The 56,386-nt window shown below is 73.1% G+C and carries 51 protein-coding genes and 1 pseudogene (2 of these 52 running past the window's edge); 22 read left to right on the top strand and 30 right to left on the bottom strand.

The annotated features are described in order from the left end of the window. Both VM636_RS18175 and VM636_RS18170 read left to right on the top strand, forming a co-directional pair. A protein-coding gene (locus VM636_RS18175) for a fatty acid desaturase (RefSeq protein ID WP_030419600.1) crosses the window boundary here: on the top strand, nt 1-975 show its 3' portion. It extends 36 nt beyond the left edge of the window; 975 of the gene's 1,011 nt are visible here — the last part of the coding sequence; its start codon lies off the left edge, out of view; the stop codon is at nt 973-975. After that, on the top strand, nt 972-1,646 hold the full coding sequence (locus VM636_RS18170; protein ID WP_030419601.1) for a TetR/AcrR family transcriptional regulator: 675 nt from the start codon (nt 972-974) through the stop codon (nt 1,644-1,646). The genes VM636_RS18175 and VM636_RS18170 overlap by 4 nt, the downstream gene beginning before the upstream one ends. A gap of 47 nt (nt 1,647-1,693) precedes the next feature. Here VM636_RS18170 and VM636_RS18165 read toward each other — a convergent pair whose 3' ends face one another. Then, entirely contained in the window at nt 1,694-2,500 is an 807-nt protein-coding gene (locus VM636_RS18165) for a trans-aconitate 2-methyltransferase (RefSeq protein ID WP_053914149.1), read from the bottom strand. Nucleotides 2,501-2,624: 124 nt separating this feature from the next. Between VM636_RS18165 and VM636_RS18160 the strand changes: the two genes are divergently transcribed. After that, a complete protein-coding gene (locus VM636_RS18160; RefSeq protein ID WP_030419603.1) occupies nt 2,625-3,122 on the top strand; it encodes a MarR family transcriptional regulator in 498 nt (165 codons plus the stop codon). 17 nt (nt 3,123-3,139) lie between these two features. On the opposite strand, the gene VM636_RS18155 is transcribed toward VM636_RS18160, so the two are convergent. Next, nucleotides 3,140-3,913 carry a response regulator transcription factor gene (locus tag VM636_RS18155; RefSeq protein WP_037857887.1) on the bottom strand — a complete coding sequence of 258 codons (774 nt, stop codon included), beginning with the start codon at nt 3,911-3,913 and terminating at the stop codon, nt 3,140-3,142. A gap of 376 nt (nt 3,914-4,289) precedes the next feature. Between VM636_RS18155 and VM636_RS18150 the strand changes: the two genes are divergently transcribed. Beyond that, a complete protein-coding gene (locus tag VM636_RS18150; protein ID WP_030419605.1) occupies nt 4,290-4,733 on the top strand; it encodes an N-acetyltransferase in 444 nt (147 codons plus the stop codon). A gap of 7 nt (nt 4,734-4,740) precedes the next feature. Here VM636_RS18150 and VM636_RS18145 read toward each other — a convergent pair whose 3' ends face one another. The 6 genes from VM636_RS18145 to galT all read right to left on the bottom strand — a co-directional run bounded on the left by VM636_RS18145 (nt 4,741) and on the right by galT (nt 11,371). After that, nucleotides 4,741-5,409 (bottom strand): hypothetical protein, encoded by a 669-nt coding sequence (locus tag VM636_RS18145; protein ID WP_030419606.1) that lies wholly within the window; start codon nt 5,407-5,409, stop codon nt 4,741-4,743. After that, entirely contained in the window at nt 5,402-7,576 is a 2,175-nt protein-coding gene (locus VM636_RS18140; RefSeq protein WP_053914148.1) for a hypothetical protein, read from the bottom strand. Before VM636_RS18140 ends, VM636_RS18145 begins: the two co-directional genes overlap by 8 nt. Nucleotides 7,577-7,581: 5 nt before the next feature. Next, nucleotides 7,582-8,028, bottom strand: coding sequence for a hypothetical protein (locus VM636_RS18135; RefSeq protein ID WP_053914147.1), 447 nt, complete (start codon nt 8,026-8,028; stop codon nt 7,582-7,584). 136 nt (nt 8,029-8,164) lie between these two features. Then, nucleotides 8,165-9,316 (bottom strand): galactokinase, encoded by a 1,152-nt coding sequence (galK, locus tag VM636_RS18130; protein ID WP_030419609.1) that lies wholly within the window; start codon nt 9,314-9,316, stop codon nt 8,165-8,167. A gap of 25 nt (nt 9,317-9,341) precedes the next feature. Then, the gene (galE, locus tag VM636_RS18125; protein ID WP_030419610.1) at nt 9,342-10,304 is read right to left on the bottom strand and encodes a UDP-glucose 4-epimerase GalE; all 963 of its coding nucleotides are present in this window, start codon (nt 10,302-10,304) and stop codon (nt 9,342-9,344) included. Then, a complete protein-coding gene (galT, locus tag VM636_RS18120) occupies nt 10,301-11,371 on the bottom strand; it encodes a galactose-1-phosphate uridylyltransferase (protein ID WP_030419611.1) in 1,071 nt (356 codons plus the stop codon). Before galT ends, galE begins: the two co-directional genes overlap by 4 nt. A gap of 189 nt (nt 11,372-11,560) precedes the next feature. Between galT and VM636_RS18115 the strand changes: the two genes are divergently transcribed. Both VM636_RS18115 and VM636_RS18110 read left to right on the top strand, forming a co-directional pair. Next, entirely contained in the window at nt 11,561-13,249 is a 1,689-nt protein-coding gene (locus tag VM636_RS18115; RefSeq protein ID WP_030419612.1) for a sodium:solute symporter family protein, read from the top strand. Nucleotides 13,250-13,270: 21 nt separating this feature from the next. Next, complete coding sequence (locus tag VM636_RS18110) at nt 13,271-13,582, top strand: hypothetical protein (RefSeq protein WP_053914144.1); 312 nt, start codon at nt 13,271-13,273, stop codon at nt 13,580-13,582. 142 nt (nt 13,583-13,724) lie between these two features. On the opposite strand, the gene VM636_RS18105 is transcribed toward VM636_RS18110, so the two are convergent. From VM636_RS18105 to rsmI, 9 genes are all read right to left on the bottom strand, one after another. Further along, entirely contained in the window at nt 13,725-14,393 is a 669-nt protein-coding gene (locus VM636_RS18105; protein ID WP_030419614.1) for a LuxR C-terminal-related transcriptional regulator, read from the bottom strand. 227 nt (nt 14,394-14,620) lie between these two features. Further along, complete coding sequence (locus VM636_RS18100) at nt 14,621-16,483, bottom strand: PQQ-binding-like beta-propeller repeat protein (RefSeq protein ID WP_030419615.1); 1,863 nt, start codon at nt 16,481-16,483, stop codon at nt 14,621-14,623. A gap of 57 nt (nt 16,484-16,540) precedes the next feature. Then, nucleotides 16,541-18,310 (bottom strand): PQQ-binding-like beta-propeller repeat protein, encoded by a 1,770-nt coding sequence (locus VM636_RS18095; RefSeq protein WP_030419616.1) that lies wholly within the window; start codon nt 18,308-18,310, stop codon nt 16,541-16,543. 258 nt (nt 18,311-18,568) lie between these two features. Further along, the gene (locus VM636_RS18090) at nt 18,569-20,383 is read right to left on the bottom strand and encodes an ABC-F family ATP-binding cassette domain-containing protein (RefSeq protein ID WP_030419617.1); all 1,815 of its coding nucleotides are present in this window, start codon (nt 20,381-20,383) and stop codon (nt 18,569-18,571) included. Nucleotides 20,384-20,514: 131 nt separating this feature from the next. After that, nucleotides 20,515-21,408, bottom strand: coding sequence for a 4-(cytidine 5'-diphospho)-2-C-methyl-D-erythritol kinase (locus VM636_RS18085; protein WP_030419618.1), 894 nt, complete (start codon nt 21,406-21,408; stop codon nt 20,515-20,517). Between the two features lie 7 nt (nt 21,409-21,415). Then, the gene (gene rsmA, locus VM636_RS18080) at nt 21,416-22,276 is read right to left on the bottom strand and encodes a 16S rRNA (adenine(1518)-N(6)/adenine(1519)-N(6))-dimethyltransferase RsmA (protein WP_338485161.1); all 861 of its coding nucleotides are present in this window, start codon (nt 22,274-22,276) and stop codon (nt 21,416-21,418) included. 94 nt (nt 22,277-22,370) lie between these two features. Next, a complete protein-coding gene (locus VM636_RS18075; RefSeq protein ID WP_338485160.1) occupies nt 22,371-23,261 on the bottom strand; it encodes a TatD family hydrolase in 891 nt (296 codons plus the stop codon). Nucleotides 23,262-23,297: 36 nt separating this feature from the next. Further along, nucleotides 23,298-23,732 carry a hypothetical protein gene (locus VM636_RS18070; RefSeq protein WP_030419621.1) on the bottom strand — a complete coding sequence of 145 codons (435 nt, stop codon included), beginning with the start codon at nt 23,730-23,732 and terminating at the stop codon, nt 23,298-23,300. A gap of 264 nt (nt 23,733-23,996) precedes the next feature. Next, nucleotides 23,997-24,845, bottom strand: a complete 849-nt coding sequence (gene rsmI / locus VM636_RS18065; RefSeq protein WP_053914143.1) for a 16S rRNA (cytidine(1402)-2'-O)-methyltransferase — start codon at nt 24,843-24,845, stop codon at nt 23,997-23,999. Nucleotides 24,846-24,941: 96 nt separating this feature from the next. Between rsmI and VM636_RS18060 the strand changes: the two genes are divergently transcribed. The 3 genes from VM636_RS18060 (at nt 24,942) to VM636_RS18050 (ending at nt 30,518) form a co-directional block, all read left to right on the top strand. Then, a complete protein-coding gene (locus tag VM636_RS18060; RefSeq protein WP_338485159.1) occupies nt 24,942-26,684 on the top strand; it encodes a phospholipid carrier-dependent glycosyltransferase in 1,743 nt (580 codons plus the stop codon). 142 nt (nt 26,685-26,826) lie between these two features. Next, nucleotides 26,827-28,458 carry a penicillin-binding transpeptidase domain-containing protein gene (locus tag VM636_RS18055; RefSeq protein WP_053914141.1) on the top strand — a complete coding sequence of 544 codons (1,632 nt, stop codon included), beginning with the start codon at nt 26,827-26,829 and terminating at the stop codon, nt 28,456-28,458. Between the two features lie 359 nt (nt 28,459-28,817). Further along, nucleotides 28,818-30,518, top strand: a complete 1,701-nt coding sequence (locus VM636_RS18050; RefSeq protein WP_053914140.1) for a penicillin-binding transpeptidase domain-containing protein — start codon at nt 28,818-28,820, stop codon at nt 30,516-30,518. A 34-nt stretch (nt 30,519-30,552) separates the two neighbouring features. Here VM636_RS18050 and VM636_RS18045 read toward each other — a convergent pair whose 3' ends face one another. Next, nucleotides 30,553-30,924, bottom strand: coding sequence for an SsgA family sporulation/cell division regulator (locus tag VM636_RS18045; protein ID WP_030419626.1), 372 nt, complete (start codon nt 30,922-30,924; stop codon nt 30,553-30,555). 364 nt (nt 30,925-31,288) lie between these two features. On the opposite strand from VM636_RS18045, the gene VM636_RS18040 reads away from it, so the two are divergent. The 4 genes from VM636_RS18040 to VM636_RS18025 all read left to right on the top strand — a co-directional run bounded on the left by VM636_RS18040 (nt 31,289) and on the right by VM636_RS18025 (nt 35,121). Continuing rightward, entirely contained in the window at nt 31,289-32,341 is a 1,053-nt protein-coding gene (locus tag VM636_RS18040; RefSeq protein WP_053914139.1) for an energy-coupling factor ABC transporter permease, read from the top strand. A gap of 1 nt (nt 32,342) precedes the next feature. Then, nucleotides 32,343-33,104: a cobalt ECF transporter T component CbiQ gene (gene cbiQ, locus VM636_RS18035; protein ID WP_338485158.1), complete on the top strand. Its 762-nt coding sequence runs from the start codon at nt 32,343-32,345 to the stop codon at nt 33,102-33,104. Then, nucleotides 33,092-33,874, top strand: a complete 783-nt coding sequence (locus VM636_RS18030; RefSeq protein ID WP_053914138.1) for an ABC transporter ATP-binding protein — start codon at nt 33,092-33,094, stop codon at nt 33,872-33,874. Before cbiQ ends, VM636_RS18030 begins: the two co-directional genes overlap by 13 nt. Before the next feature lie 74 nt (nt 33,875-33,948). Next, a complete protein-coding gene (locus VM636_RS18025) occupies nt 33,949-35,121 on the top strand; it encodes a serine hydrolase domain-containing protein (protein ID WP_030419630.1) in 1,173 nt (390 codons plus the stop codon). A gap of 63 nt (nt 35,122-35,184) precedes the next feature. Here VM636_RS18025 and VM636_RS18020 read toward each other — a convergent pair whose 3' ends face one another. The 5 genes from VM636_RS18020 to VM636_RS18000 all read right to left on the bottom strand — a co-directional run bounded on the left by VM636_RS18020 (nt 35,185) and on the right by VM636_RS18000 (nt 40,077). Then, nucleotides 35,185-35,460: a DUF1876 domain-containing protein gene (locus tag VM636_RS18020; RefSeq protein ID WP_030419631.1), complete on the bottom strand. Its 276-nt coding sequence runs from the start codon at nt 35,458-35,460 to the stop codon at nt 35,185-35,187. A 140-nt stretch (nt 35,461-35,600) separates the two neighbouring features. Next, on the bottom strand, nt 35,601-36,446 hold the full coding sequence (locus VM636_RS18015) for a DMT family transporter (RefSeq protein WP_030419632.1): 846 nt from the start codon (nt 36,444-36,446) through the stop codon (nt 35,601-35,603). Beyond that, complete coding sequence (locus VM636_RS18010) at nt 36,443-36,946, bottom strand: YbaK/EbsC family protein (RefSeq protein ID WP_030419633.1); 504 nt, start codon at nt 36,944-36,946, stop codon at nt 36,443-36,445. Before VM636_RS18010 ends, VM636_RS18015 begins: the two co-directional genes overlap by 4 nt. Before the next feature lie 152 nt (nt 36,947-37,098). Beyond that, nucleotides 37,099-39,342 carry an MMPL family transporter gene (locus tag VM636_RS18005; RefSeq protein WP_030419634.1) on the bottom strand — a complete coding sequence of 748 codons (2,244 nt, stop codon included), beginning with the start codon at nt 39,340-39,342 and terminating at the stop codon, nt 37,099-37,101. Nucleotides 39,343-39,474: 132 nt separating this feature from the next. Next, complete coding sequence (locus VM636_RS18000) at nt 39,475-40,077, bottom strand: TetR/AcrR family transcriptional regulator (protein ID WP_030419635.1); 603 nt, start codon at nt 40,075-40,077, stop codon at nt 39,475-39,477. Between the two features lie 172 nt (nt 40,078-40,249). On the opposite strand from VM636_RS18000, the gene VM636_RS17995 reads away from it, so the two are divergent. Next, complete coding sequence (locus VM636_RS17995; protein WP_338485157.1) at nt 40,250-43,702, top strand: S41 family peptidase; 3,453 nt, start codon at nt 40,250-40,252, stop codon at nt 43,700-43,702. 66 nt (nt 43,703-43,768) lie between these two features. On the opposite strand, the gene VM636_RS17990 is transcribed toward VM636_RS17995, so the two are convergent. The 4 genes from VM636_RS17990 to VM636_RS17975 all read right to left on the bottom strand — a co-directional run bounded on the left by VM636_RS17990 (nt 43,769) and on the right by VM636_RS17975 (nt 47,377). Further along, nucleotides 43,769-43,945 (bottom strand): hypothetical protein, encoded by a 177-nt coding sequence (locus VM636_RS17990; RefSeq protein WP_078855844.1) that lies wholly within the window; start codon nt 43,943-43,945, stop codon nt 43,769-43,771. A gap of 86 nt (nt 43,946-44,031) precedes the next feature. Then, nucleotides 44,032-44,916, bottom strand: coding sequence for an SDR family oxidoreductase (locus VM636_RS17985; RefSeq protein ID WP_030419637.1), 885 nt, complete (start codon nt 44,914-44,916; stop codon nt 44,032-44,034). Continuing rightward, nucleotides 44,913-45,848: an alpha/beta hydrolase gene (locus VM636_RS17980; RefSeq protein ID WP_053914136.1), complete on the bottom strand. Its 936-nt coding sequence runs from the start codon at nt 45,846-45,848 to the stop codon at nt 44,913-44,915. Before VM636_RS17980 ends, VM636_RS17985 begins: the two co-directional genes overlap by 4 nt. Next, nucleotides 45,845-47,377 carry an NAD(P)/FAD-dependent oxidoreductase gene (locus VM636_RS17975; protein ID WP_338485156.1) on the bottom strand — a complete coding sequence of 511 codons (1,533 nt, stop codon included), beginning with the start codon at nt 47,375-47,377 and terminating at the stop codon, nt 45,845-45,847. The genes VM636_RS17980 and VM636_RS17975 overlap by 4 nt, the downstream gene beginning before the upstream one ends. A 131-nt stretch (nt 47,378-47,508) precedes the next feature. Here VM636_RS17975 and VM636_RS17970 point away from each other — a divergent pair, with 131 nt between their 5' ends. Further along, nucleotides 47,509-48,291: a MerR family transcriptional regulator gene (locus VM636_RS17970; RefSeq protein WP_053914134.1), complete on the top strand. Its 783-nt coding sequence runs from the start codon at nt 47,509-47,511 to the stop codon at nt 48,289-48,291. On the opposite strand, the gene VM636_RS17965 is transcribed toward VM636_RS17970, so the two are convergent. After that, nucleotides 48,279-49,082: an exodeoxyribonuclease III gene (locus VM636_RS17965; RefSeq protein ID WP_030419641.1), complete on the bottom strand. Its 804-nt coding sequence runs from the start codon at nt 49,080-49,082 to the stop codon at nt 48,279-48,281. The genes VM636_RS17970 and VM636_RS17965 overlap by 13 nt on opposite strands. Nucleotides 49,083-49,149: 67 nt before the next feature. Between VM636_RS17965 and VM636_RS17960 the strand changes: the two genes are divergently transcribed. Beyond that, nucleotides 49,150-49,635 carry a GNAT family N-acetyltransferase gene (locus tag VM636_RS17960; protein ID WP_030419642.1) on the top strand — a complete coding sequence of 162 codons (486 nt, stop codon included), beginning with the start codon at nt 49,150-49,152 and terminating at the stop codon, nt 49,633-49,635. 65 nt (nt 49,636-49,700) lie between these two features. On the opposite strand, the pseudogene VM636_RS17955 reads toward VM636_RS17960, so the two are convergent. Both VM636_RS17955 and VM636_RS17950 read right to left on the bottom strand, forming a co-directional pair. Next, nucleotides 49,701-50,053, bottom strand: a pseudogene (locus VM636_RS17955) (alpha/beta hydrolase); the annotation flags it as partial. A 111-nt stretch (nt 50,054-50,164) separates the two neighbouring features. Then, nucleotides 50,165-50,590 carry a DUF4259 domain-containing protein gene (locus VM636_RS17950; RefSeq protein WP_338485155.1) on the bottom strand — a complete coding sequence of 142 codons (426 nt, stop codon included), beginning with the start codon at nt 50,588-50,590 and terminating at the stop codon, nt 50,165-50,167. Nucleotides 50,591-51,079: 489 nt separating this feature from the next. On the opposite strand from VM636_RS17950, the gene VM636_RS17945 reads away from it, so the two are divergent. From VM636_RS17945 to VM636_RS17920, 6 genes are all read left to right on the top strand, one after another. Further along, nucleotides 51,080-51,685 carry a DUF6461 domain-containing protein gene (locus VM636_RS17945; protein ID WP_053914195.1) on the top strand — a complete coding sequence of 202 codons (606 nt, stop codon included), beginning with the start codon at nt 51,080-51,082 and terminating at the stop codon, nt 51,683-51,685. Nucleotides 51,686-51,963: 278 nt separating this feature from the next. Beyond that, the gene (locus tag VM636_RS17940) at nt 51,964-52,278 is read left to right on the top strand and encodes a hypothetical protein (protein WP_338485153.1); all 315 of its coding nucleotides are present in this window, start codon (nt 51,964-51,966) and stop codon (nt 52,276-52,278) included. A 271-nt stretch (nt 52,279-52,549) separates the two neighbouring features. Next, on the top strand, nt 52,550-53,416 hold the full coding sequence (locus tag VM636_RS17935; protein WP_053914194.1) for a YwqG family protein: 867 nt from the start codon (nt 52,550-52,552) through the stop codon (nt 53,414-53,416). Then, nucleotides 53,416-54,651 (top strand): hypothetical protein, encoded by a 1,236-nt coding sequence (locus tag VM636_RS17930; protein ID WP_338486398.1) that lies wholly within the window; start codon nt 53,416-53,418, stop codon nt 54,649-54,651. Before VM636_RS17935 ends, VM636_RS17930 begins: the two co-directional genes overlap by 1 nt. 428 nt (nt 54,652-55,079) lie before the next feature. Further along, nucleotides 55,080-55,595 (top strand): hypothetical protein, encoded by a 516-nt coding sequence (locus VM636_RS17925; protein WP_338485151.1) that lies wholly within the window; start codon nt 55,080-55,082, stop codon nt 55,593-55,595. A 445-nt stretch (nt 55,596-56,040) separates the two neighbouring features. Beyond that, nucleotides 56,041-56,386 carry the 5' portion of a hypothetical protein gene (locus VM636_RS17920; protein ID WP_338485149.1) on the top strand. It continues 260 nt past the right edge of the window, so 346 of the gene's 606 nt are visible here — the first part of the coding sequence; the start codon lies at nt 56,041-56,043; its stop codon lies beyond the right edge, outside the window.

The raw sequence follows: 56,386 nt of genomic DNA, 5'->3' as shown, positions 1-56,386 counted from the left end.
AAGACACCCGACGGCACCCCCGCGGCCACCGCCACCCTGGGTGGCGAGCAGAAGCGGTCGATCGAGCAGATCTCGCTGCTGCTCTTCATCATCGTCCCGTTCCTCGCGCTGGTGGCGGCGGTGCCGCTGGCCTGGGGATGGGGCGTGAGCTGGCTGGACCTGGGCCTGATGGTCTTCTTCTACTTCCTGGGCTGCCACGGCATCACGATCGGCTTCCACCGGCACTTCACCCACGGCTCCTTCAAGGCGAAGCGGCCGCTGAAGATCGCGCTGGCCATCGCCGGCTCGATGGCGGTCGAGGGGCCGCTGGTCCGCTGGGTCGCCGACCACCGCAAGCACCACAAGTTCTCCGACGCCGAGGGCGACCCCCACTCGCCGTGGCGGTACGGGGAGACGGTCCCGGCGCTGCTCAAGGGCCTGTGGTGGGCCCACGTCGCCTGGATGTTCGACGAGGAGCAGACCCCGCAGGACAAGTACGCCCCCGACCTGATCAAGGACCCGGCGCTGCGGGCGGTCTCCCGCCAGTTCGTGCTGTGGACGGCGGTCTCCCTCGCGCTGCCGGCGCTGATCGGCGGCCTGGTCACCATGTCGTGGTGGGGTGCCTTCACCGGCTTCTTCTGGGGGTCCCTCGTTCGGGTGGCTTTGCTGCACCACGTCACGTGGTCGATCAACTCGATCTGCCACGCGGTGGGCAAGCGGCCGTTCAAGTCGCGGGACCGCTCGGGCAACGTGTGGTGGCTGGCGGTCCTGTCCTGCGGCGAGTCCTGGCACAACCTGCACCACGCCGACCCGACCTCCGCGCGGCACGGTGTGGAGCGCGGCCAGATCGACTCCAGCGCCCGGCTGATCCGCTGGTTCGAACGGCTGGGTTGGGCGTACGACGTGCGCTGGCCGTCGCGCGCGCGTATCGATGCGCGCCGCCACGCGGGCGGAGGCGGCTCCCGCCGGAGGAGGGAAACCGCCGAGGCGGCATGATGGGCGCCGTGGCGACCGACTCGAGCACCCCCAGCAACGACAAGCCGCGGCGTGCGCGCCGCACCCGCATGACCGGTGCGGAGCGCCGCCAGCAACTGCTGGAGATCGGTCGCACCCTCTTCGCCGCGAAGGGCTTCGAGGGCACCTCGGTGGAGGAGATCGCGGCGAAGGCCGGGGTGTCCAAGCCGGTGGTGTACGAGCACTTCGGTGGCAAGGAGGGCCTGTACGCGGTGGTCGTGGACCGCGAGATGCGGCGGCTGCTGGACATGGTGACCGGCTCGCTGACGGCCGGCCATCCGCGCGAGCTGTGCGAACAGGCCGCCTTCGCGCTCCTCGACTACATCGAGGAGTACACGGACGGCTTCCGCATCCTGGTCCGCGACTCCCCCATCCCGCAGTCCACCGGCTCCTTCGCCTCGCTGATCTCGGACATCGCCACGCAGGTGGAGGACATCCTGGGCCGCGAGTTCAAGAACCGCGGCTTCGACGCCAAGCTGGCCCCGCTGTACGCGCAGGCGCTGGTGGGCATGGTGGCGCTGACCGGCCAGTGGTGGCTGGACGTGCGCCGCCCGAAGAAGGCGGAGGTGGCGGCCCACCTCGTCAACCTCGCCTGGCACGGCCTCGACGGCCTCGAACCCCGCCCCCGCCTGATCGGCCACCGCAAGGCGTAGCCGCTGCGCGACGGCCGTCACCACGAGGGCGCCGCCGGCCCCGGCGGTCACCGCTCCTTGCGGGCGACGGCGAAGACGCGGCGGAAGGGGAACGGGGTGCCGTGCGGGCCCGCCGGGTAGGCGGTGCGCAGCGCGGCGCCGTACTCGGCGAGGAAGGCGTCCCGCGCCTCCGGGTCGTCCGCGAGGGCGGTGAGGACGGGCCGCAGCCCGGTCCCCGAGACCCAGTCCAGGACGGGGTCCTCGCCGGGCAGCAGGTGGAGGTACGTCGTCTCCCACACGTCGGCCGCGCACCCCTCGGCGGTGAGGGCCGCGAGGTACTCGGCGGGGGTGTGGACGGCGTCGCCGTGGCGCAGGACGCCGCCGAGCCGGTCCCGCCACCGGGGAGCGGCGGCGAGTTCGCGCATCAGGCGGTGGCTGGGGGCGTCGAAGTTGCCGGGCACCTGGAAGGCGAGCACGCCGCCGGGGGCGAGGGCGGCGATCCACGCCGGGAGGCGTCCGGCGTGGCCGGGCACCCACTGGAGGGCGGCGTTGCTGGCGATCAGGTCGTGGGGCCCGTCCGGTGTCCAGGTGGCGATGTCCGCGGCGGCGAAGTCCACGCTGCCGCCGCCCGGGGTGGGCCCGGCGTGCGCGCGGGCCCGTTCCAGCATCGCGGCGGAGGTGTCGTACCCGGTGACGCGGGCGGCGGGCCAGCGGTCGGCGAGGCGGGCGGTGAGGGCGCCGGGGCCGCAGCCGAGGTCCGCGACGCGGGGCCGGTCCGAGGGCAGGTCCGGGACGCGGGCGAGGAGGTCGGCGAACGGGCGGGCGCGGGGCCCGGCGTGGCGCAGGTAGCGGGCGGGGTCCCAGTCGGCGGACATGAGGCGCCTCCGGAGGGGAAGACCGTAGGGGCGGGTGTACCCAGCCTCACCGGAGGGATCTCTCGATGTCAAGACAGTCGACATCAAGAGACTTCACGTCGACACAACCACTACACTGATCGTCATGGAGGACGAGGTCGATCGGCTGGTCGCAGCGTGGCGCCGGGAGCGCCCGGACCTCGACGTGGAACCGCTGGAGGTGCTGAGCCGGGTCAGCCGGCTCGCCCGGCACCTGGACCGCGCGCGTCGGCTGGCATTCGCCGAGCACCACCTGGAGCCCTGGGAGTTCGACGTCCTGACGGCGCTGCGCCGCGCGGGCACCCCCTACCAGCTCTCCCCGGGGCAACTGCTCACCCAGACCCTGGTCACCTCGGGCACGATGACCAACCGCATCGACCGCCTGGCCAAGAAGGGCCTGGTGGAGCGGCTGCCGGACCCGAACGACCGGCGCGGCGTGCTGGTCCGCCTCACCGACGAGGGCCGGGACCGCGCCGACCAGGCGCTGGCGGGGCTGCTGGACCAGGAGCGGGCCATCCTCGCCGAACTGTCCCACACCCAGCGCGGCGAACTGGCCGGCCTGCTGCGGCGGCTCACCGGCCCCTTCGACAACATCCCCGGCTGAGCGGACCGCGCCCGCGCTCAGGCGCTGTTGCTCTCCTCCGGACCCATCCGCCCGTCGGGCCCCAGGTCCACCGGACCGACCCCGGCCCGCCGGGCCAGGGCGACCGCGGCGAGGGTGGAGTGGACGCCCAGCTTGCCGAGGACGTTCTGCATGTGGGTGCGCACAGTGTGCGGGGAGAGGTACAGCCGCTCGGCGACCGCCTTGCGCCCGAGCCCGGCGACCATGCACCGCAGCACCTCCCGCTCGCGCGGGGTCAGCGACTCCACCAGCCGCTCGCTCTCGGTGCGGTGCTTGCGGGCGGCGGTCAGTTCGCGCAGCACGCCGGTCAGCAGCGCGGGCGGCAGGTGCGTCTCGTCGCGCAGCACGCCCCGGATGACGCTGAGCAGCCGGGACAGGGAGCAGTCCTTGGCCACCCAGCCGCAGGCGCCCGCCTGGAGCGCGAGGGCCGCGCGCCGCGGGTCGTCCCGCTCGGCGAGGACCACGCTCCGCACCCCGGGCTGCGCCGAGCGCACGCCGGCGACCAGCGAGATGCCGTCCACCATCCCCTCCGCGTCGCCCTCGCGCACGGAGACCGCCGGACGGGCGCCGGGCGGCCGGCCGCCGAGGTCGGCGTCGACGAGCAGCACGTCGAACCGGCGGCCGTCGGCCGCGGCCCGCTCCAGGCACCGCAGCGCCGCCGGACCGCTGCCGGCCGCGAAGACCTCGACGTCCGGCTCGGCGGCCAGGGCCGCGGCGAGCGACTCGGCGAAGATGCGGTGGTCGTCCACGACCAGGACTCGGACTCGAACCACGAAACCCCCCTTCCCCAGGCTCCCGAGGAGCAAGGGGAGACCATCACCGGAAGACGCCACCGCACGGGTACGGCGCCCGCGGCCCCCGTGTCCGTCGATGCGCTGGTGTCCGGGGTCGGGTCGCCGCGGTCCGCACGGCCACGGCCGTCCAGTAACCGCTACCCCCGACCCGGGTGCCGTACCCGGCCGAACCGCCCCCTGATCGGCACCGGCCCCCCGCCGGTGCTGCCCCTCAGAGTACGGGCGGGGGCCCCGCGCGGTGGGGGATTCGCCGAACTGACGGCCCGGTGCGCCCAGGGTCCTTCGTGTGGATCAGGCCGGATCAGGGGCCCCGCGAGCCCGGCGTGGCCCAAACGGAGGCCCTAGGGTGAGCCGCATGTTCCGGCTCGTGACAGAAGTGGACAGGACACGGCGCGAACTCCTGCGCACCCGCCTGCGGGACGCCGACACCTCCGCCTCGGCGGCGCTCCGTTCGCTGCGCGGCACCGAGCAGGAACGCGACAGCCCGCTGCACGTGTGGGCCCTGGACGGCACCGGCGCCCTCGCCGGCGGACTGGTCGGCCACACCTGGGCGACCTGGCTGCACGTCACCTACCTGTGGGTGGACGGCCGGTACCGGGGCGCGGGGCTCGGCAGCCGCCTGCTGGCCGAGGCGGAGCACACGGCCGGCGCCCAGCGCGGCTGCGCCGCCGCCCGGGTGGAGACCTGGGACTTCCAGGCCCCCGGCTTCTACCGCGCCCACGGCTACCGCGTGGTCTGCGAGATCCCGGACTACCCCCCGGGCATCACGGAATACACCCTCCTCAAACGCCTCCCCTGACCTGCGCTCACGACCCGAACCGGGGCAACTCGGCGGGAAACTCGCGCGCTTCCTCACACTCGGCCATCCCGTAGGCATGCCGGGCGAGCTGATAGGCGAAGTCGGTCATCGGCTGCGCCAGCTCCGCCCCGGTGGCCTCACCCCCCTCGGGGACGTACACCTCCGACTCGACGACGATCGCGGACTCCTTGGAGTCGTGGTACGAGGGTGCCCCTCGGGGAGTGCAACGCACATATATGGCCCCGGTGACGTACTCCTCGTCGTACTGGGCCAGCGCCTCCACCTCGCCGGCAGAAGTACGGACGACCGTCCGGTCACCGGTGCTCTTCTCATAGTCGGCAAGCCATTCCGCCGCGGAGAAGGGACGAATCTGCACCCTCCCCTGGAGGGACGCCTCGTCACTGGTGACAACTCGACAGGAGAAAGTGAAGCGTTCCCCCGACCCTCTACGCCGCGCCCCGTCCTCTGCCGACCTCGCCGACGGCAGCACCCTGACCGCGAGTTCCCGGTCGACCGCTCCTCCGCACACCTTCGCGGGCAGGCGCTCCAGCCCTTTGGTGAAGATCTGTACGTACCCGAACCAGCAGGCGAGCCCCAGCGCGCAGAAGATCGCCAGACTCAGCACGAACCCCTTTGCCGTATACAGACCCGCGCGCTCCACCGGTACCTCATCCACGCGGACGCTCCCTCGTACTGCTCAGGGCCTCGCTACTGGCGTCCCAGCCATCGGTGACGGCTTCACGAATCAGAGCGCTTGTTCCATCGCGGGGGAAATCGAGCTTGTAGTGGTCAATAACTTCTTCCGCCGCCCACAGAGTCTGTTGGGTGGCGGAGTCACGAGCATCGTAAAGATCTCCCGCGCTATGGTAGAGAGCCTCGTCTCGTGTGCCGTCCAGCTTCTGCCCCTCGATGACCCGATCAACAACTCCGCCCACGATGGCGCCCACTCCCCCGCCGATCACGGAACCCATGACCTCCCCGCCGAGCCGCTCGGGAAGCTTGACACCGGCAAGGCCGATGGCCGCCCAGGACTTGGCGAATTCGCCCTTTTCCTTCAAGGCGTCGTTGTATTCCTTCTCCCCCGCAACAGCGGCCCGGACCTCACTGTCCGCGACCGAGTGGGCGACAGTCCCTTCGAGCATTCCCACGTTCTTGCCAATACTCTCAAGAACCCTGTCAGGGGAACCATCAAACAGAGTCGGGTCGGTCAGATGTGCCTCGATGAGACTGCTGGTGTAGATGGTCTCACCCAAAATGATTCCTGCCCTTCCCGACGGGTCCTCAGCCACTACCGAGAGGAACCTGATGACGTCCTCGACTTTCTTCAGCCCATCAGGAGCGGAACTGTCCGTGAGGAAGATTGCATCCGATCCCTTTCCGGCGATTTTTTGGCTGATCTCCGGCATGTAGGCGGCAGCCATGGTGCCAAGACTGTCGCCCATCTTCTTCACCAGATCGCGGTCCGCCCCAGGTACCGCCACCGCATGCATGACGTTGTTCATGATCTCCACCTGAGCCTCGCTGTGCGGCGGTGCCATGACGCCGATGTCGCCTCGGGCGACGCCGGTGACGGCGCTCTCCAGGGCTTGGCCGAGGGACTCCGCCCGGTCGGTGTACTTGACCGTGGCGAGCAGGTGGTCGAGGTCCGGCGAGGACGCGAAGGCGTGCACGGCCGCCTCGGGGTTGTGCGAGAGACCGGCGAACAGCCCCTCCAGCGGGTCACGGCCGTCACCGTCACCGAAGACCAGGTCCACGGTGTCGTACCCCTTGACCCACAGGTCGTTGGTGTTCGAGTCGCCGGCCGCCTTGTCCGCCTTGAAGAGCTGCTTGCGGTAGTCGTCGAGGAACTCGGTGTCGAACCGCCCCTCTCGGAGCAGACTGCTGATCACCCGGGCACCCAGGGCGCCGACGGGCAGGGGTGAGCCCGACGCCCGGAAGTTGGTGTTGCGTTCGGCGATGAGGTCCTTCTTCCAGTCCCTCATGGCATCCGAGTCCGAGAAGGACGCGGTGGCCAGGGTCAGCCCCAACTTCGTCTGGAGATCCTTCATCGTCTCGAGATCCGCGTTCCGGGCACCGGCGTGGGTGTAGGCCATCTCGGTCCAGAACCGGAGGGTTCCCTTGGCGCCCAGACGCTTGGCGAACTGCTCGGCGAACAAGGGGTCGTCCTGGTAGCGGCCCATGGTCTTGTTGAAGGCGGCGATGTCCTCCAGCGTCATGCCGGACGGGTCCTTGGCCATCTCCGCCAGCTTCTCGGCGGCGGCGACGGCCTTGGCCGCCTCGTCCCGGTCCGCGTAGGAGGCGTCGGAAAAGCCGTACTTGGCCTGGTCGACGAGAAGCCTCAGCACCTGCGCGGCACTGGTGTCGCTCCGTGTCGCCTTGGTCAGGATGCCCTGGATCTCCTCGCGGAAGGCGTCGACCACCTGCTGATCCGTCGCCCCGGTCTCTCCGCTGGGGTCGGCCGCCCAGTCGGGCCGGGTGTTCGCGACCACGGTGAACGTGCCGCCACCGGTGTCGGACACGGTCAGGCTCTGCTGGTGGGCCCGTGCGATCGCGTCGTTGAGCTGGGTGCGGTAGCCGACGAGTTCGTCGTGGGTATCGCGGAGGATCTTGGCGATGGAGTCGGCCTGCGTGTGCGCGTCGGCGAATTCCGCGGCGGTCCTGGTGATGAACTCACGGCTGACGGCGGCGTTGACACCTGCCCATTTGGCCTTGAGGGACTTGGCGTTGAGGTTGTCCTCGGCGTCCTTCTTGAGGTCGGCGAGGTTCTTCGTCATCTGTTCCCAGTCGGTGACCGCTTCTCCGAGCTTGGTGAAGTCGGTGTGGCACAGCGTGTCCAGGTCCATCGCCGTCAGTCCCCCTTCCGGGTGTCGAATCCCTCGTCCAGTACGGAGATGCTGCTGACCACGCCGCGGATGTAGGCATCGTCGGACGCATGCTGGACGCCGGTCCGGCGCAGGTGGTTGGCGATGTGGGCGCAGGCGTCCAGGAGCGTCTTGGTCTGCTCGCCCCAGCGCTCCGTCACGTGGTCGAGCGCGCCGCCCAAGGCGAAGCCCTCACCCTTGAGTCCGCCCGCGGCCGCCTCGGAGGCGACGCGCGCGTGCCCGCTGTACGCCGTGAAGTCGTCGAAGAGGTCGTGGGCCGCCTTGCCGACCGCTTCGAGATCCTTGTGGCCCACCACCAGGTCCCCCTGGGTGCCGTCACCCCCCTGGTCGGCCGGGTACTGGTTGAGCCGCATCCGGGTGGGTTGCCGATCGGCCGCCCGGGCCTTCAGCTCTTCCCACTCGTCCCATGCCATGGATGTCTTCCCCCTGTGTACGACGGCGCACCGTCGGTCACCACGGCGCGGCTTCGCACCTACCGTCGCCGGTCGCGGGTTCACGGGGCCTGGGCGCCGCCCTCGGGCACCCGGGCAGCGCCGCGGCCGGCGCGTCTCACGTCAGGCGGCGTGCGCCCGGGGACGGGGTGGCTTCGAAGAGGCGGGGGGCGGGGAGGGCGGCGGTGGCGAAGGCGGCGCGGACCGCGTCGCCGACCGGGGCCGCCGCCGCCTCCTCGACCAGGACGATCGCCGCGCCGCCGAAGCCACCGCCGGTCATCCGGGCGCCCAGGGCGCCCGCGCCGACGGCGGTGTCGACGACGAGGTCGAGTTCCGGGCAGGAGACGCGGAAGTCGTCCCGCAGGGAGGCGTGGCCCTCGGTCAGGACCGGGCCGATGGCACGGACGTCGCCGGACTCCAGCAGGGCGACGACGCGCTCGACGCGCCGGTCCTCGGTGACGACGTGCCGGACCAGCCGGCGCACCTCCTCCTCGTCGCCCAGCTCGGCCAGCGCCTCGTCGAGCCGCGCGTGGTCCACGTCGCGCAGCGCGTCGACGCCGAGCAGGGCGGCGCCCTTCTCGCAGCCGGCCCGGCGCCTGCCGTACTCGCCCTCGCTGTGGGAGTGCTTCACGCGGGTGTCGACGACGAGCAGGCGCAGTCCCTCGGCCGCCGGGTCGAAGGGGATCTGGCGCTGGGAGAGGTCGCGGGTGTCGAGGAAGAGGGCGTGGCCGTCCCGGCAGCAGGCCGACGCCGTCTGGTCCATGATGCCGACCGGGGCGCCGACGTAGACGTTCTCCGCGCGCTGGCAGAGCCGGGCCAGTTGCCGGCCGCGCAGGCCGAGGGAGTACAGGTCGTTCAGCGCGAGGGCCACGACGATCTCCAGCGCCGCCGACGAGGACAGGCCCGCGCCGGAGGGGACCGTGGAGGACAGGTGGACGTCGGCGCCGGTCACCGCGTGCCCGGCCTCGCGCAGTGCCCAGACCACGCCCGCCGGGTACGCGGTCCAGGACCGGTCGGTGCCGGGGGCGAGGTCGGCCACGCGCAGGGTGACGGGGTCGCCGCCGATGTCGGCGGAGTGCACGCGCAGCACGCCGTCCTCGCGCCGGGAGACCGCGGCGACCGCCGTGTGCGGCAGGGCGAAGGGCATGACGAAACCGTCGTTGTAGTCGGTGTGCTCGCCGATGAGGTTGACCCGGCCCGGCGCGGCCCACACCCCCTCCGGCGCGCTCCCGTACCACCGCGTGAACCGCTCGGCGACCGCCTCGCTCATGCCCTGTCCCCTGATCCCTCGTCCGTTACCTCGCGCGCCGCTGCGCGAACTCCCAGGCGTCCGCGACGATCCCGGTGAGGTCCGCGCGGGACGGGCGCCAGCCCAGCTTCTCGCGGGCCGAGCCGGCCGACGCCACCAGGGTGGCCGGGTCGCCGCCGCGGCGGGGGGCGACGACCTCCGGGATCGGGTGGCCCGTCACCCGGCGTACGGTCTCGACGACTTCGCGGACGGAGAAGCCGTTGCCGTTGCCCAGGTTGCAGATGAGGTGTTCGCCGGGGACGGCCGCGTCCAGGGCGAGCAGGTGGGCCTCGGCCAGGTCGGCGACGTGGATGTAGTCGCGCACGCAGGTGCCGTCGGGCGTCGGGTAGTCGTCGCCGAAGACGGAGATCGCCTCGCGGCGGCCCTGGGCGACCTGGAGGACCAGCGGGATCAGGTGCGACTCGGGGTCGTGCCGCTCGCCGTACTCGCCGTAGGCGCCGGCGACGTTGAAGTAGCGCAGGGAGACCGCGCCGAGGCCGTGGGCCGCCGCCTCGCCGGTGATCATGTGGTCGACGGCGAGCTTGGAGGCGCCGTAGGGGTTGGTGGGGCGCGTGGGGGCGGTCTCGACGATCGGCACCTGCTCGGGCTCGCCGTAGGTGGCGGCGGTGGAGGAGAAGACGAGCCGGCGCACGCCCGCGCCGCGCATCGCGTCGAGCAGCGCCATGGTGCCGCCGACGTTGTTGTCCCAGTACTTCTCGGGCTTCACCACCGACTCGCCGACCTGCGAGAACGCGGCGAAGTGCAGGACGCCGCCGAAGGAGGGGTCGAGCCACTTCGCGGCGTCGCGGATGTCGCCCTCGATGAAGGTGGCGCCCGCCGGCACGCCCTCGCGAAAGCCGGTCGACAGGTTGTCGAGGACGACCACCTCGTGGCCGGCCTCCAGCAGGTGCTGGGCGACCACACTGCCCACATACCCCGCGCCACCCGTGACCAGGTACTTCCCACTCATGAACTCGCTACCTCCCGCAGACGTTCGGCCGCGCGCTCCGGTGGCACGTCGTTGATGAAGACGTCCATGCCGGATTCGGAGCCCGCGAGGAACTTCAGCTTGCCGGACGTACGGCGAATGGTAAAAAGCTCGAGGTGCAGCGCGAAGTCGTCGCGGCTCACCCCGGCCCCCGCCGCGGCCCGCACGCCGGACCCGAAGGGGGCCTGGTGCCAGGCGGCGATGTACGGGGTGGGCGGCTCGCCGGGGCCGAAGATCCGGTCGAAGCGCCGCAGCAGTTCCAGGTAGACCCGGGGGAACTCGGCCCGCGCGGCCTCGTCCAGCCCGAGCAGGTCGGGCACCCGCCGCCTCGGGTAGAGGTGCGCCTCGTAGGGCCAGTGCGCCGCGTACGGCACGAAGGCCACCCAGTGCTCGCCCTCCAGGACGATCCGCTCGCCGGCCAGTTCCCCGGCGAGGACCGCGTCGAAGAGGTTCTCCCCGCCGGTCGCCTCCTTGTGCCCGGCGAGGGAGCGGAGGGTGCGGGCGGTGCGCGGGGTGGTGAAGGGGTAGGCGTAGATCTGCCCGTGCGGGTGGCCGAGGGTCACGCCGATCTCGGGGCCGCGGTTCTCGAAGCAGAACACCTGGGTGACGGAGGGCAGATGGGACAGCTCCGCGGTGCGGTCGGTCCAGGCGTCGAGGACCAGGCGGGCCTGCGGTTCGCTCAGGTCGGCGAAGGAGGCGTGGTGGTCGGGGGTGAAGCAGACGACCTCGCAGCGGCCAAAGTCGCCGGCCAGCGAGGGGAAGCGGTTCTCGAAGACCACCACGTCGTAGGAGGAGTCGGGGATCTCGCTCGGCCGCCCGTCCCGCGAGGGGCACAGGGGGCAGGCGTCGGCGGGCGGGTGGTAGGTGCGGCCCTGGCGGTGCGAGGCGATGGCGACCCGGTCGCCGCGGAGCGGGTCGGCGCGGATCTCGGAGGTGGTGACCGTCGGCGCCGGCGGGCGGCGGTCGGCCGCGTCGCGGACGGTGTCGTCGCGCAGGTCGTAGTAGACGAGCTCACGACCGTCGGCCAGCCGGGTCGAGGTCTTCTTCACTGCCGCACTCCTCCGCTACGCCCGCACCCACACCCAATCACCCAACACAATCAAACATAACAGCTCACACGTCACCAGACCTCACCGCTCATCACAATCAAACAAAGAGCACCATGGGGTGTTCATTTTTTGAACACCACGGCGTAGGTTCCGGTGCGGATCAGTTCGCGCGCAACGAAGCGAGTGCTCATGCAAACCCCCACAGATCCGGCCGTCCTGGCCGCCGGGCTTCGACTCCCCACCAACTGGCTCGACTACACGATCCTCGGCATCTACTTCGTCGTGGTCCTCGGCATCGGCCTGGCGGCCCGCCGCTCGGTCCGCACGAGCCTGGACTTCTTCCTGTCCGGCCGCTCCCTGCCCGCGTGGGTCACCGGCCTGGCCTTCATCGCCGCCAACCTGGGCGCCACCGAGATCCTCGGCATGGCCGCCAACAGCGCGCAGTACGGCGTCTACACCACCCACTGGTACTGGATCGGCGCCATCCCCGCGATGGTCTTCCTCGGCCTGGTGATGATGCCCTTCTACTACGGCTCGAAGGTCCGCTCCGTCCCCGAGTTCCTGCTGCTGCGCTTCGACAGGGCGGCGCACCTGCTCAGCTCGGTCCTGTTCGCCTTCGCCGCGGTCCTCATCGCCGGGGTGAACCTCTACGCCCTGGCGATCGTCGTCGAGGCCCTGCTCGGCTGGCCGGAGTGGGTGGCCATCGTGGTCGCCGGCTTCTTCGTCCTCGCCTACATCACCCTGGGCGGCCTCTCCTCGGCGATCTACAACGAGGTGCTCCAGTTCTTCGTGATCATGGCCGCCCTCATCCCCATCACGGTCCTCGGCCTGAAGAAGGTCGGCGGCTGGGACGGGCTCTCCGGCTCCCTCACCCGCTCACACGGCGCGGACTTCATGACCTCGTGGGGCGGCACCGGCATCGGCAGCGCCAACCCGCTGGGCGCCAACTGGCTGACCATCGTGCTCGGCCTCGGCTTCGTGCTCTCCTTCGGCTACTGGACGACGAACTTCGCCGAGGTGCAGCGCGCCCTGTCGGCGAAGAACCTCTCGGCCGCCCAGCGGACGCCGCTGATCGCCGCGTTCCCGAAGATCTTCATCGTCTTCCTGGTGATGATCCCCGGCCTGGTCGCCGCCGTCCTCGTCCCGAAGATCGGCACCGCCGGCTCCGACCTCCAGTACAACGACGCGATCCCCTACCTCATGCAGCAACTGCTGCCCAACGGCGTCCTCGGCATCGCGGTGACCGGTCTGCTGGCCGCCTTCATGGCGGGCATGGCGGCCAACATCTCGTCCTTCAACACCGTCTTCACCACGGACATCTGGGCGAGGTACGTGGTGCCGGACCGGGAGGACGGCTACTACGTGCGCTTCGGCCGCCTGATCACCGTGATCGGCGTCCTCGCCTCCATCGGCACGGCCTTCCTGGCCTCGTCGTTCTCGAACATCATGGCCTACCTCCAGACGCTGTTCTCCTTCTTCAACGTGCCGATGTTCGTGGTCTTCATCATCGGCATGTTCTGGAAGCGGGCGTCCATGAAGTCCGGCTTCTGGGGGCTGCTCGCGGGCACCACGGCCGCGATGGTGAACTACTTCGTCGTCTACAAGCAGGGCATCATCGGCATCCCCTCCGACCAGGGCGCCAACTTCGTCTCCGCCATCGCCGGTTTCGTGGCCGGCGCGGTCGTCATGGTCGCCGTCTCCCTCTTCACCGAGCCCAAGCCGGTCACGGAACTCCAGGGCCTGGTCTACGGCACCCGCTCCCCCGGCCTGGCCGAACCGCCCGCCCACGGCGACGACGCCTGGTACCGCAAGCCGGCCCTGCTGGGCTGGGGCGCGGTCGTCCTGGCCGCCGCCTGCTACATCCCGTTCTCGTTCTGAACGCGGGAGGATTGAGAGAACATGTCCGACCCCCACTCCGACCGGAACGTCCAGCGGGAGGTCTCCGCACTGGAGGCCGAGTCCGCCACGGCCGCGCGGCTCTTCGACATCCGGCGCATCATCGGCGGCCTCTTCGTGGTCTACGGCGTCATCGTGACGATCGCGGGCCTCGTCGCCTCCGACGCCGAACTGGACAAGGCCCAGGGCGTGAACATCAACCTGTGGACCGGCCTGGGCATGCTCCTGCTCGGCCTCTTCTTCCTCGCCTGGCTGAGACTGCGCCCCACGGTCCCGCCGCCCCCCGCGCGGGAGGACGCGGGCGAGGACGCGTAGCCCCGGGCCGCGTACGGCGGCGGGGGCGGGACCGGGGTGTCCGCCCGCGGTGGCAGGCCGGGCGGCGCGGGCCGACGGGGGACCGGCCGCCGCCGGTCCGCCCACCGGCAGTCGGACGCCCCCGGCACGGCCCGGCGCGGGATCACTCCCCCGCCACCCGGTCCAGCAGCCCGGTCCGCGCCGCCAGCGCCGCCGCCTCCAGCCGCGACCCCACCCCCAGCTTCATCAGCACCCGCTGCACGTGCGTCCGCGCGGTCGACGGCGCGATGCCCATGCCCGCCGCGATCACCCGGGTGTCCTCGCCGTCGGCGACGCGGACCAGCACCTCCACCTCCCGCGGCGTGAGCATCCGCAGCAGCCGCTGCCCCTCGTCGTCCGGCTGGGCCGCGGGGTTCAGCAGTTCCCCGAACGCGCCCTGGAGCAGCGCCGGAGCCACCGCCACCTCCCCGGCCCGCGCCTTCATGATCGCCCGCTCGACGCCCTCGATCCGCTCGTCGTGCCGGACGTACCCCAGGGCCCCGGCGGCGAAGGCCGCGGCGATCCCGCGCGGGCTCGGCACCGGGCCGAGCACCAGCACCGCCACCTGCGGACGCTCCCGCTTGATCCGCACCACCGGATCGAAGGTCCCCGGCTCGGCCGGCGCCGCCGTGCCCAGCAGGCACACCTCGGGCGCCCGGCTGATCACCAGATCCGCCGCGCCCGCGGCCGGCGCCGCCGCGGCGAGCACCCGGTGCCCCCGCAGTTTCAGTGCCGAGGCCAGCGCCTCGGCGAGCAATCGGTGATCGTCGACCACCATGAGCCGCACACCCATCGGCCATCCCCCCAGTCCCCCCGGCACGGACGGCGAAGCCCCCTCCCGGCTCCCCGTCCTCCGGCCCGCCCTTCGCCTGCCCCCGGAAGCTACACGCTGCGACGACGTCGCGCTGCCCCTCCCGGCACAAACAGCCCGGATCGCGGGAAACGACGGCGCGACGGCCCCGCCCCCCGGATGGGGGACGGGGCCGTCGGACCGCCGGGCCGGGTGCGCGCGCCGGCCGGTCAGCCGCCGGTGCCGAAGGCGATGGCCAGGTACTCCCGGCCGGAGCCGCCGGACCGTGAGCTGGCGAACACCTGGGACATGTACAGCCGCCCATCGGAGTAGAGGAACTCGGCGTAGTCGGGGGACATGCTCGTCTCCGCGTCCCGGACCGACTCGGTCGCCGGGTTCTCCAGCAGCGTGGTCTGCTCGAAGGACGCGCCGTCGATGCTGACGACCTGCCCGCCCTTGTCGTACGGAGGACGCTTGTACGCGATCACGTTCGCGCCGTCCATGCGCAGCGGGATGATCGTGTAGCCCTCGCCGGCGTCGGCGCGCTGGCCGGTCTGCTTGCCGCTGGCGAGGTCGAAGGCGACGACCTCGTTGGTACGGCTGTAGCCCTTGCCGTCGCCCTCGTGCTCCTCGGTCGGGATGTAGAGCCGGTCCTCGCCCACGGCCAGGCCGGTGCAGTGCTCGATCTTGGTGATCGTGTCGCAGCGGGCGGCGAACTCGGCACCCGGCGCGGAGATGCGGGTGCGCAGCTCGCCGGTCTTGTTGTCGATGGAGAAGAAGTCGGAGATGCCGCTGCCGTCGCCGGCGGAGTCGCCCACGTCGGCGGCGACGACCAGCGGATCGGTGGAGACGATGCCCGCGTACTCGATGCCCTTGGACATCTTGTACTCCGAGACCACCTTGCCGGACGTGGCGTCGAGGGTCTGGATGTGGAGCTGCCGGGCGCTGTAGCTGCCGCACTTGCGGACCGCGACCAGCTTGGCACCGCCGCCGTATCCCGCGTCGTAGCAGGAGTCGGTGGGCTTGGGGGACCACAGGACGGTGCCCTTGGCCAGGTCCCAGGCGACGCCGCCGCTGGTGCTGCCGGCGGCGACGGTACCGCCGCTGACCGTCACGTTGGAGAAGTTGATCGGCCGGTCACCGGCCTTGGCGGACTTGTTCCACACCTCCTTGCCCGTGTCGAGGTCGATCACGGCGACCTGGCTGCACCCGTGGGAGCGCTCGGTCTTGGTGGGCATGGCGGGCTGGTGGACGACGACGGCCTTGCCGTCGTCGCTGGTGTGCGGGCTCGCGGCGCACACGGGCCCGGCGAGCGGGAGCGTCCACAGCTTGCTGCCCTTGACCGGGTCGTAGCCCACGACCTCGGCGACACCGCTCTTGGCGTACACCTTGTCGGTGAGCCAGGAGCCGGTGACGACGATGGTGCTGTCCTCCTTGCTGACGGCGGGGGACGGCACCTGGAAGAGGACCTTCGCGGAGGGGTCGGAGGGCGCCTTCTCCTTCCCCCCGGCGCTGCCGCCGGAGGCGTCGGCGCCGCCCTTGGCGTTGGTGCCGCCGCCGGTGTCGCCGGTGGCGGTGGTGTCCTTGCCGCCGCCGTCCCTGCCGGAGTACCAGACGCCGCCGCCGATGATGAGCCCGATGGCCACGACCGCGGAGACGATGATGGCCAACTGGGTGTTGCGCGCCTTGCGGTTGCCGCCCGTGGGGGCCGCCGGGGACTGCATCGGCATGGTCGCCGCCTGCTGCGGATAGCCGTGACCGGGCACGGTGGGCGGCTGCCCTCCGTACGAGCCGGGCTGCGGCGGGCCGTAGGGGCTCGGCGGGCCGGGGTAGCCGTAGCCCGGCTGGGGCTGCGGCGGGGTCTGCGGGTACCCGTACCCGGGCTGCGGCGGGCCGGCCGGCGGGACCGGGGGCCCGGCCGGGGCCGGCGGCGGCGAGGCGGGCGGGGCCGGTGCCTGCGGCTCCGGCTTCTTGTCGAGGCTCGGCGGGCTCCCCGCGGGCGGCGTCGGCGGCTGCGCGGGCGGCTGGTCCCGCGGCGGGCCGAACCCGCCCTCCGGCGGGGGCTGGTGGGGCGGCGGAGGCGGCTGGGTCATGACGTGGTCACCTTCGGGGACGGGGGCGGGACGACGGGAACGGCCGAGCGGGGCAGCCTACTTGCCGTAGGCCAGCATCAGCTTCTCCTTGGCGTCGTCGTTCCCGGTGAGGCGGGTGGTGGAGAGGTAGAAGCGCCCGTCGACCCAGTCGATGTCCTTGGAGTAGAAGCCGTTCTCGATACGGGCCGTGTGCTGCGGGTTCTGGAGCAGCTTCGCGGGCTTGTGGTCACCGGAGCCCGTGGCGATGGCCACGACCTGGCCGCCGGCGTCGTAGGAGGGGCGCACGTAGGCGACGAGCTTGCCGCCCTCGGCCTTGAGCGGGGTCATGTTCTGCGCGACGGGGGACTTCACCCGCCACTTCTCCTTGCCGTCGCCGAGGCCGATCGCGACGACCTCGTTGGCGCCGGTGGCCGCCTTGGTCGGCAGGTAGAGGGTGTCGTCCGCGACGACCACGCCGGAGCAGCCCTGCAGGTCGCGTTCGAGGATCGCCCAGCCGCAGTCGGGGGCGAACTCCTCGTCGACCGCGACCTGGGACTGGACCCGGCCGCCCGAGGTGAAGGCGGCGATGTTCCAGACCTTCTTGTCCTCGTGGGTGGCGTAGACGACGAGCGGGCTGACCGAGTAGGCGCGGCTCACCCGCCAGCCCTTGTCGTACTTGTAGGTCCACCGGACCTTGCCGGTCTTCGGGTCGAGGCCCTGGAGCTCGTCGTGCGCGTTGTCGCCGCCGGCGCCGCAGGAGGCGACCTGGACCAGCGAGCCCTCGGCGCCGGCGAACCCGGCGGGGAAGCAGGAGTCGTCGTACCGCTTCTTGTCGTAGAGCTTGTCGCCGCTGGTGACGTCGTAGGCGGTGCCGGACTGCGAGCGGCCCACCATCAGGGTGTCGCCGCTCAGGGTGAGTTCGATGGAGAGGGCCGAGTCGAACAGCTCGCCGTCGGCGACCTTCTGCGACCAGCCCTTCTCGCCGGTGGCGAGGTCGATCTCCTGGAGCTGGTTGCACTTGGCGCGGCTGCTGGAGCCGCTCATGTAGGCGACGACGATCTTGTCGGCGGCGGTCTTCTCCGGGGTGACCGCGCAGATCTTCTCCGGGAAGGAGACCGGCTCCCAGGCGGGCTTGCCGTCGGCCACGTCGTACGCGAGGACCTGCTTGTACGCGGCCTTCACCGCGGCCTTGCCGGTGATCCACATCCCGGGGGCCTCGGCGCCCGAACCGGGCGCGTCCGGCGCCTCCTTGTACCAGAGCACCTTGGACTCGCCGGCCTGGCGGCCCTCGTTGAGGTCCTCGGCCCCGTCGTCGCCGTCGCCGCGGCCGTCCCCCGTGTCGACGGGGGCGCCGCCGGAGGCGGAGGGCTCGGGTGCCTCGCTCTGCTGGGCGACCGGCTTCTTCTCCGGGCTGTCGCCCCCGTTGCCGGTGACCGCCCACACGGTGCCGCCGATCACTGCCAGGCCCACGGCGGCGGCGCCTATCGCCAGCGCCGGCCTGCCCTTGAACGGGTTGCGGGACCCGCCGGGCGGCGGGGCACCGGGGGCCGGCGGCTGCGGATGGCCCCACCCGGGCTGCCCGTAGGGGCCCGGCTGCTGGGGCTGTCCGTAGGGGCCGGGGGCGTACGGGCCGGGCTGCTGCGGGTACCCGTACCCGGGCTGCGGCGGGCCCGCCGGGGGCGGCGGCGTCTGGGGCGGACCCTGCGGCGGGGGCGGGGCCGGCGCGCCGAAGCCGCCGGACGGCGGCGGGGCCGGCGGCGTCTGCGGCGGGCCGAAGCCTCCGGACGGCGGTGGGTCCTGCGGCGCTCCGAAGCCGCCGGACGGCGGCTGGCTGGGCGGCTGCGTCATCAGCGCGTTCCCCCTTAGTACTCACTGATTTCCCGCCACGCCCTGAGGTACGCGCTCGCCCCCAGAGTCGTCTACCGGCAGTCACTCGGACATTTCTCCGATGACTCTTTCTATCACCAGGCCCGGACGGCACACCGGGCCGCGTCCACCCCTGTTCCCAAGGGAGGACCGGCCCGTGATGCCTCTGTTACGCGCCTTCACGCCCCCTTCACGCGCCGCGCGCCCGGCGCTCGCGTGGGGCTACACGCCCCGGGGTACTCAGGCGTCCTCGGCCAATTCCAGCCAGCGCAGCTCCAGCTCCTCGCGCTGCCCGGCCAACCCGCGCAGCTCCGCGTCGAGTTCGGCGACCTTGGCGAAATCGGTGGCGTGCTCGGCGATCCGGGCGTGCAGCGCGCTCTCCTTCTCGGAGACCTTGTCGAGCTGCCGCTCGATCTTCTGGAGCTCCTTCTTGGCCGCGCGGACGTCGGCGGCGCTCCGCTCCGCGGTCTCCCGGGCGGGCCCGGCGGCCGGCGCCGGGGCGGACGCCGCGGCCTGCTCCTCCATCCGCCGGCGCCGCTCCAGGTACTCGTCGATGCCGCGCGGCAGCATCCTGAGCGCGCCGTCGCCGAGCAGGGCGAAGACCCGGTCGGTGGTCCGCTCCACGAAGAAGCGGTCGTGCGAGATGACGATCATCGAGCCGGGCCAGCCGTCGAGCACGTCCTCGAGCTGGGTCAGGGTCTCGATGTCGAGGTCGTTGGTGGGCTCGTCGAGGAAGAGCACGTTGGGCTCGTCCATGAGCAGGCGCAGCAGTTGCAGCCGGCGCCGCTCGCCGCCGGAGAGGTCGCCGACCGGCGTCCACTGCTTCTCCTTGCCGAAGCCGAAGGTCTCGCAGAGCTGTCCGGCGGTCATCTCGCGGCCCTTGCCGAGGTCGACGCGCTCGCGGACGGCCTGCACGGCCTCCAGCACCCGCCAGGCGGGGTCGAGTTCGGCGACCTCCTGGGAGAGGTAGGCGAGCCGGACCGTCCGGCCGACGCGGATGGTGCCGGCCGCGGGCTGTGCCTCGCCCCCGGTCGCGGCGGCGTCGGCGAGCGCGCGCAGCAGGGAGGTCTTGCCGGCGCCGTTGACGCCGACCAGGCCGATGCGGTCGCCGGGGCCGAGCTGCCAGGTGACGTGCTTGAGCAGCACCTTGGGACCGGCCTGGACGCTCACGTCCTCCAGGTCGAAGACCGTCTTGCCGAGCCGGGAGGAGGCGAACTTCATCAGCTCGCCGCTGTCCCGGGGCGGAGGCACGTCCTGGATCAGCTCGTTGGCCGCCTCGACCCGGAAGCGGGGCTTGGAGGTGCGGGCGGGCGCCCCGCGCCGCAGCCAGGCCAGCTCCTTGCGGATCAGGTTCTGCCGCTTTGCCTCCTCGGTGGCCGCGATGCGCTCGCGTTCGGCGCGGGCGAAGACGTAGTCGGAGTAGCCGCCCTCGTACTCGTGGACGACGCCGCGCTGCACGTCCCACATGCGGGTGCAGACCTGGTCGAGGAACCAGCGGTCGTGGGTGACGCAGACGAGGGCCGAGCGCCGCTCGCGCAGGTGCGCGGCGAGCCAGGCGATGCCCTCGACGTCGAGGTGGTTGGTGGGCTCGTCGAGGACGATGAGGTCCTGTTCCTCGATGAGCAGCTTGGCGAGCGCGATGCGGCGCCGCTCGCCGCCCGAGAGCGGTCCGATGACCGTGTCGAGGCCCTGCGGGAAGCCGGGCAGGTCCAGTCCGCCGAAGAGGCCGGTCAGCACGTCGCGGACCTTGGCGTCGCCGGCCCACTCGTGGTCGGCCATGTCGCCGATGACCTCGTGGCGGACGGTGGCGGCGGGGTCGAGGGAGTCGTGCTGGGTGAGCACGCCGAGCCTGAGGCCCCCGGAGTGGGTGACACGGCCGGTGTCCGGCTCCTCCAGCCTGGCCAGCATCCGGATCATCGTCGTCTTGCCGTCGCCGTTGCGGCCGACGACCCCGATGCGGTCCCCCTCCGAGACGCCCAGGGAGACGCCGTCGAGGAGGGCACGGGTGCCGTAGACCTTGCTGACGTTCTCGACATTGACCAGATTGACGGCCATTTCTCTCCTGCCTGGGGGTGTGCTCAGCCCTCAAGCGTAGGCCCTCCGGGGGACCGGCCGACGCGGGTCCACGGCACCGGCCGCCGCCGGTCCCGCGGCGGCCCGGGGCGCCGGACGGCCCCGTCGGCGGCTCACAGCACCGTCGCGCCGGGTGCCGGGCCCGTGGCGGTGCGGGCGTCGCGGCAGGTGCCCGAGGCGCGCAGCACCGCCGCCACCTCGGCGGCGGAGCGGGCGTCGGCGGCGAGGAAGGCCGTGGTGGGCCCGGAGCCGGAGACCAGCGCGGCGAGGGCGCCGGCGGCACGGCCCGCGGCGAGGGTGTCGGACAGCTCGGGGCACAGGGAGAGGGCGGCCGGCTGGAGGTCGTTGGCGAGGGCGACGGCGAGCGCGTCGGCGTCGCCCTTGGCGAGGGCGTCGAGCACGGGCTGCGCGGCGGCCGGCTCGGGGATCTCCCGGCCCTCGGCCAGCCGGTCGAACTCGCGGTAGACGGCGGGGGTCGAGAGCCCGCGTCCGGCCTGGGCGAAGACCCAGTGGAAGGTGCCGCCGGCCTCCAGCCCGGTCAGCCGCTCGCCGCGCCCGGTGCCGAGCGCCGCGCCGCCGACCAGGCTGAAGGGCACGTCGCTGCCGAGGTCGGCGCACAGTTCCAGCAGTTCCTCGCGGGAGGCGCCGGTGCCCCACAGGGCGTCGCAGGCGAGCAGGGCGCCCGCGGCGTCGGCGCTGCCGCCGGCCATGCCGCCGGCGACCGGGATGTCCTTGGCGATGTGCAGGTGCACGGCGGGGCTGCGGCCGTACCGCGCGGCGAGGGCCGTGGCCGCGCGGGCGGCGAGGTTGCCGGCGTCCAGGGGGACCAGACCGGCGTCCGGGCCCTCGCAGGTGACCCGGAGCGCGTCGGCGGGCGCCGCGGTGACCTCGTCGTACAGGGAGACCGCGAGGAAGACGTTGGCCAGGTCGTGGTAGCCGTCGGCGCGGGCGGCGCCCACCGCGAGCTGGACGTTGACCTTGGCGGGGACGCGGACCGTCACGCTCACTTGCTCGTCACTCCTTGTGTTCGGCGATACGCGCGAACTCTTCCACGGTCAGCGACTCCCCGCGCGCCTGCGGCGACACCCCGGCGGCGACGAGGGCGGCCTCGGCGGCGGCGGCCGACCCGGCCCAGCCGGCCAGGGCGGCCCGCAGCGTCTTGCGGCGCTGGGCGAAGGCGGCGTCGACGACGGCGAACACCTCGGCCCGGGTGGCGGTGGTGTCGACCGGCTCGGCACGGCGGACCAGGGAGACCAGTCCGCTGTCGACGTTCGGCGCGGGCCAGAAGACGGTGCGGCCGATGGCGCCGGCCCGGCGGACCTCCGCGTACCAGCCGGCCTTCACCGAGGGGACGCCGTACACCTTGGAGCCGGGGCCCGCGGCGAGCCGGTCGGCGACCTCGGCCTGGACCATGACGAGGGTGCGCTCGATGCTCGGGAAGGTCTCCAGCATGTGCAGCAGCACGGGCACGGCCACGTTGTACGGCAGGTTCGCCACGAGCGCGGTGGGGGCCGGGCCGGGCAGCTCCGCGACGTGCATCGCGTCGGAGTGGACCAGCGCGAAGCGCCCGGCGCGCTCCGGCAGCCGGGCGGCGACGGTGGCGGGCAGGGCGGCGGCGAGGATGTCGTCGATCTCGACGGCGGTCACCCGGTCGGCCGCCTCCAGCAGGGCCAGGGTGAGCGAGCCGAGACCCGGTCCCACCTCGACCACCACGTCGTCGGGACGCACCTCGGCGGTGCGGACGATACGGCGGACCGTGTTCGCGTCGATCACGAAGTTCTGACCGCGCTGTTTGGTGGGGCGTACGCCGAGGGCCGCCGCGAGGTCGCGGATGTCGGCGGGGCCCAGCAGGGCGTCATGGGTGGGGCTGCTCACCCCGCAAGGGTAGCCGGGGCGCGGGCGGGGTCCCGGGGCGCCGCGACGCCGCCGCCGGCCGGGGCGGGGGCCGCCTCCTGCGGAGCGGGCCCGCTCAGTAGCCGAAGGCGCGGGCGGTGTTGGCGGCGAGGGCCGTGGCGAGGGTGTCCTCGTCGACGCCGCGCACCGCGGCCATCGCCCGCACCGTCACCGGGATCAGGTAGGGGGCGTTGGGCCGCCCCCGGTAGGGCGCCGGGGTGAGGAAGGGCGCGTCGGTCTCCACGAGGACCAGCTCCGCGGGGGCCACCGCGAGGGCCTCGCGCAGGTTCCCGGCGTTCTTGAAGGTGACGTTGCCCGCGAAGGAGAGGTAGTAGCCGGCGCGGGCGCAGACGCGGGCCATCTCCGCGTCGCCGGAGAAGCAGTGGAAGACGGTCCGCTCGGGGGCGCCCTCCTCCTTGAGGACGCGCAGCACGTCCTCGTGGGCGTCACGGTCGTGGATGACCAGCGTCTTGCCGTGCCGCTTGGCGATCTCGATGTGGGCGCGGAAGGAGCGCTCCTGGGCCTCCCTGCCCTCCGGGCCGGTGCGGAAGTGGTCGAGGCCGGTCTCGCCGACGCCCTTGACCCGGTCCAGCGCGGCCAGCCGGTCGATCTCGGCGAGGGCCTCGTCGAGGGCGGCGTCCCCGCCCGGTTCCCGGGCGCCCTGCCGGGACCGGCCGTCGGGGTCGCCGTGCACGATGCGCGGGGCCTCGTTGGGGTGCAGGGCGACGGTGGCGTGGACGGCGTCGTACTCCGCCGCGGTGTCGGCGGCCCAGCGCGAGCCGGCGAGGTCGCAGCCGACCTGGACGACCGTGGTCACCCCGACCGACGCGGCCCGCTCCAGCGCCTCGGCCACGGTGCCCGCCTGCATGTCGAGGTGGGTGTGGGAGTCGGCGACCGGCACCCGCAGCGGCGCGGGGAGCGGCGGGGCGGCGTCGCGCGCGGAGCCGCCCTGGCTGTTCGAAGGCATGCCCCCGATCCTACGGAAGGCGCCGGCCGCCCGTGGTCAGCCCGCCCTGCGGACCAGGTGGAGGGCCTGGAGCAGGCGCAGCAGGTGGTGGGCGCGGTGCCCGCCCACCGCTGCCGCCGTGCCCGGCACCCGGGGCACCTGGAGCGGCCCGGCCGGGGGCACCCGGTGGGCCGTGGGCCCGGCGCCGCGCACCGAGGCGACCCGCCCCGGCCGCATGATCCGCACCACGTGGCCGCCGCAGACGGAACACGTGGGGCGGCTGAGCGGTGAGGGCACGACGTGCCCGTCGGCGACCCAGAGCACGAGCACGCGGTCGTCGGCGGCACGGTGGTGCTCGATGTCGTACGACTGCTCCCAGCCGTTGCCGCAGCGCATGCACACGAAGGAGTACGACTCCCGGACGACGGCGGTGGTGCCCGCGCGCGTTCCGGTGCGCCCGGTCCCGTCGCTCCTGCCGGTTCCTGCTGTCATATCCGGCTCCCGCTTCCGCTGGACCCCGTGGACCCGGGACGGTGTCCGTCCCCGTCGTCCAGTGGACGCCTCGGCGGGCCAGGACGCACCCCTGTGCGGGGCATCGGGCCCGGTTTTAACGCATCCTTGTCCCGGCCCCGGGACTCCCTTGGGCCGCCGCGGGGACTCCCTTGGGCCGCCCGGGAGAATCCCTTGGCACGGGCCGCGGGCCGCGGGCCGCGGGCCGCGCGGACGGCCGGCGGCGGCGCGCCCGTGCCCGCCCCCTCAGCCGGCGGCGTGCTTGGCCGCCACCACGGCGTCGAACACGTCCCGCTTGGGCACCCCCAGCTCGGCGGCGACCGCGGCGATGGCCTCCTTGCGGCGCTCCCCGGCCTCCTCGCGCGCCCGGACCCGGCGCACCAGTTCCCCGGCACCGATCTCGGCGGGGTCCTGCTCCGGCGCCCCCTCGACGACCACGGTGATCTCGCCGCGCACCCCCTCGGCGGCCCAGTCGGCCAGCTCGGCGAGGGGGCCGCGCCGGACCTCCTCGTACGTCTTGGTCAGCTCCCGGCAGACGGCGGCCCGGCGTCCGCCGCCGAAGACCTCGGCCATTGCGGCGAGGGTGTCGTCGAGCCGGTGCGGGGCCTCGAAGTAGACGAGGGTGCGCCGCTCGCCGGCGACCTCGCGGAGCCGGCCGAGCCGTTCGCCGGCCTTGCGCGGCAGGAAGCCCTCGAAGCAGAACCGGTCGACCGGCAGGCCCGAGAGGGCGAGCGCGGTGAGCACGGCGGAGGGGCCGGGCACGGCGGTGACCCGTACGTCCCGCTCGACCGCGGCGGCGACCAGCCGGTAGCCCGGGTCGGAGACCGAGGGCATCCCGGCGTCGGTGACCAGCAGCACCCGCGCTCCGCCGGCCAGCTCCTCGACCAGTTCCGGGGTGCGGGCGGACTCGTTGCCCTCGAAGTAGGAGAGGACGCGTCCGCGGGGCGTGACGCCGAGCGCCTGGGTGAGCCGGCGCAGCCGCCGGGTGTCCTCGGCGGCGACGACGTCGGCGCCGGCCAGTTCCTCGGCGAGCCGGGGCGGGGCGTCCCGGACGTCGCCGATGGGGGTGCCCGCCAGTACAAGGGTTCCAGTCACGTGCCCATCCTCCCAGGGGCGCGCGGGCGGGGACGCGACCGGACCGGTCGGGGCCATGCGCGGGACGCGCGGGGGCGGGTTCCCTACGATGGCGCGGTGACCAGTACCGCGTCCGCCACGGACACCCGCCAGGACCAGGCCCCGCACGACGAGCCGTCCCCCTGGCAGCAACGGCTGCGCCGCTTCGGCCACACCCCGGTGGCCACGGAGGACGTGCGGGACCGGCTGGTGCCGCCGTTCACCCGGCCGGGACCGCGGCTGTGGGCCTTCCTCGGCCTGTCCGAGGGCGCGGCCGGCCGGATCACGCGCTGGTCGGCCTGGGGCGGTCCGCTGCTGGTGACGCTGGTGGCGGGCCTGCTGCGGTTCTGGAACCTGGGCAGCCCCAAGGCGGTGATATTCGACGAGACGTACTACGCCAAGGACGCGTGGGCGCTGGTCCACCGCGGTTTCGAGGTCAACTGGGACAAGAACGCCAACGACCTGATCCTGAACTCCGGCGGGCACGTCCCCGTCCCGGCGGACGCGGCGTACGTGGTGCATCCGCCGGTCGGCAAGTACGTGATCGGGCTCGGCGAGCTGGTGTTCGGCTTCGACCCGTTCGGCTGGCGGTTCATGACGGCGCTGCTCGGCACGGCCTCGGTGCTGCTGCTCTGCCGGATCGGGCGGCGGCTGTTCCGCTCCACCTTCCTCGGCTGCCTGGCGGGCGCGCTGATGGCGGTGGACGGCCTGCACTTCGTGATGAGCCGCACCGCGCTGCTGGACAGCGTGCTGATGTTCTTCGTGCTGGCCGCCTTCGGCTGCCTGGTCGTGGACCGGGACCGGGCCCGCGCCCGGCTCGCCGCCGCGCTGCCGGTGGACGCCGACGGACGGGCCCGCCCGGATACGCGCGTCGCCGAGACGACCCGGCTCGGGCCGCGTCCCTGGCGCTGGGCCGCGGGGCTGATGCTGGGCCTGGCGATCGGCACCAAGTGGAACGGCCTGTACATCCTGGCCGCCTTCTGCGTGATGGCCGTGCTGTGGGACGTGGGCACGCGCCGGGTGGCCGGGGCCCGCCGGCCGCACCTGGCGGTGGTCCGGTACGACCTGGGCTGGGCGTTCCTGTCGACGGTGCCGGTGGCGGTGGGCACGTACGTGCTGTCCTGGCTGGGCTGGATCCTCTCCCCCGCCGACGGCACCGGCGGCTACTACCGCGACTGGGCGGCGACGGACGGCCGGGGCGGCGCGTGGAGTTGGCTCCTCCCGGACTGGTGGCGCAGCCTGTGGCACTACGAGACGCAGGTCTTCGAGTTCCACACCAACCTGACCTCGCCGCACACGTACCAGTCGAACCCGTGGAGCTGGCCGGTCCTGGGCCGTCCCGTCTCCTACTTCTACGAGTCCCCCGCCCCCGGCACCGACGGCTGCCCGCTGGACGCGGGCGAGAAGTGCGCCCGCGAGGTGCTGGCGATCGGCACGCCCCTGCTGTGGTGGGTGGGGTGTTTCGCGCTGCTGTACGTCCTGTGGCGGTGGGCCTTCCGCCGTGACTGGCGGGCGGGCGCCATCGCCTGCGGTCTGGCCGCCGGCTACCTGCCCTGGTTCCTGTACCAGGAGCGCACGATCTTCCTCTTCTACGCCGTCGTCTTCCTGCCCTTCCTGTGCCTGGCGGTGGCGATGCTGCTGGGGGCGATCGCGGGCCGGCCGGGGTGCGGCGACACCCGCCGGGCGGTGGGGGCGACCGGCGCGGGCGTCCTGGTCCTGCTGATCGCCTGGAACTTCGTCTACTTCTGGCCGCTGTACACGGGCACGGCGATCCCGCTCGACTCGTGGCGGGCCCGGATGTGGCTGGACACCTGGGTGTGAGGGCGGTGGCCGATCTCCTTTCGGCCACCCTCCGGAAACGTCCCCGCCACGGCACCCCGGCCGTGCGTAGAGTGTGGAGCCACACAGCTTTCTGAACGCGTTCAAGAAAGCGTTCGGGGGCTCTACGGGGAGGGGACTGCCGATGGGCAGGGGGGTGAGGGCCGCCGTCATAGGCGGCGTGTTCACCGCGATGGTGGGCGGTGCCGCGTACGGCGCCCACACGATCATGTCGGCGCTGGACGGGGGCACGGGCACGCCGGAGGCGGCGTCCGTGACGTCGGGTCCGCCGAGCGCGGACGAGGTGCGGGAGACGGCGGAGAGGTTCTTCACGGCCTGGGAGAAGGGCGACGCGGTGACCGCCGCCGGCCACACCGACAACGCCGAGGCCGCCGAGGCGCTGCTGACCGCCTACGCCGAGGACGCCCGCATCTCCGGCCTCACGGTCACGCCCGGCGAGGTGAGCGTGAGCGGAGCGGCCGTGCCGTTCACCGTGCGGGCCACGGTGTCCCACGGGGGCGTCTCGAAGCCGCTGGCGTACGAGAGCAAGCTCACCGTGGTGCGCGGGCGGACCAGCGGCCGGCCCCTGGTCGACTGGCGGCCCTCCGTCGTCCACCCCGAGCTGGCGCCGGGCGACACACTGGTCACCGACGAGTCGACGACCCCGCCGGTCAGGACGCTCGGCCGCGACGGCACCGTCCTGACCGCGCGGACGTACCCCTCCCTCGGCCCCGTCCTGGAGACGCTGCGCGAGCGGTACGGCGAGCGGGCGGGCGGCACCCCTGGCGTCGAGCTGGTGATCCGGCACGAGGGCACGGTCCCCGACACCCCGCTGCTGACACTGGCCGACGGCAAGCCGGGCGAGCTGCGCACGACGATCAGCGCCACGGCGCAGGCGGCGGCCGAGGCGGCGGTCAAGCGCCACGGCGAGTCGTCGGTGGTCGCCGTCAAGCCGAGCACGGGCGAGGTGCTGGCCGTCGCCAACAACCGCGCGGACGGCTTCAACGCGGCCTTCGAGGGCGCCGCGGCCCCCGGCTCCACCATGAAGATCGTCACGGCGGCGATGCTCATCGACAACGGCGTGACCTCGATGAACGGTCCGGCGCCCTGTCCCGACACCGCCACCTGGCAGAGCCAGACCTTCAAGAACCTCACGGGCCTGCCGGCGAACCCGGGCGCCACCCTGGCCGACAGTTTCCTGCGCTCCTGCAACACCGCCTTCATCAAGCTCGTCGACGAGGAGCCGCTGACGGACGCCTCGCTGACGGCGGAGGCCCGGGAGCGGTTCGGGCTGGGCCGCGACGACTGGAAGACCGGCATCGCGTCCTTCGACGGCAGCGTCCCCGCCTCCGCGGGCCCCGACCGGGCGGCCAACGCCATCGGCCAGGGCCAGGTGCAGATGAACCCGCTCACCATGGCCTCGGTGACGGCGACCGCGATCACCGGCACCTTCCGCCAGCCCTACCTGGTCGCGCCCGGACTGGACGACCGCCGGACGGCCACCGCCAAGGGCCTGCCCCCGGCGACGGCCGCGCAGCTCCGGCAGATGATGCGGCTGACGGCCACCCAGGGCACGGGCCGGACGGCCATGTCCGGGCTGAGCGGCGACATCGGCGCCAAGACGGGCTCCGCCGAGGTGGACGGCCAGGCGGTGTCCAACAGTTGGTTCACCGGCTTCCGCGACGACGTCGCGGCGGCGGCCATGTCCGAGTCCGGCGGCCACGGCGGCGACACGGCCGGCCCGATCGTGGCGGACGTGCTGCGCGCGGCCGGCTGACCGGCCCGATCCGGACATCCGGCGCCGCTTCCCGGCCGCGCGGGGTGTCCGGACCGGGCCGGACCGCCGCGGCGCCCCCCGGTCCGGAGTGGACCGCTCCGTGCGGGACCCCAGGGTCTTTCGTTGGGATCAGGCCGGATCAGGGAGGGGGGTCCGGTGCCGTGCATCGCAAGGCGGAGGAGGGCGGCAGGGCGGAGCCCTGACAACCGACGACAACGCGGCGAGGCGCGGTGCCGGACCCCGCGAGCCCGGCGTGATCCCAACGAAAGGCCCTAGGGTGGTCGTCCGTCGTGGGTGTGCGCGGACGACGAGGGACCCGGGCCGCAGGGGCGCCGGGCGGGTGGAGGAACGGAACGTCAGTGGGCAGCAGGAGGGCCGCCGTCGAACGGCGGAAGACGAGACCCGCCGTCATCGGCGGCGTGGTCGCGGTGGTCGTGGGCGGCGCCGGCATCGGCGCGTACGCGCTGTGGGGCGGGGGCGCCGCCGAGGACGGCTCCCGGCCCGCGTCGACGGCGGCCGGGGACGCGGTGAAGAGCGGTCCGCTGTCCGCGGCGGAGGTCACCACCACCGCCGAGCGGTTCCTGACGGCCTGGCAGAGCGGCGACACGGCCGCGGCCGCCGAGGCCACCGACGACGCCGAGGCGGCCGAGGCCCAGCTCACCGGCTACGCCAAGGACGCCCGCGTCACGGACGTCACCCTCACCCCGGGCACCCCGGACGGCGACAAGGTGCCGTTCTCCGTCCGGGGGACGGTGACGTACGAGGGGACGTCCAAGCCGCTGGCGTACGAGAGCGCGCTCACCGTCGTGCGCCGCGAGGGCGACGGCGAACCGCGGGTCGGCTGGCGGCCGGACGTCGTCCACCCCGAACTGAGGGACGGCGACCGGCTCGTGACCGGCGCGGCCGGCGCCCCGCCCGTCACCGCCCTGGACCGTGACGGCGGGGAACTGTCCGCGCGGACCTACCCCTCGCTCGGCACCGTCCTGGACGCCCTGCGCGAGAAGTACGGCAAGCAGGCCGGCGGCACCGCCGGGATCGAACTGCGCGTCGTGCGCGGCAAGCCGGCCGGGGGCGACGGCAAGCCCGCCGCCTCGTCCGCCGCGGACGAGGCCCCGGACACGACCGTGCTGGAGCTGAGCAAGGGCACCCCGGGCACCGTCCGCACCACGCTGGACCCGGCGCTGCAGGCCGCCGCGGAGAAGGAGGTGGCCGGGAAGAAGCGGGCGTCGGTGGTGCTGATGCGCGCCTCGACGGGCGAGATCCTCGCGGTCGCCAACGGCGGGCACGGCTTCAACACCGCCTTCCAGGGCTCGCTCGCGCCGGGCTCGACGATGAAGGTCGTCACCGCCTCGCTGCTCATCGAGAAGAACCTGGCCTCGATGGACGAGAAGCACCCGTGCCCGAAGTACTTCAGCTACGGCGGCTGGAAGTTCCAGAACGACAAGAAGTTCGAGATCAAGGACGGCACCTTCAAGGCGAGCTTCGCCCGCTCCTGCAACACCGCCTTCATCGGCCGGGCCCCGAAGCTGAAGGACGACGACCTGACCCAGCAGGCCCAGCAGGTCTTCGGCCTGGGCCGCGACGACTGGGCGGTCGGCGTGCCGTCCTTCGACGGCGCGGTGCCGGTGCAGACGGCGGCGCCGATGGCGGCCTCGCTGATCGGGCAGGGCGGGGTGCGCATGAGCCCGCTGAACATGGCGTCCGTGGCGGCCACGGTGAAGTCGGGCACCTTCCACCAGCCGTACCTGGTCGCCCCGTCGGTGGACGGGCGCACCCTGGCCACCGCCTCGCGCACCCTGGCACCCGGGACGCTGGCGCAACTGCGCGAGATGATGGCGTACACGGCGGCCTACGGCACGGCGGCGCAGGCGATGGCCGGGGTCGGCGGTGACGTCGGCGCGAAGACCGGCTCGGCCGAGGTCGACAACCAGGAGAAGCCGAACGGCTGGTTCACCGCCTACCGGGACGACCTGGCGGCGGCCGGCGTGGTCCAGCAGGGCGGGCACGGCGGCGAGACGGCCGGGCCGATCGTGGCGGCCCTGCTGAAGGCGGCCGGCTGACCGGACCCCGGTGCGCGGCGGCGGCGCCGGTGGCTCAGTGGGCCACCGGTTCGGCCGCCGCGCGGTGGGTGCGGCGCAGGAAGCGGGTCAGGGCCCGGTTCTCGAACTGAACCACCGAGCACGTCTCGCCGGCGTGGAACTCGACGACCGTCTGCACCCGCCCGCACGGCCAGACCCGTACGTCACCGGTGCCGGCCGGTGCCCGCAGCCCGCGTTCCAGCAGTTCCCGGGGGAGGACCCACTCGCGCGGGCCGGTGTCGTGGGGCAGCGCGACCCGCACCGCGTCGGGATCGACGGCCGGGTCGTAGCGGAGCAGGACCGGCAGGGCCCCCTCACCGGTCTCGACCGGGGCGACGTCCGCTTCCGTGACGATACGGGCTCGTACGTGCTGTTCGACCGCGGACATCGGATCGCCCTTCACCCTGTGCCACGGTGCGCAGGCCGCGTGCCGCCTCGCACCCGTTCACCTTCCCCAATGTCCCGAATCGCACGGACTACACCTCTTCCCGCTCGGACGAGGGCGGATCGTGACCGATTCCACTCCCTCACCAGGCGTCCCGCTCCCGCCGCCGCCCCCTCACCGCGCGCCCCGCTCCCGCCGCCGCTCGGCTCACCGCGCGCCCCGCTCCCGCCGCCGCTCGGCTCACCGCGCGCCCCGCTCCCGCCGCCGCTCGGCTCACCGGGCGCCCCGCCCCCCGTTGCCGCCCCCGGCCGGCAAAAGCGCCTTCAGCGCTCTTGCGAGGGATTCGCAACAACCTCATCATCGAGACGTGCACGTACCCGACGGATTCATCGACGCCCCGACGTCCGCCGTGACCGCCGTCGTCGCGGCGGGCGCCGTCGCGGTCAGCCTGCGCGGCGCCCGCCGCGAGCTGGACGAACGCACCGCGCCCCTGGCGGGCCTGGTCGCCGCGTTCCTCTTCGCGGTCCAGATGCTCAACTTCCCCGTGGCCGCCGGCACCAGCGGCCACCTGCTCGGCGGCGCGCTCGCCGCGATCCTCGTGGGCCCGTACACCGGCGTCCTGTGCGTCAGCGTCGTCCTGCTGATGCAGGGCATCCTCTTCGCCGACGGCGGGCTGAGCGCGCTCGGCGTCAACATCCTCGACATGGCGGTCGTCACCACCGTCACCGGCTACGCCGTCTTCCGGGGCCTGGTGACCCTGCTGCCGCGCGGACGCCGGCCGGTCACCGCCGCCTCCTTCGTGGCCGCCCTGGTCTCCGTCCCGGCCGCCGCCCTCGCCTTCACCCTGCTCTACCGGATCGGCGGCACCACCGACATCGCCATCGGCCGGGTCGCCACCGCCATGGTCGGCGTGCACGTCCTGATCGGCCTCGGCGAGGCCGTGATCACCGCCCTGACCGTCGCCGCCGTGATCGCCGTCCGCCCCGACCTGGTGTACGGCGCCCGGGGCCTGCGCCGCCCGCTGCGGCTGCGGGTCGGCGGCGAACTGGTCGACGCACCCGGACCGGAGCCGGCCGCCCCCGCCGCCCGCTCCCACCGCGCCGTGTGGATCACCGGCCTGGTCACCTCCCTGGTCCTCGCCGGCTTCGTCAGCTTCTACGCCTCCGCCCACCCCGACGGACTGGAGAAGGTCGCCTCCGACAAGGGCCTCGACGCCAAGGCCCGCGAACACGCCACCTCCCGCTCCCCGCTCGCCGAGTACGGCGTCAGGGACATCACGGACGCCCGGGTCTCCGGCGGACTCGCCGGGGTGATCGGCGTCGGCGTCACCGTCGTCGCCGGCAGCACCGTCTTCCGGGTCCTGCGCCGGCGCCGGCGCAGGTGCGCCTCCCCCGCCGACCCCACCGCCCCGGACGCCTGACATGGGCGCGGGCCACGCACACCGGCTCCACCGGCCCGGGACCTCCCGGGTGCACACCCTGCCGCCGCACACCAAGCTCGCCGCCGTCCTCGCCTTCGTGGTCGTCGTGGTCTGTACCCCGCGCGAGGCGGTGTGGGCCTTCGCCCTCTACGCGGCCCTGCTCACCGGGGTCGCCGCCGCGGCCCGCGTCCCGCCCGGCTTCCTGCTGCGCCGGCTGCTGATCGAGGTGCCGTTCGTCGCCTTCGCGCTGCTCATGCCGTTCGTCGCCCAGGGCCCGCGGACCGAGGTGCTCGGCCTCTCGCTGAGCGTGAGCGGACTGTGGGGCGCCTGGAACGTCCTCGCCAAGGGAACCCTGGGCGTCGCCGCCTCCGTCCTGCTCGCCGCCACCACCCCGCTGCGCGACCTGCTCCTCGGCCTCCAGCGGCTCCGGCTCCCCTCGCTGCTGGTCCAGATCGCCACCTTCATGATCCGTTACGGCGATCTGATCACCGACGAGATGCGGCGGATGCGCGTCGCCCGCGCCTCACGCGGCTTCGAGGCCCGGGGCGTACGCCACTGGGGCGTCCTCGCCGCCTCGGCGGGCGCCCTGTTCATCCGCTCCTACGAACGCGGCGAACGCGTCCACCTCGCCATGGTCAGCCGCGGCTACACCGGCACCCTGCCGGTGATCGACGAGGTGACCGCCTCCCGCGCCCAGTGGTCCCGCGCCCTCTCCCTGCCCGCCGCGGCCCTCGCGGTCTGCCTGCTGGGATGGACCCTGTGACCGGCTCCGCCGCCCCCGCCCCGCCCGCCTCCCTGGAGGTGGCCGGCCTCGCCTTCGCCTACCCCGACGGACACCAGGCCCTGTTCGGAGTCGACTTCCGCGTCGAACGCGGCGAGCGGGTCGCGCTGCTCGGCCCCAACGGCGCCGGCAAGACCACCCTCGTCCTCCACCTCAACGGCATCCTCACCGCCGGCGCGGGCGCCGTCACGGTCGCCGGACTCCCCGTGGACACACGGAACATGGCGGAGATCCGGCGCCGGGTCGGCATCGTCTTCCAGGACCCCGACGACCAGCTCTTCATGCCGACCGTGCGCGAGGACGTGGCCTTCGGACCGGCGGCGGCCGGGCTCCGGGGCGCGGAGCTGGAGGCGCGGGTGGAACGGGCGCTCGCCCTGGTCGGCATGGCCGGCTCCGGGCACCGGCCCCCGCACCACCTCTCCTTCGGCCAGCGGCGCCGGGTGGCGGTGGCGACCGTGCTCGCCATGGAGCCGGAGATCCTCGTCCTGGACGAGCCCTCCTCCAACCTCGACCCGGCCTCGCGCCGCGAACTCGCCGACATCCTGCGCGCCCTGGACGTCACCGTCCTCATGGTCACCCACGACCTGCCCTACGCGCTGGAGCTGTGCCCGCGGGCGCTGATCCTCTCCGACGGGGTGATCGCCGCCGACGGTCCCACCGCCGGACTGCTGGGCGACGGCGCGCTGATGCGCGCCCACCGGCTGGAACTGCCCTACGGCTTCGATCCCCGGACGGTCGCCCCGCGCGCCTGAGGAATCGCCGCCCGGCCCGTGGTGTTGCACCCTTCGTCGCAGACGCCGGGCGGGAAGGACACGGGGACGTGGAAGTGGACGTGCGGGGCACGGTCGAGGGGGGCTTCGAAGGGGTCCGGGACGCCTTCGCCCGGAACTTCGCCGTCCGCGGGGAGCGCGGGGCGGCCGTCGCCGTCTACCGGGACGGCCGCAAGGTCGTCGACCTGTGGGGCGGCACGAGGGACGTCGACGGCACCGAGCCCTGGCAGCCGGGCACCGCCCAGGTCATCCGCTCGGCGACCAAGGGCGTCGCCGCGGTCGTCCCGCTGCTGCTGCACCAACGCGGGGTGCTCGACCTGGACGCCCCGGTCGCCACGTACTGGCCCGGGTTCAAGGCCCACGGCAAGGAGCGCGTCCTCGTCCGGCACCTGCTGAACCACCGCGCCGGGCTCCCGGTCCTCGACACCCCGCTCACCCCGCGGGAGGCGCTGGACCCGCTGCGGGGCATCGAGGCGGTCGCCGCGCAGGCGCCCGTGTGGGAGCCGGGCACCGCTCACGGCTACCACGCGCTGACCCACGGCTGGCTGCTGGACGGGCTAGTCCGCCACGCGGCGGACGGACGGGACACCGGAGCCTGGGTCGCGGACGAGATCGCCGGCCCGCTCGGCGCCGCGCTGTGGCTGGGCCTGCCGCCCGCCGAGGAGGCCGCGGGCCGCGCCGGCCGCGTCGGGCCCGTCGAGGACACCGAGCCGGCCGGCGGACTGCGGCTGCGCCCCAGGCGTTCCGTCGCCGAGGCGCAGCGCGACCCGGAGTCGCTCACCCGCCGGGCCTTCACCGCCGTCTTTCCGGCCCCCGACCCGAACGACCCGGCCCACCGGGCCGCCGTCCAGCCCGCCGCGGGCGGCATCGCCACCGCCGGGGGGCTGGCCCGCTTCTACGCGGCCCTGATCGGCGAGGTCGACGGTGTGCGCCTCCTCGACGCGCAGACGCTGGCGCGGGCCCGCGCGGAGGAGTCGGCGGGCCCCGACCGGGTCCTCGTCGTGCCCACCCGGTTCGGCCTCGGCCACATGCTGCACGGCGCCGCGTCGCCGATGCTCTCCCCGGGCTCCTTCGGCCACCCGGGCAGGGGCGGCTCCCTCGGCTTCGCCGACCCGGAGTCGGGCATCGCCTTCGGCTACGTGACCAACGGCTTCCGCCGCACCGTCACCGCGGACCCGCGGGCCCAGGCCCTGGTCGCGGCGGTGCGGGCGGCGCTCGGCGGACGCTGACGGGGCGGGGCCGGCGCCCCTGGCGGGCACCGGCCCCGGACGGACTTCCCCCGGGACCGACGGTCAGACGTGGATGGGGTGGGAGATCCGCCCCGACGCCTCGTCGATCTCGCCGTGCGCCTTGGTGAGCAACTGCATCGCCAGTTCGTTCAGCGCCCGGGCCCCGGCGACCTCCTCGCCGACGCGCGGCTGGTGGCTGTCGACCCGGTGACGGCTGGCGTGCCCGTGCGCCCGGACCTCGGTGCCGTCGGGCAAGCGCACCATGGCGACGGCTTTGGTGTGCCGTTCGTCCTCCATGAACTCCATCTCGACGTGCCATCCCACCGTCGTGTGCATCATGACTGTTCACCTCCGGAAGACCTCCTTCCAGGGTGCGCCTCCCGGGCGTCCGGCGCAGCCCGCGCCGGTCGGGGGGCCGGCGGCGGGCCCCGCGCCGGTACGGTCCGGGTCCGGCCGGCACCCCGCGCGCCCGCCCCGGCTCACCCGGCGCGCAGCATCAGCCCGATCCCCACGACCAGCAGCCCGGCCGCCACGATCCGGGGCCCGCCGAACCGTTCCCGGAAGAACACCGCCCCGATCGCCGCGCCGGCCAGGATCGACGACTCGCGCAGGGCCGCGATCGGGGCGAGGGGGGCGCGGGTCTGCGCCCACAGCACCAGGGCGTACGCGGTGACCGACAGGACCGCGCCGAGCAGCCCGAGGGCGGCGTCGGGCCTGAGCATCGGCCAGGCGGCGGCCCGGTGGCGGGCCAGGAACAGGGCCGGCAGGACGGTGCCCTGGACGGTCATGAGCCAGGCGATGTAGCCGAGGGAGGAGCCGGAGGCGCGGACGCCCAGCCCGTCCACGACGGTGTAGACGGCGATGGTCACGCCGGTGGCCAGGGCCGCGCCGATCGCCGCCCAGTCGGGCCGGCGCCCGCGCAGCCCCCACAGGGCGACGCCGGTCAGCCCCGCGCAGGAGAGCACGACGCCCGCCGCCGCCCAGCCGCCGGGCACCTCGTGGGCGAAGACGGCGGCGAGCAGGGTCACCAGCAGCGGCGCGGTGCCGCGGGCGATGGGGTACGCCTGCCCGAAGTCGCCGAGCCGGAAGGACCGCATCAGCAGCGCGTAGTAGGCGATGTGGACGGCCGCGGAGGCCAGCAGGTACGGCCACGCGCCGGCCGCCGGGAACGCCGTGAACGGGAGCAGGGCGAGCCCGATCAGCAGTCCCCCGCCCGAGATGAGCGTGAAGCCGCTCAGCTTGTCGGGGATGCGGTGCGCGATGGCGTTCCAGCAGGCGTGGGTGAGCGCGGCCAGCAGGACGGCGGCCGTGACGCCCGGGGTCACGAAGTGCGCTCGCGCACGTCCACGAGGGCGGCTCCGGCGGTGGTGATCAGCTCCTTGGGCTCCATCGGGAACACCGTGTGCGGGTCGCCGGCGGCGGCCCAGACCACGTCGTGCGCGAGCAGGGAGCGGTCGGCGAGGACCCGGGTGCGGCTGCGGTGGCCGAAGGGCGGCACACCGCCGATGGCGTACCCGGTCGTCTCCCGTACGAGGTCGGCCTTGGCCCGGGTGACCTTCTCGGCGCCGAGTTCCTCGCGGACCCGGTCCAGGTCGACGCGGGAGGCGCCGTCCATGAGGACGAGGACCGGGACGCCGTCGGCGGCGAAGATCAGCGACTTGCAGATCTGGCTCAGCTCGCAGCCGATCGCGGCGGCGGCCTCGGCGGCGGTGCGGGTGGAGTCCGGGAAGCGGCGGGCGCGCTCGGCCAGTTCACCGAGCCCGAGCGTCCGGAGGGCGTCGGCGAAGCGGGGGTGGGCGGGGGAGGTGCCGTCGGTCGTGGTCATGGGGGGCACGGTAGCGGGACGCGGGCGCCGGGGGCGACCGGGTCGGCCGGCGGCCCCGCGGCGCCCGCACGGGCGGAGACGGAAGCCGGTGAGGGCCGTCCCGTCCCCACGGGGCCCTCACCGGCTGGTCTGCCGTCGGAAGCGGTGGCGCGTCAGGCGCGGGCCAGCTCCCGGTCGCCGTCCGGGTCGGCCGGACCGGTCTCGGCGGTGCGCAGGCCCTCGCCCTCGACGTCGACGTTGGGCAGCGCGCGGTCCAGCCACTTCGGCAGCCACCAGGCCCGCTTGCCCAGCAGGGCGAGGACCGCGGGGACGATGGCCATGCGCACGATGAACGCGTCGAAGAGGACGGCGACCGCGAGGCCGAAGCCGATCATCTTGACCATGGACTCGCTGGAGCCGATGAAGCCGGCGAAGACCGCGATCATGATGACCGCCGCCGCGGTGACCACCCGGGCGCCGTGCCGGAAGCCGGTGACCACCGCCTGGCCGGGCGACTCGCCGTGGACGTGGGCCTCGCGCATCCGGGTCACGAGGAAGACCTCGTAGTCCATGGCCAGTCCGAAGACCACGCCGACCATGAAGATCGGCATCATCGACATGACCGGGCCGGTCTCCTCGACGCCCATCACGGCGGACAGCCAGCCCCACTGGAAGACCGCGACGACCGCGCCGAGCGCCGCCAGGACGGACAGCAGGAAGCCGAGGGCCGCCTTGAGCGGGACGAGGATCGAGCGGAAGACCACGATCAGCAGCAGGAAGGCCAGGCCCACCACCAGCACCAGGTAGGGCAGCAGCGCGTCGTTGAGCTTCTCGCTGACGTCGATGTTCATCGCGGTCGAGCCGGTGACCAGGACCTCGGCGCCGGAGTCGGCCTTGAGGGAGGCGCCCGCGTCGCGGATGGCGTGGACCAGGTCCTCGGTCTCGGTGGAGGACGGCTTGGAGTCCGGGATGACGGTGATCATCGCGGTGTCGCCGGCCTTGTTGGGCTGGGCCGGGGTCACCGCCATGACGTCCTCCAGGCCCTTGATCTCGTCGCCGACCCTGGTGAAGGCGTCCTGGGGGGACGTGCTGTCCTTGGCGTCGACGACGACCATCAGCGGACCGTTGAACCCGGGGCCGAAGCCCTCGGAGAGCAGGTCGTAGGCCCGGCGCTGGGTGGTCGAGGTCGGCTGGGCGCCGTCGTCGGGCAGGCCGAGGGCGAGCGAGGACGCGGGGATCGCGGCGGCGCCGAGCCCGATGACGCCCACCAGCAGGACGACGACGGGACGCCGGATGACGAAGCGGGCCCAGCGGGTGCCCAGGTTGGCCCGGGCGGGTCCGGCGTCCGCGCCCGTCCCGCCCTCCGCCGCCCCGGCACCGCGGCGGAGGGCCAGCCGGCTCTTGGCACCGGCGGGCCTGACCTTGGCGCCGGCGTAGCCGAGCAGCGCGGGGATCAGGGTGAGGGCGATGAGGACCGCGATGGCGACCGTGCCGGCGGCGGCGACACCCATCTTGGTGAGCAGGGGGATGTTGACGACGGCGAGGCCCACCAGGGCGATGACGACGGTGAGTCCGGCGAAGACCACGGCGGAGCCGGCGGTGCCGGTGGCGCGGCCGGCCGCGTCCTCGCGTTCGCGGCCCTCGGCCAGTTCGGCGCGGTAGCGGGAGACGATGAAGAGGGCGTAGTCGATGCCGACGGCGAGGCCGATCATCATCGCCAGGATGGAGGTGGTGGAGCCCAGTTCCAGCACGCCGGCGAGCGCGGTGATCGTCGAGACGCCGATGCCGACGCCGATCAGCGCGGTGATCAACGGCAGGCCGGCCGCGATGAGCGAGCCGAAGGTGACGACGAGGACGACCGCGGCGACGCCGATGCCGATGACCTCGGTGGCGCCGGTCTCCGGGACCGCCTGGAGCGCGTCGCCGCCGATCTCGACGGTCAGCCCGGCGCTCCGGGCGTTCTGGGCGGCTTCCTGGAGGGCGTCCTTGCTGGAGTCGTCGAGTTCCATGCCGGGGGCGTCGTAGCGCACCGAGGCGTAGGCGATGGTGCCGTCCTGGCTGACGGCCTGGGACTGGTACGGGTCGGCGACCGCGACGACCTCGGAGCCGTCGGCCAGTTCGCCGACGGCCTTGTCGACGACGGACTTGTTGGCCGGGTCGGTCATCTTCTGGTCCGCGGGGGCCTTGAAGACGACGCGGGCCGTCGCCCCGTCCGCGCTCTGTCCGGGGAAGCGCTGTTCCAGCAGGTCGAAGGCGCGCTGCGCCTCGGTTCCCGGGATGGAGAAGGAGCCGTTGCCGGCCGGTGGCGCCTGGGCGGCGCCGACCCCGGCGAGGGTCAGGAGCGCCACCCAGATCAGGGCGACGAAGTGCCGTCGCCGGAAGGCGAACCGGCCGAGTTTGTAGAGGAACGTGGCCACGAGGACGTTCTCCCAGTCAGGTCGTGGGGTCTTCAGGGCAGGGGTGATCAGCCCGACGACGTTGGGGATACCTCCCGGGCCCTGCGGGCCGCGGGGAGGCGACGTCAGTGGGGGGCTTGACTGCGGGGACGGTCAGGAAGCGGTGGGGACGCCGAGGGCGGGGAGCATCACGGCGTCGATGTAGGAGGACAGGAAGGCCCGGGTGGGCGGCTGGTCCTCCAGCAGGGTGCGGGTGGCGAACCCGCCGACCAACATGTGGACGAGGAATTCCAGGGCGGGGCAGTCCGCTCTGATCTCGCCGCGGTCGACGGCCCGGTCCAGTACGCGCCGGAAGTCGGCCATCTCCGGTTCGATGAGCTGTTCCCGGAAGGCCTGGCGCAGGTCCGGGTTCTGGTGGAGCGCCATGGCCACGCCCCGCATGAGCGCGGAGTTGCGCTCCATGACGCAGTCGTCCTCGCGGGACGTCAGGGCGTGCAGGTCGCCGCGGAGCGATCCGGTGTCGATGTCGCCGATCTCGACGGGCTTGTCGTGCCGGATGGCCTTGACGACGAGTTCGGCCTTGCCGCCCCACTGGCGGTAGAGCGTGGCCTTGCTGGATCTCGTGCGGGCGGCGACGGCGTCCATGGTGAGGGCGTCGTAGCCGACCTCGCGAAGCAGGTCGAGGACGGCGTCGTACAGCTCGGCCTCGCGTTCGGGAGTGATCCGGCTGCGGCGTGGTGCGGTGGCCCCGGCCATCTCGCTCTCCTCTCGCTCGGCGGCGCTCGCTCCGGTGGAACGACACCGTTTCGTACACGACGACGATAGCGCAGCCCACTAGCGAAACGAAACGGTTTCGTACGTGGCCTGGGTCACGGTTGTCGGGCACCCATAAGTTGCCGGGCTCCGGGGCGCGGCGAAGCATGGAGCGGTGAGTTATCTGCGCCTACCGCACCTGCACGGGGACCTGCTCTGCTTCGTCGCCGAGGACGACCTCTGGATCGCGCCCCTGGACGGTCCGGGCCGGGCCTGGCGGCTCACCGTCGACCGCACCAAGGCCGGGCACCCCCGCTTCTCCCCCGACGGCCGGCAGATCGCCTACACGAGCTGGCGCAGCCTGGAGCCGGAGGTCCACGTGGTGCCGGTGGACGACGGCCCCGGACGGCAGCTCACCCACTGGGGCAGCTTCGACACCCGCGTCTGCGGCTGGACCCCGCCCGGACCGGACGGCGCCGCCGACATCCTCGCCGTCGCCTCGCACGGCGAACCCTTCTCGTACCTGACCTGGGCCTACCAGCTCTCCCCCGACGGCGACCCCGGCCGCAAACTGCCCTGGGGACCGGTCACCGACATCCAGGCCGCCGACCTCGACGGCCGGTGCCGCACCCTGCTCCTGACCGGCACCCCGCCGCACGAACCGGCCGCCTGGAAGCGCTACCGGGGCGGGGCGACCGGCCGGCTCTGGCTGGACGGGCGGCGCCTGCTCCCCGGTCTCGGCGGGCACCTGCACTCCCCCATGCTCGTCGGGGGCCGGGTCGCCTTCCTCTCCGACCACGAGGGCGTCGGCAACCTCTACTCCTGCGCCCACGACGGCACCGGCCTGCGCCGCCACACCGACCACGACGCCTGCTACGCCCGGCACGCGTCGAGCGACGGCACCCGGGTGGTGTACCAGTGCGCGGGCGACCTGTGGATCGTCGACGACCTCGCCCCCGACTCCGTGCCGCGGCGGCTGGACGTCCGGCTGAGCGGGCCGCGCGCGGGACGGCGCCCGTACCAGGTGCCGGCCGCGCACCACGTGGGCGGGCTCTCCGTCGACGAGACGGGCCGGGCGAGCGCGGTCGTCGTCCGGGGCAGCCTGTACTGGCTCACCCACCGCGACGGGCCGGCCCGCACGATCGCGGACACCCCGGGCGTACGGGTGCGGCTGCCGGAGATGCTGGGGGCGAGCGGCCGGGTCGCCTACGTGACCGACGCGGAGGGCGAGGACGCCGTCGAGATCGCCCACCTGCCCCGGGCGACCGGCGGCCGGGAGGTGCGGCGGCTGGCCTCCGGAGAGCTGGGCCGGGTGCTGGAGCTGGTGTCCGACCCGGAGGGCGAACGGCTCGCGGTCGCCTCGCACGACGGCCGGCTGCTGCTGCTGGACGTCGCCGACGACACCCAGGCCGCGGGCCCGCCCCCGGTCCCGGACGAGACCGGGACGGCCGACGGCCCCGGAGCCGGCCCGGACACCGGGGACGCCGGGGCGCTCGGCCCCGGCGGCGGGGTCACGGAGCTGATCCGCTCGGTCAACGGGCCGGTGCGCGACCTCGCCTTCTCCCCGGACGGGGCCTGGCTGACGTGGTCCCACCCCGGGATCGGCCGCTCGCTGCGGCAGATCAAGATGGCCCGCATCGCCGACGGGGACGGACCGCTCGTCGTCGACGTGACCAACGGCCGCTTCGAGGACGAGAACCCGGTCTTCACCCGCGACGGCCGCTACCTCGCCTTCCTGTCCTGGCGCGGCTTCGACCCGGTCTACGACGTGCACACCGGCGACCTGTCCTTCCCGCTGGGCTGCCGCCCCTACCTCGTCCCGCTGTCGTCGGCGACGCCGTCCCCCTTCGCGCTGAACCCCGAGGGCCGTCCGGCCGCCGGCGGGCTGGACCCGGTGGAGGACGAGGGCGGCGAGGGCGGCGCGGTGACCGTGGAGACGGAGGGGCTGGAGGCCCGGGTGACGCCGTTCCCGGTGACCGCGTCCAAGTACTCGGCGCTGCACCCGGTCGCGGGCGGCGGACTGGTCTGGCTGCGCTGGCCGATCTCCGGCGCGCTCGGCGAGACCTTCGCCAACCCGGACGACCCGAGCGAACGGCCCACTCTGGAGCACTTCAGCCCGGCCAAGGCGAAGAAGTCCGAACTCGTCGCCCACCTCGACTGGTTCCAGGTCAGCGGCGACGGCACCCGGCTGGTGGTGCTGGACGAGGGGGACCTGCGGGCGGTCCCCGCCACCGAGCCGGGCGACGGCGACTCCACCACCTGGATCGACCTGCGCCGCATCCTGCACCAGGTCGACCCGGCCGCCGAGTGGCGCCAGTCGTACGAGGAGGCGGGCCGGCTCATCCGGGCCTACTTCTGGGACCCGGGCATGTGCGGCATCGACTGGGACGCGGTGCTCGACCAGTACCGCCCGCTGGTCGAACGCGTCGCCTCCCCCGACGAGTTCGCCGACCTGCTCCGGGAGGTCCTGGGCGAGCTGGGCACGTCGCACGCCTACGTGTCCGCCGCCCGGCGCAACGAGGGGCCGGCCTCCTACCAGCGCTGGCAGGGCCTGCTCGGCGCCAACTTCGTCTCCCGGGACGGCCGGTGGACGGTCAAGCGCATCCTGCCCGGCGACTCCTCGGACTCGCGGGCCCGCTCGCCGCTGGCCGGCACCGGCATCCGGGACGGCGCGGTCCTCACCCACGTCGACGGCCGGCCCGTGGACCCGGTGGCCGGCCCCTCCCCGCTGCTGGCGGGCGCGGGCGGGACGACGGTGGAGCTGACCTTCGAGCAGCCCGCCGCCCCACCGCCCCCGGCCCGGGGGCTGCCCGAACTCCCCGGCAACCCGGAGGTCCCGGCCGCCACGGACGTGGCGCGGGTCGCGGAGGGGGCCGGGGCACCCCGGACGGCGGGTCCGCCGCGCCGGGTCGCCGTCGTGCCCCTCGTCGACGAACGCCCGCTGCGCTACCAGGACTGGGTCGCCAAACGCCGCGAGGTGGTCCGGGAGTTGAGCGGCGGACGCTGCGGCTACCTGCACATCCCGGACATGGGCGGCTCCGGCTGGGCCCAGTTCAACCGCGACCTGCGCATGGAGGTGTCCCGGCCCGCCCTCATCGTGGACGTGCGCGGCAACGCGGGCGGCCACATCAGCGAACTGGTCGTCGAGAAGCTCACCCGCACCATCCTCGGCTGGGACCTCACGCGGGACGCGCAGCCCGTGTCGTACGCCTCCAACGCCCCGCGGGGCCCGGTGGTGGCCCTCGCCGACGAGGCGACCTCCTCCGACGGCGACATGATCACGGCGGCGTTCAAGCTGCTCTCGCTCGGGCCCGTGGTCGGACAGCGCACCTGGGGCGGGGTGGTCGGCATGACCGGACGCCACCGGCTGGGCGACGGCACGGTGATCACGGTGCCGATGAACGCCGCCTGGTTCGACGCGTACGGCTGGTCCGTGGAGAACCACGGCGTCGCCCCCGACGTGGAGGCGCTGCGCACGCCCCTGGACTGGGCCGAGGGCCGCTACACGGTGCTGGACGAGGCGGTGCGGATCGCGCTGGAGCTGCTGGAGACCGAGCCGCCGGCGTCGCCGCCCGACTACGGCGACGTACCCGACCGCTCCCGTCCGCCGCTGCCGCCGCGCCGGTAGGGGCAGGGCGGGCGGAAGGGGCGCTCCCCGTGCGGCGGGGAGCGCCCCTTCGGTGCGGCCGGCGCGTCAGGCGTCGCGGTCCTGCGAGAAGCGGTCGTCCGGCTCGCGGCGCGAGGGCTGGTCCCTCTCGTCGTCGTCGCGGCGGCCTCGGTCGCGTATCTGCTCCTTGGCCTGCTCGGCACGCTGCTTGCCCTGCTGCTGCATGCGCTCGGCCTTGTCCTGGAACTGGTCCTTGATACCCATGAGGGTCAACTCCTGTGCTGATCGGGGCCGGCCGGATCGGCCGGGCCCGCTCAGCGTCACACGGGCGGTGACCCTCCGCATGTCGATCAGTGACGCACCGTGGTGCGGTGCTTCTCGTCGGCCGCGCCGCCCGCCCCGACCAGTCCGGTGCCCATGCCGGTCAGCCGGTCCGCGACGCGCCGCACCTCGCGCTGCCCGACGGTCCCGATGACCGACGGCAGGCAGCCGCGCACCCCCTGCATGCCGCGCAGCCACCACTGCCCGTACACGTGGGCGGAGCGCCGCTCGATGCCCTCGACGAGGCGGTCGACGGCCGGCCCGAGCGGATACGTCTTGTTCGACGGCCAGGGCAGCCGCTGCCGCAACTCCCGCATCACGTCGTCCCGGTCGGCGCCGCGCACCATGTCGGTGTCGGTCCACGAGAGGTAGCCGACGCCGACCTTGACGCCCCGGTGCCCGACCTCGGCCCGCAGGCAGTGGGCGTACGCCTCCACACCGGACTTGGAGGCGCAGTACGCGGTCATCATGGGCGCGGGGGTGATCGCGGCGAGGGAGGCGATCTGGAGCAGGTAGCCGCGGCTGCGCAGCAGGGCGGGCAGGAAGGCGCGGGCGGTGACCGCCGAGCCGACGAGGTTGACCTCGATCACCCGGCGCCAGGACTCCGGGTCGGAGTCGGCGAACGGGCCGCCGGTGGCGACGCCCGCGTTGGCGACCACGATGTCGATCCGGCCGAAGCGTTCCTCGGCCTCCTCGGCGACGCGGGCCATCGCCTCGGCGTCGGTGACGTCGGCGTCCCAGCAGGCGCTCTCGCCGTGCAGCCGCCCGGCGACCTCCCGCAGGGCGTCCGGCTCCAGTCCGACGAGCGCGACGCGCACGCCGCGCGCCGAGAGCTTGCGGGCCAGCAGCTCTCCGACGCCGCGGGCGGCCCCGGTGATGACGGCGACCCGTCCTTCCAGGTTCACCCTGGTCATGCGTCCTCCTTGGCGGGTACGGCGGCCCTGGCGGGCAGATGGGCGGCGGCGAGGGCGCGCAGCGTCGAGGTGACGAGGTCGGGCGCCTCCACCGGGGTCATGTGGCCGACCCCGGGCAGTTCGGTGAGGCCGGTGCACCGGGGCAGGCGGGCGGCGAGCGCGCGGGCGTGCACGGGCGGCGTGAGCCGGTCGGCGGTGCCGACGACGATCTCCACGGGAAGGTCCAGCGCGGGCACGCGCTCGTCGAGGTCGAGCCCGTCCAGCACCCGCGACCAGGCGTGCCGGACGTCGCGCGGGCAGGCGTGCACGACGCGGGCGCAGGCGTCGACCATCCGCGGTGCCGCACCGGGGCCCATGGTCCCGTACTTGAGGATCGCGCGGGACAGCGGCGTGACCGGGCCGAGCGGGGCGCGGGAGCCGAGCGCCCGCCGGGTGAGCCAGGTGCGGGCCCGGCCGGGCGGCAGCGGGAACAGGGTGGCGGAGGCGACCAGCCGGGAGCCGCCGGTGCTGCACAGCAGGACGGCGGCGGCGCGGACGCTCAGCGAGGGCCGGCCGGCGGCGGCCAGCACCGTCATGCCGCCCATCGAGTGCCCGCCGATCACGGCCCGTTCGCCGGGCGCGAGCACCGCCTCCAGGACGGCTTCCAGGTCGTCGGCGAGGGCCTCGGTGCCGCACGCCGCGCTCGCCGGGCTGCGGCCGTGGCCGCGCTGGTCGTAGGCGATGACGCGGTGGTCGGCGGCGAGGGCGCGGATCTGGGCGGCCCAGAAGGCGGTGGAGCAGGTCCAGCCGTGCGAGAGGACGATCGCGGGGGCGCCTTCGGGGCCGTGCACCTCGACGTGGAGCCGGGCCCCGTCGGCGGAGACGACGGTGAGTTCGCGGGCGGGGGCGGGCGGGGTGTGGGGCCCGTCGGCGGCGCGGGTCAGGCGGCTCACGCGCCCACCTCCACGCTCTCGTCGGCGCCGGGGGCGACGGCGGCGGGGGCGGGCCGCAGCACCGCGTACTCGGCGAGGTCGACGCGCCGGGTCTCGCGCCGGAACTCGGCGGTGGTGCCGGGCCAGATGGTGGTGTTGCGGCCGCTGGGGTCGAGGTACCAGCTCGTGCAGCCGCCGGTGTTCCACACGGTGCGCTCCATCCGCTGCTGCACCCGGTCGTTCCAGGCGCGCACGGCTTCGGGCCGGGGGTCGAGGGCCACCCGGCCGCCGAGGACGTCGAGTTGGCGCAGGTAGTCGGCCATGTAGTTCAACTGGGACTCGATCATGAGGATCATGGAGGAGTTCCCCAGGCCGGTGTTGGGCCCGATGATCGTCATCCAGTTGGGGAAGCCGGCCGCGGCGGCGCCGCGCAGCGCCCGCATGCCGCCCTTCCAGGTCTCGGCGAGGGTGCGGCCGTCGGCGCCCACCACCCGGTCGGCGATGGGCATGTCGGTGACGTGGAAGCCGGTGCCGAAGACGATGGCGTCGGCCTCGGCCTCGGTGCCGTCGGCGGCGACCAGGGTGGAGCCGCGGACCTCGGCGAGGCCGGAGGCGACCACGTCCACGTTGGGGCGGGCGAGCGCCGGGTAGTAGTCGTTGGAGAGCAGGATGCGCTTGCAGCCGATGCGGTAGTCGGGGGTGAGCTTGGCGCGCAGGGCCGGGTCCTTGATGGCGGAGGCCATGTTGCGCCGGGCGATCCGCTCGACGAAGCCCAGTTGCCCGGGGTGCTTGGTGAACGCCTGCACCTGGAGTTCGCGGATGCCCCAGAGCAGCCCGCGGCGCAGCTTGGCGGTGACGGGCAGGGCCCGGTGCAGGGCGCGTTCGGCGCCGCCGATGGCCCGGTCCATGCGGGGCATGACCCAGGCGGGGGTGCGCTGGAAGAGGGTCAGCCGGGAGACCCGCGGCTGGAGGAAGGGGACGATCTGGATGGCGGAGGCGCCGGTGCCGATCATGGCGACGCGCTCGCCGGTCAGGTCGTGGTCGTGGTCCCAGCGGGCCGAGTGGAAGACCTTGCCGGGGAAGGTGTCCAGGCCGGGGATGTCCGGGGTGCGGGGGTCGGAGAGCGGGCCGGTGGCGGACACGACGACGTCGGCGGTGAGTTCGCCGCTCGCGGTCGTCAGCTCCCAGCGCAGCCGCCCGGGGTCCCACGCCATCCGCTCGACCTCGGCGCCGAAGCGCAGGTGGGGGCGGAGGCCGAAGGTGTCGGCGACGCGCTCCAGGTAGGCCCGGATGTGCGGCTGCCCGGAGAAGGTGCGCGGCCAGTCGGGGTTGGGCGCGAAGGAGAAGGAGTACAGGTGGGAGGGCACGTCGCAGGCGCATCCCGGATAGCTGTTGTCCCGCCAGGTGCCGCCCACGCCGTCGGCCCGTTCGAGGACGACGAAGTCGGTGATCCCCTCGCGGCGCAGCCGCACGGCGGCCCCGAGTCCGCCGAAGCCGGACCCGATCACCGCCACCCGTACGTGTTCTCGTGCCTGCTCGTGCTCGGCCATCCCGAAGCCTCCACGCGTCGCCGGAACCACGCCAGTGAACACTGGCGCAATGGGAGCGTAGAACAGCGCCGTACCGATGGGTAGGGGGCGGGACGAGGAAAGTTACCGGCGGTACGACTTAAGGTCGGGGAGTGACCGAGAAGCGCGAATACCGCATGGAGGAGCTGGCCCGGCTGGCCGGCGTCACGGTGCGCACCCTGCGCTTCTACCGCGAACGCAAACTGCTCCCGCCACCCCGCCGCGAGGGCCGCATCGCCTGGTACGACGACCACCACCTGGCCCGCCTGCGCACCATCGCGGCGCTGCTGGAGCGCGGGCACACCCTGAACGGCATAGCGGAGCTGGCCGACGCCTTCGACCACGGCCGCGACGTCGGCGACCTGCTGGGGGTGGGCGAGCCCACCGAGGAGACCCCGGTCCGCCTCACCCCGCAGGAACTGGCGGCGCGCTTCGAGGGCGAGGTCACCCCGGAGAACCTGGCCGCCGCGATGGAACTGGGGTACGTCGGCACCGACGGCGACCAGATCGTCCACATCAGCAACCGCCTCCTGGACGTCTCCTCCGCCCTGGTCCGCGAGGGCATCCCCCTCGCCGAGGTGCTCGGCGCCGGCCGCCGGGTACGCGAGCACGCCGACGCCCTGGCCGCGCTCTTCGCCGACCTGGTCCTGCGCCACGCCCCCGACCCCGACCTGCACCGCCTGCGCCCCCTGGCCCGCAGCGTGGTGGAGGCGGAACTCTCCCTCGCCCTGGACCGCCGGATACGGCGGGCGGACGGAGCGGCGGGCGAGGGGGGCGGCGACCGGCCGGGGGCGGAAGGCGGCCCGGGGGACGGCGCGGGGGACGCGGGCCCGGGGAGCGCGCCGCGCGGGTCCGCGGGGGACGCGGGCCCGCGCGGGGAGCCCTACACGTCGTAGACGACGGTGACGGGCGCGTGGTCGGACCAGCGCTCGGTGTGCGAGGCGGCCCGCTCGACGTACGCCTTGACGGCGCGGGCGGCGAGACCCGGCGTCGCCGCCTGGAGGTCGATGCGCCAGCCCGTGTCGTTGTCGAAGGCCCGGCCCCGGTAGGACCACCACGAGTAGGGCCCCTCGACGCCCGGGTGCAGGGCGCGCACGACATCGACGTACCCGCCGTCGGCCGGGTCGAGGACACGGCTCAGCCAGGCGCGCTCCTCGGGGAGGAAACCGGAGTTCTTGGTGTTGCCGCGCCAGTTCTTGAGGTCGGCCTGCTCGTGCGCGATGTTCCAGTCGCCGCAGACGACGACCTCGCGCCCGTCGGCGGCGGCCCGCTCGCGCAGCTCCTTGAGGTGGCCGAGGAAGGCGTCCATGAAGCGGATCTTCTCGTCCTGCCGCTCCGTGCCGACCTCGCCCGAGGGCAGGTAGAGGGAGGCGATCGTCACACCGGGCAGGTCCGCCTCGACGTACCGGCCGCTGTTCTCGAACTCCGCCGAGCCGAAGCCGACCCGGACCCGGTCGGGCTCGCGGCGGGTGTAGAGGGAGACGCCGGCCCGGCCCTTGGCCTCGGCGGGGACGTGCGTGACGTGCCAGCCCTCGGGGGCGCGGACGTGCTCGGGGAGCTGGTGCGGCTCGGCCCGCACCTCCTGGAGGCACAGCGCGTCGGCAGGGGTGTCCGCGAGCCACTCCACGAAGCCCTTCCTGGCGGCGGCGCGCAGACCATTGACGTTGACGGAGGTCACGGTGAGCATCCCGGCACGATACCGGCACACTGGACGGTGTCCCGCTCCGGGACCGCATCGACCCACGGAAGGCAGCATGGACATCCGCCCGGTCCCCTTCGACCACCCCGACGCGCTGAAGCTCAACGACGAGGTACAGGCCGAGTACGACGTGCGCTACGGCGACGGCGGCGACGCCACCCACCTGAGCCCGTTGGACTTCGCCCCGCCGCACGGGCTGTACCTCCTCGCGTACGACGACAAAGGCGTCCCGGTCGCCTCCGGCGGCTGGCGCGGCCAGGACGCCAACGACGAGGGCAACCTCGACGGGGACGCGGAACTGAAGCGGATGTTCGTGATCGAGCAGATGCGCGGGCGCGGCCTGGCCCGGCGCATCCTGGCACTGCTGGAGGAGGACGCGCGCGCGGCGGGCCGCGTCCGCATGGTCCTGGAGACCGGCACGAAGCAGCCCGAGGCGGTCGCCCTGTACGCCTCCAGCGGCTACGCCCCCTGCGAGAAGTTCGGCTACTACCGCCACCACGAGGAGAGCCTCTGCTACGCCAAGACCCTCGCCCGCCCCTGACCCGGCCGCCCGCCGGGGCGACCGGCCGCCCGGTGACGGACGGTGGCCCCAGCCGCCCGGTGACGTCAGGCGGGCAGCGTGGCGGGCCAGTCGGTCAGCGCGCGGTTGGCCTCCCCGGGACGCTCCTGCTGGATCCAGTGGCCGCAGCCCTCCAGGACGCGGGACGTGACCAGGCCCGGCAGGGTGACGGGGTACGCCTCGATCGCGCCGGCCAGCCAGGTCGTGGAGGCGTCCCGGGCGCCGCCGAGGAACGGGGACGGCTGCGTGAGGGGGCGCCGTGGAAGGCGGCGGGGTCCGCCCAGTCGCGGTCCATGTTCCGGTAGCGGTTCAGCGCCCCGGGCAGACCGGTCCGTTCGAACTCCCCGGCGTGGACGTCGAGGTTCCGCTCGCCGAGCCAGCCGGGCAGCCGCCCGGTGGGGGTGGAGGCTCGTAGTCCTCGGGTATCCGGCCCAGGGTGGTCACTCCGCCCGGCAGACGGAGCAGCAGCACGTCGGCTCATCGGAAGCCTTCCGAACGGGGCGCGGAGCGGTCAGCGCGGGCGGAGTTGCTCGCCGGACGGCTCGGGCAGCAGCGTGCTCCGCAGCCGCCGGATCACCGCGTGCCAGGGCCCGGCGCCCGACTCCTCCCACAGCTCCAGCAGTTCGGACGGTTCGGTGACGACCCGGTCGACGGCTCGCAGGGCCGGCCCGCGCAGACCGGTGAGGTCGGGCAGGGGCTCCTCGGGCGCGTAGGCGGAACGCACGGGGTCGCCCCCCGGGCACTGCGCGGCGACGAGGGCGGCGGCGGCCACGGCCACCTCTGCCTCCTCGGCGTCGAGGTAGCCCTCGGTACCGGTCACGGAGGCGAGGGCGGCCCGGATCACGCCCTCCCGCTCCTCGGCGGCCACGTCGTCGAGGCCACCGCAGAAGTCCGCCGCGGTGTCGTTGTCGAAGGGGCCGCTGTCCCACGTACCCATGGTTCCTCCCGGATCACGCCGTCACTCGACGCATCCTGACACCCGCCACCGACAACACCCCTCGCCACCCGCCACCGAACCGCCCGTCGCGGCGGACGTCTTCGTGGTGGCCCGCGACCACCGCGACGTCTCCGAGCGGGTGCGGGACCGGGCGGGCAGGTGGTCACGGTGAACATCCAGGTGGGGGCGCCCTGGTCAGGGCCCCGCCCCCAGGGGCGCCGAGGCCCGGGATCGCGGGCACCGTGCCCCCGGCTCCGGGCCCGGTCCCCCCGGCAGACTGACGGCACACCACCCGCCCGCCCGCGCACCACCCTCCGCCGGACGACAACTCAAAGCCCCCACCAGATGAACCCGGTGGGGGCTTTGCCGTGCGTGGGGTGTTCACGAGTACGCCTGACCAGGCACTCCAGAAACCTACGAAGATCGCTTCCCACCCCGCCTACGACCGGGCGCCGCCCGCTGTCAGACGCAGGGGCAAGGATGGGCGGCATGACGAAGACCGCAGCGGACTACGCATGGTTCGAGGACGACTTTCCAGACATCGCCGAGGCGTACTGCTTCACCCTGGTGCGCGATCCGTCGCCCGTTGAGCTGATGTCCCGGCTCGAAGCACGACCGGAGGCTCCCCTGCAGGGCATAGCCGCAGTCGTCGACGCCACCTTCGCCCAGTACGACGAGGAGGACGGGGACCGGCAGCTGATCGCCATGACGACCGTGGGCACCTGGACGCTGCTGATCGAACCCAACGGCTACCTCGGAGTCACCGAAGAACAAGCGCTGCCGGCCTCCGCCGGAACAAGCTGGATCTCCCACTTCACCAACATCAACGCCGTCAGCACGTTCCTCTGGGCAGAGGACCAGGTGCTGCGGCTGTGCTTCGACCCCATGTTCCCGGAGGACCGCTGGGGCGCCGATCCCGACGGACTCCTCGCCGTCATCAAGAGAATCGGCTTCCGCCTCGACGATGACGACCCGGAAACGGATCTGTCCGCGCCAGCGGCGTTCGCCCTGGCCGAGCACCTGACCGGTGTCGCCATCACTCCCACGCTGCTCCAGGACACGAGGTTCACCTGCGCCACGGTAAAGATCCGCTGACCGCCCCTCGTTGTCAGAGGTCGCCTCTATCGTGCGGGCAACGATGATGGAGAGGAAAAGCAAGGGGGTTTTCAGGTGAGTTGGTCTTCGGCCGCAGTGAGCGTCCACTGATCGAGGCCCCAGTCTTCGGCGGTGCTCAAGAGGACGACGAGGGCGGCATAACCGCTTGGTGGACGCGGCTCGGTGGGTGGCAGATGTGGCAGTTCCACGGGACCTTGCCCGACGGGGCCGAGGACGTCCTGCGCGCCGTAGTCGAGTGGACAGGAGCTCCGGCTTGTGTGGCGTCCGTGCACGACAGTGACGTCGCGTTGGTGTCGGGTCTGGAGCCTGGTGGCGACGAGTGGGACGTGTGGCTGAATCTCCCGATCGCGGCAGAGATGCTGGACCGTCCACTGGCCGAGCTGGATGCCTCCGTACCCGTCGGCGCCCGCAAGGCTCTGTCCTGGGCTCGGTCTGCGGGGGTCGGTGTCGGCGCGGACGTGACCGTGTTCGAGAAGGTCCTGCGCTCTCAGGAGACCTTCGCGGAAGAGCTCTTCGACACGCTTCTGGACCGCTTGCGCTTTCCTGCGGCCGTCGATCCTGAGGCAGGCTGAGCGAGGGCCTCCTCGCCGTGCCGGAGTCCGCCCAATACTGGCTGGAGTTGCAGAGGCTCCACGCGGCAGAGTGGCGTGGTGACTGAGATGTGGCATCGCGGCGACTGCATAACGAAGGTGGTTACGCGCTGTCGCCCGCTATGGGGCAAGCCTCTGTCAGGCTCGGTATCAATGCGAGCCACCGATCAGACCGTCGCGGACGTGCGGCTACGCCTGCTCTCGGGAGGGACTGCCGGGCCAGCTGTCGGTGGCGCCGTGGATGATCGGCCGCATGACACATGGTTCCCGAGATGCCCTGCACTCTCTCGCCCTGCAGCATCTATCGCCTGAGGTTGCCGAGAAGTGGCTCGGTCTGCTTCGCCCTGGTGTGCGTCTTGAGATAGCGGCTGGCTCTGACGACGGGGTCGGCCATCTTGGCGGCCTGCCGGCCTTGCCAGCCTCCGCAGAGTGGCCGGCATGGGATGGTCACGGTCCACTCTCCTTCATCGCCTCGATCGACTGCACGCGCCTCCAGGCGGCTGCGCTGGACATCGACCTGCCCGCGACAGGGACGCTGCTGTTCTTCTACTTCGATGGGCAGTTGGACGATGGCGATGCTCTCGTTCTTGCTGAGGACCGGGAGAGCTGGGCGGGCGCCCGCGTGCTCTACGTGGGGGCTGACGAGGAGGTGTCAGAGCGTGGGGCGCCTGCCGGGCTCAAGCCGTACCCGGTGGTGCCACTGACCGCTCGGGTGGAGATGACTGCGACCGAGCCTTGGCATCCATCTGTTCGGGCCGCCTTCGCCCCAGACGCCCCGCTAGGGAACCGGTACGACCACCCCGTCTGCGCGCAGGAGTTCCTCGAGGCGCTGTGGGAGTTCGACGACGAGGTGGGACATCAGGTCGGCGGCCACGCTCACTCTGTTCAGAACCCTGTGGAGATCGAGATCGCGGAGGCGGTTTTGGGCGGCGAGGTGTCCTGGGACGACCCGCGTCTATCCGAGGAGGCGAGCAACTGGGTGTTGCTGGCCCAGTTCGACAGCGAGGACGCCGCGGACATGATGTGGGGCGATGCCGGAGCCCTGTACTGGCTGATCCGCCCGGAAGACCTGGCCGAGCGGCGCTTCGAGCGGGCGATGTTCACCTGGCAGTGCTGCTGATGAGCGCGGCACCTCCCGCCTGGGGAGTCCAGTACACGCTGAGCCTGCCGAGCGAGGACGCTGCCCGCGCCGCTGCGGCTGAGCTGTCCGGGATGGGGCACCGTCTGACGGCGGTGCGCGTCCACGATCACTTCCGGTTCGTTCCGTCGAGTTTCTGGTGCGGCAAGCCGTCGATGGACCCGGAGCTGGAGGGTTGGTGGCAGGTCTTCTCGCTGGCCGTCTACAGCGGGTACGAGCGCATGGCTCTCGAGCCGCTCTTTCGGAGTGAGCGGATTCGGGTGGCTCGTGTTGCCCGTGCCCATGGCGGTTTTCATCAGGGGGACAGCGAGGGGCATGCTGCGACTCTCGAAGGTGTCTTCACACGGGACGGTCTGGTCCATGAGCGGGCCGGTGCCGACGTCGTCCTTCCCAGTCATCTACCCAAGGATCCCGTGCGTCCGCCGGCCGGACCACCGTGGAAGAGCAGTGAGGTCGGTGATCCCGCAGTGCTGGTCCAGGCCGTGGTGGCGGTCGCAGAGCGCATGTACGGCAGCGCGGAGGATGCTCCGGATGCCGTGGGGTGGCTGCTTGACGAGGAGTTCGCGTTCGGCGAGCCCTACGGGTCAACGGGCGATTTCCTCGGCGATCTCGCGGATGCCGTGGCCCACCAAGGCACTTGCACCGACGCCACCGTCGAGGCTGTCCCATTCCTCACGGAACTGGTCTGCGACGACAGCGTCGCGCCCGGCAGCCGGCTGGTTCTGCTCGGCGACCTGTTGCGGCTTGCTGCTTCGGGGCCGGCTGCAGAGGTCTCACTGGCCGATCGCATCACCGCACTCGGGGGTGGCTGGGAGGAGTCTGCAGCTGAGTACCTGACACGGCGGGCCATCGGCAGCGAGCTGCCGAGACTGCTGTCCCGCTGGGAGAACGAGAGCGACGCCGTCCGATTCGCTCTCGCCGCCCTCACGGCGCTCTGTGGCTCTCGTGACCAGCGCGCACTCTCAGGGCTGGCCGTTCTCCCGACTCCAGCAGGCAACTCCCGCGCCGATGTCGTGTCGCTCGTGGCAGCCCTGCTCAGTGACGATCGAGAAGGCTTGGTGCCTGCACTGGACGGGCTGGCCTCCTGGTCGCCCCGCGTTGCAGAGAAGGCAGCCAGCCCGAACGTGGAGCTTCAGAGTCTGGGACTGGCCATCCTTCCGGGCCTCGTCCTCGAAGACGTGACGTCAGGAATCGTGGCAGAGCCTGATCTGCCGTAATTGTTCACGGTGTTAAGCATTACGACTGGCGTCGCAGTCACGCAGGTCAGGGACGCCAGACATCAGGCTCCCGCTCCGTCGCGCCTCAACTGCCAGACTCCGTTGGTCATTTAGCTGCCGAGCGCGACGGGCATTCCCCACGATGACTGCCGTTGTCCTGTCATGCGGGAGGGCCGAGGAGGGCGGATGGACTGCACAGAGGCGAGCGAGCCGGATGCGACTCCCGGGTTGCGGACGGCTGTTGGGATCTACTCCGGCAAGACCGATCGGGCGCTGGCGGGGATCTCGGAGCTCGAAGCAGAACTCGCGGACCTCCGAGTCGAGTCGGCGAAGTACGCCCGGCGGCCGGGCCGTCCCCTTCGGTGAACTGTCCACGCCGAGAACGCCTCCGCCCTGCTCGACCGACCGCCTCGGGCCCGCATCAGACCGTGATCAAACTGGCGGTTCTCCGCTCCCGCGCCAGCCACGCCTCGGCTCGCCCGACCGTCCAGCTCCCTGACAGAGAGTGGACGGGCCCTCCCGGCAAGGAGGCGCTGCCCGCCGACTGCGGGGCCTCCGCGATCAGCGTCCCCGTCGACGCGGCCGGAGACTTGAAGATCGCCAAGTTCCGGCAGGACAGCCACTACCTCAGCCTCGCCTGGGATCGGATCTACAGGCCGATCCGTTCCCACAACGAGGGCCTCAACGGCCGCCTCAAGGGCGCCTACCTGGACATCGGCAACCCGATGCACCGACGAGCACCCGGCCAGGTGGCCCAGACGATCCTGATCGCGATCATGTTGGCCATCGGAAACCTGGACATCCTGGAAACCTGGCTCTACGAGCGCACCGGCAGCCGACTCTCCGACGCCGACTTCGACTCCATTCCTGCTGCCCCAGATCACGACCAGGCGTCCAGCCCCGCACTACTCGACATGGGACGGCATCCCCCGACCAACCTCTGAACGAGCGGCGCCACAGCCACACATCACGACCACCAGCCCCGGGCGACCGGGGTCGGTTCGCATACCCCGGCAGCGGTGAGGCGCCTGCCGAGCAACCCGCCAGACCCGATACGCCGCCATCCACCACCCCGAACAGGCATCGAACGACCCTCAAAACGACGAAGATCCCGCCCGATCTTTCGATCGGACGGGATCTCGTCAACGCTCCTGAGCTAGCTCAGGAGCAGTCGTGCGTGGACTGTTCACGAGTACGCCTGACCAGGCGGGACAGAGGCGGTTGAAGATCGCTTCCCAGTTAGCCGAAGATCGTTTCCCGCTGATGGGGCGACCCCACGATATGGAGTGGAGTCAGGGCGGCCACGCAAGGCAGAGTGAGACGGTGAGTGAACTGTGAGCACATACCCTGACGTGGGCAGATGTGGATCCGGCTCAGCATCCGTTCGAGATGGACGACGATGCGGCGGAGAAGTTGGCGAGCCTTGTCGCGCCCTTGCTGCCCAACGCTGACGTCGCTCGCGAGGATCGCTGGCGTTCGCTGGATCCCGTCACCGAGTTCCTGGCCAGCCGGTACAGCCGATGGGCCTGCGGATGGAACTGGTCAGTCGGCGAGGGTGACGTCGACGGAGGCGTCGTCGAGGTCTGGTGCTGTTCATCCGACTCTGTGACGACCCCGGATGCGGCTGCCCCGCTGGTTGTCGAGGCCCTTCGGGAATGGCGTGGCAGGCTGGAGGACCTGGCAGAGCGGTTCGCGGCCCTGGCCCCGCCGGAGAACACCGCGGCTTCTTCGGCGG

Origin of the sequence: Streptomyces sp. SCSIO 75703 (assembly GCF_036607905.1) — a bacterium.
GTDB lineage: Bacteria > Actinomycetota > Actinomycetes > Streptomycetales > Streptomycetaceae > Streptomyces.
The sequence above is the reverse complement of the archived record's forward strand: the minus strand, read 5'-3'. Positions and strand labels throughout refer to the sequence as shown.

Excerpts from the sequence above, each read along its gene's own strand:
- VM636_RS18170 (WP_030419601.1), top strand. The coding sequence starts at position 972 with ATGATGGGCGCCGTGGCGACCGACTCGAGCACCCCCAGCAACGACAAG.
- VM636_RS18165 (WP_053914149.1), bottom strand. The coding sequence starts at position 2,500 with ATGTCCGCCGACTGGGACCCCGCCCGCTACCTGCGCCACGCCGGGCCC.
- VM636_RS18160 (WP_030419603.1), top strand. The coding sequence starts at position 2,625 with ATGGAGGACGAGGTCGATCGGCTGGTCGCAGCGTGGCGCCGGGAGCGC.
- VM636_RS18150 (WP_030419605.1), top strand. The coding sequence starts at position 4,290 with ATGTTCCGGCTCGTGACAGAAGTGGACAGGACACGGCGCGAACTCCTG.
- VM636_RS18140 (WP_053914148.1), bottom strand. The coding sequence starts at position 7,576 with ATGGACCTGGACACGCTGTGCCACACCGACTTCACCAAGCTCGGAGAA.
- VM636_RS18135 (WP_053914147.1), bottom strand. The coding sequence starts at position 8,028 with ATGGCATGGGACGAGTGGGAAGAGCTGAAGGCCCGGGCGGCCGATCGG.
- galK (WP_030419609.1), bottom strand. The coding sequence starts at position 9,316 with ATGAGCGAGGCGGTCGCCGAGCGGTTCACGCGGTGGTACGGGAGCGCG.
- galE (WP_030419610.1), bottom strand. The coding sequence starts at position 10,304 with ATGAGTGGGAAGTACCTGGTCACGGGTGGCGCGGGGTATGTGGGCAGT.
- VM636_RS18115 (WP_030419612.1), top strand. The coding sequence starts at position 11,561 with ATGCAAACCCCCACAGATCCGGCCGTCCTGGCCGCCGGGCTTCGACTC.
- VM636_RS18110 (WP_053914144.1), top strand. The coding sequence starts at position 13,271 with ATGTCCGACCCCCACTCCGACCGGAACGTCCAGCGGGAGGTCTCCGCA.
- VM636_RS18105 (WP_030419614.1), bottom strand. The coding sequence starts at position 14,393 with ATGGGTGTGCGGCTCATGGTGGTCGACGATCACCGATTGCTCGCCGAG.
- VM636_RS18100 (WP_030419615.1), bottom strand. The coding sequence starts at position 16,483 with ATGACCCAGCCGCCTCCGCCGCCCCACCAGCCCCCGCCGGAGGGCGGG.
- VM636_RS18095 (WP_030419616.1), bottom strand. The coding sequence starts at position 18,310 with ATGACGCAGCCGCCCAGCCAGCCGCCGTCCGGCGGCTTCGGAGCGCCG.
- VM636_RS18090 (WP_030419617.1), bottom strand. The coding sequence starts at position 20,383 with ATGGCCGTCAATCTGGTCAATGTCGAGAACGTCAGCAAGGTCTACGGC.
- VM636_RS18075 (WP_338485160.1), bottom strand. The coding sequence starts at position 23,261 with ATGCCTTCGAACAGCCAGGGCGGCTCCGCGCGCGACGCCGCCCCGCCG.
- VM636_RS18070 (WP_030419621.1), bottom strand. The coding sequence starts at position 23,732 with ATGACAGCAGGAACCGGCAGGAGCGACGGGACCGGGCGCACCGGAACG.
- VM636_RS18055 (WP_053914141.1), top strand. The coding sequence starts at position 26,827 with ATGGGCAGGGGGGTGAGGGCCGCCGTCATAGGCGGCGTGTTCACCGCG.
- VM636_RS18045 (WP_030419626.1), bottom strand. The coding sequence starts at position 30,924 with ATGTCCGCGGTCGAACAGCACGTACGAGCCCGTATCGTCACGGAAGCG.
- cbiQ (WP_338485158.1), top strand. The coding sequence starts at position 32,343 with ATGGGCGCGGGCCACGCACACCGGCTCCACCGGCCCGGGACCTCCCGG.
- VM636_RS18030 (WP_053914138.1), top strand. The coding sequence starts at position 33,092 with ATGGACCCTGTGACCGGCTCCGCCGCCCCCGCCCCGCCCGCCTCCCTG.
- VM636_RS18020 (WP_030419631.1), bottom strand. The coding sequence starts at position 35,460 with ATGATGCACACGACGGTGGGATGGCACGTCGAGATGGAGTTCATGGAG.
- VM636_RS18010 (WP_030419633.1), bottom strand. The coding sequence starts at position 36,946 with ATGACCACGACCGACGGCACCTCCCCCGCCCACCCCCGCTTCGCCGAC.
- VM636_RS18000 (WP_030419635.1), bottom strand. The coding sequence starts at position 40,077 with ATGGCCGGGGCCACCGCACCACGCCGCAGCCGGATCACTCCCGAACGC.
- VM636_RS17990 (WP_078855844.1), bottom strand. The coding sequence starts at position 43,945 with ATGGGTATCAAGGACCAGTTCCAGGACAAGGCCGAGCGCATGCAGCAG.
- VM636_RS17985 (WP_030419637.1), bottom strand. The coding sequence starts at position 44,916 with ATGACCAGGGTGAACCTGGAAGGACGGGTCGCCGTCATCACCGGGGCC.
- VM636_RS17975 (WP_338485156.1), bottom strand. The coding sequence starts at position 47,377 with ATGGCCGAGCACGAGCAGGCACGAGAACACGTACGGGTGGCGGTGATC.
- VM636_RS17965 (WP_030419641.1), bottom strand. The coding sequence starts at position 49,082 with ATGCTCACCGTGACCTCCGTCAACGTCAATGGTCTGCGCGCCGCCGCC.
- VM636_RS17960 (WP_030419642.1), top strand. The coding sequence starts at position 49,150 with ATGGACATCCGCCCGGTCCCCTTCGACCACCCCGACGCGCTGAAGCTC.
- VM636_RS17950 (WP_338485155.1), bottom strand. The coding sequence starts at position 50,590 with ATGGGTACGTGGGACAGCGGCCCCTTCGACAACGACACCGCGGCGGAC.
- VM636_RS17945 (WP_053914195.1), top strand. The coding sequence starts at position 51,080 with ATGACGAAGACCGCAGCGGACTACGCATGGTTCGAGGACGACTTTCCA.
- VM636_RS17935 (WP_053914194.1), top strand. The coding sequence starts at position 52,550 with ATGACACATGGTTCCCGAGATGCCCTGCACTCTCTCGCCCTGCAGCAT.
- VM636_RS17930 (WP_338486398.1), top strand. The coding sequence starts at position 53,416 with ATGAGCGCGGCACCTCCCGCCTGGGGAGTCCAGTACACGCTGAGCCTG.